The following is a 57,231-nucleotide window of genomic DNA, read 5'->3' as shown; positions in this document are numbered from 1 at the left end:
TCCGTTTGTAGTGGCACTCCCATCGGAATATGGCGCACGCCGATAGAGTCGCTTTCCTGTGGATCGGTGTAGAGGTTAAATACCGACGATCCGGCAGTTTGCATGACCGTGCCGGTGAACCCACCCTGATACCCGCTCTGGGTATAAGCGTATGGCTGCTGAATCAGCACATGGTATTTGAACTCATCCATACGTACAGCAGAGAGTTTGCCGTTGAGGAAGTAGTGCTCGGCCTTACGGTTAGACTGACCGTTTGTTCCCAGGAAGAAAGATGTCTGGTCCACACCATCAATAAAGGTGGTTTTCGGCACTAAATTCGCGACTTTCGCGCCAGGATGCCCCGCCAGATCCAGTGCTGTTGGGAAGAGATCTGCCAGATCAACAATGCCGTCAGATTTACGCGGTTGGATCATGCCTTTCCAGTACACGAAAGTCGGAACGCGAACGCCGCCTTCCCAGGTAGACCCTTTCGCACCACGGAACGGTGTGCGACCGTGCGGTGGCACTTCGACCTCCGGACCGTTATCGGAGGTGAAGACAATAAGCGTGTTATCCAGCTGACCGTTTTTCTCCAGCGTTTTATAGAGATTAGCGAACACATCATTCATCTCTACCATGCAGTCGCCATACGAGGTACGGGCCGGAGAACTCCCCGCATATTTGGCGTTCGGGTAGTTATCGAAGTGGCAGCCGCGCGTACCGTAATATAAGAAGAAAGGTTTATCGCTCTTCGCCATCTTGTCGAGGAACTTAACGCCATATTCCATCCAGCGTTGATCCAGGTCTTCCATATACTTCGGCGTAATGTCAGCAATGGCCTCCTGTTCGCCGCCGCGTACAGCATGAACATCATCTTTGCTAAATGGTAATTGCTTGATGTATTCAGAACGGTCCGGACTCAGGGCGACTTCCGGATTGACGTGAACATCGCGCCATTCGGTATACATATCGGACACTGAGTTGAAGCCACGGAAATCATCAAAGCCGACGTTCTGCGGCTGCGACTCTTTGTTTTCCCCCATATGCCATTTCCCGATGGCCTGAGTGACGTAACCCTGGTCGTGCAGCAATTGCGGCAGGGTAGTTAGCCCTTGCAGCCCGCCCGGTTGTCCGTACATCGGCGGCATCAGAATGCCGTGGTGGATAGAATATTGTCCGGTGAGAATGGTGGCGCGGGTCGGGGAAGAACTCGGTTGAGAATACGCAGAGGTTAAAATCAATCCCTGGCTGGCAACGGCGTCAATATCTGGCGTTGGATTTCCTACCGCCACGCCACCGCCATTAAAGCCGACATCCATCCAGCCCACGTCATCCAGTAAGAAAACAACCACGTTCGGTTTCTTACCGGTCTTTTTCTCTAATTCCGCCAGCTTCTGCTGGGTTTCTTTATCCTGTGCCGGATGCTGCATCACAGGCATCATATTATCGGCAATGGTGGTCGCCGGTTTAACCAAATACTGATTGGGGTGATTATACCCGGCATAGCCTTCACGCGCGGTGGCGGTTGATGGGGTATCTGCAGCACTGGCCAACAAAGGAATAGCGGCGGCGACGGCGATCACCAGTAGTTTGGGTGAAAACGAAATTTCCATGCAAAATGCTCCGGTTTCATGTCATTAAATGGATGACGTAATTAAGCATTGATAATTGAGATCCCTCTCCCTGATAAAATGGGTACATAAATAATTATGATGAAAATAAATTATTTATTTGCCATGAGAATAAATCGAAAGATCAGGAGAGCGCTTTCAATCCTACCCCCGGTGTGGGGGATATGTAAGACCGGTTTATTGTATAGCGTTGATTATTGGTGCTGTTTTTGATTAGGAGTGTAATTAATATATAGATTTGTTATTGAATGTTTTTAACAATTCACAGTATTTATAATTAAAGAGAGTAAGGTTCTGGATAATATTTGCTCAGGTAATTATTGCGAACGAAAGAAACCTGGATTGCAGAATTGTCTCATAACAAGTATTAAAGGATGTTATTTCCCGAGCTGTATGGCATAATAATTGAGTAGATGCTCATTCTATCTCTTATGTTCGCCTTAGTGCCTCATAAACTTAGGAATGACGCAGAGCCGTTTACGGTGCTTATCGTCCACTGACAGATGTCGCTTATGCCTCATCAGACACCATGGACACAACGTTGAGTGAAGCACCCATTTGTTGTCATACAGACCTGTTTTAACGCCTGCTCCGTAATAAGAGCAGGCGTTTTTTTATGGCTGAATAAACAACAGATTACGTCGCTCCTGCGTCATTGGTTGTGCATTTAGCACTCTTACAAGAGAGCCTACCGTGACGATGGGAAGAAACTGATTATTCTCTATTCCTGTTAAATCGCGTCCGCAGCGAGCGGCGATATCTTCAACCAGCTTAGGCCAGCCAGAGCAGCGCACATCAAAAAGCAAAGCAACAACCTTGCCCGGACAGGATTAATTTCAGGAGATGGCAAGCGGAAAAGAGAGTTGGACGGCATGCGCATTTTGACATCCTTGTAAAAAAATATCGCCTCTGAACGAGGCGATATAAATTACTGCGGCGGGTTGTTCTGCAACGTCAACATCAAGCCGTCGCGGCGCATCGATGCGGCTTCTTCCGGCTTGTGCAGTCTGTCCAGCGCGTCGGCAAGCCATGCGTAATCGTAGGCGTCCGGGCGTTGTTTCAGCGCCGCGCGGAAGGCGAGGGATGCTTCCTGCCATTCGCCGTGCTTCATCAGTGACTGGCCCAATGTGCTCCACAACAGTGGGCGATCGCCGACGTTTTTGATTTGCTGGCGTAGCACTTTTTCAAGCTGTTCCGGATTGTTGGTTTTCAGTCGTGGAACTGGCAGCAGCAGGCGATCGTCATACTGGCGTTTCAGGCCGTCGATAATAATTTGCTGGGCTGTGTCATGGTCATCACACTCGATAAGATGTTCCGCCATTGCCACCTGCAACGCCACCTGATGACGCGTTTTCCGGCTTTGGTTTTTCCACCAGTTACGTAAACCTTCGCTGCCGTCATCGGCTCGTGCCTGATTCATCAGGCCAATCCATGCCTGTTGTTCCAGCATTGCACGATGTTCTTCATCGCCAACGTGGGCTTTTGCCATCGACGGGATGATATCCAGCAGTGAACTCCACGCACCGGTGCGGATATACGCCTGTTCCGCCAGACGCAGCACTTCCGGATGGCGTGGCGTGACTTCCAGCAACTTATCTACGCCGTGGCGAGCTGCGTGATTTTCATTACGGGCCAGTTGCAGACGTACACGGGTGATTTCCACCGGAATGGTGTCGTTGCCAGCCAGCTCCGCGGCACGTTCCAGATGTTGGTTGGCGCGTGCTTCATCACCTCGTTGCTGTGCGGCTTCGGCGGCCAGAAGATAGTTCACCACCGGTTGTTCAGCATGATCGGCATTTTTTGACAGCAGCTTTTCAACTTGCTGATAATCGCCTTCCGCCAGTTTTAGCAGCGCTTGTTCAGTTTGCTTCCGTGCGCGGCGACGCTTACGTCCGACAAACCAACCCCGGGTGTGCGCACCGGTGCGGAAGATCCGCCGTAGTAGCCACTCAATGGCAAACAGCACGACCATCGCCAGAATCAAAATGATCGCCAGGCCAGTGACGCTGGTTTCGATATTGTAGTTATCGGTCTGGATTAGCACATAACCTTGATGGCCGGCGATCATCGGGCCAACTACAATCCCCGCAATCAGCAACACAAAGAGCAATAACACTTTTATCATGGTTATTCTCCTTGCGGCGCGGCTGCCGGAGCATCAGCTTGCGGTGCAGGTGCAGGTGCAGGTGCAGGTGCAGGTGCAGGTTTAGCTTCCGTTGCCTTCGCTGCCGGTTGTGCCAGCAGGTTACGCACGCGGGTTTGCATCAGTTTTTCCAGCATCGCCTGGCTTTGCAGGGTTTCCGGGAGATCCATCGAAATAGTCTGTTGACTTAACTGGTCCACCTCGTCGAGGAATGCTTTGGTCGTCGCATCGTCAGTATCGTAATAAGCACGAACCCAGGTGGAGACATTCTCCAGCGCCTGACGGTAAGTCTCTTCCTGATGACGCGGCACAGCTTGTGCGGCGACCAGCAGACGGGAACGAATATTTTCGCGCAGATAGATATCCTGATTCGGCGCTAACAGCGGTACGGCAGTATCATCACGACGGCGAATCGTAATGAAGTTGTCCATAAAACTCTGCCAGCTTTTTTGCAGATTGACGCGCCATTCGCTGATGGAGCTGGAAAGCTCTTCACCGTCGGAATCCATCGGCGAACCATCGCTGTCATTGTCGGCCAGACGCAGGTTATCTACCTGATTAGAAAGCTGATTCAACTTGAGGATAATGCCGTCATAATCCACCTGCGATACCGCAGAAAGGCTGGCGATATCATCGGTAATTGCCCGACGAACGGCAATAAGGCTGGGGTCATTCATATCTGCCAGGCTGGCATCAGCGCTTTTCAGTAACGCCGCTGCGGTGGTGACGTCCTGATCGCTCCAGAGTTTACGTCCGGCAAGTTTTACCAGAAAGTCCGCCTGTGCGAGAAGCCAGGTTTTGGCATCGCTACCAGAGATGGTGGCGACCTTTTGTTGGACTTCATCCAGCTGTTTTGCCAACGTTTCTTGCTGACGATTCGCCTGTTCTAGCTGTGCAGCCTGTTGCCTAATAATGCCTTCCAGCTCCGCTTTTTGGGTTTCCTGGGCTTTTTGCAGTGCCGTGAGTTGGCTCGCCAGGGCATCGCTGGTGGCAGTCTGACTGACGGCCTGTTGTTTACCCCAGCCATACAAACCGACGCCTGCTGCCAGAGCAATGGCGATAGCCACCGCACTGAGAATCAGAGCGGTACTGTTCTTACTCTTCTTTTCTGCAACGACAGGTTGTGGCGTGGTGTCCACGGCCTCCCTGGTATCTTCAACCACGGCGGAGGTTTTTTCTTGTTCCGTCATTATGGCTTCCTGTTATGAGAGTTATTGTAATGCCCGTAATAGCGCATCGTTGTCAGCGTTATCGGCGACCTTAATGTCATTCCAGCCCAGTTCCCGGGCGAGTTTCGCCAAACGCTCACTGACGACCAAAAGCCGACAGCGTAGTAACCAGTGCTCACGATACCATTGTGGGATCAATGACCAGAGTTGATGCAACATTTCACCGCTGGTAACAACGACGGTCGTCACCTCGCGGGATTGCCAACGCATCGCCTCTTCTGCACCGTCATAATGAATTGCACACCGTTGATAACATTCACAAAAAGTGACTTCAGTACCGCGTGCCGTCAGAGTTTCTCCAATCAGCTCACGACCGCCGTTGCCACGTAATATCAGCGCACGTTTGCCAGCAATATTTTGTAATTCAGGTAATTGTAGCAAGACTTCACTGATTTCCCGATCCTGCGGATAACGAACCAGGTGTCCGCTCACGGTATGCAGCGCCAGCGCAGTGGTGCGGCCGATGGCGAAATAAATGGGTAGCCGGGGCCATTTACGATCTTGCTGATGCAGCTGTGATTGGGCAAAAGCAACGGCGTGTTGCGAAAGGGCAAACAATAGATCGCCTTCACCAAGTGCTGATAGCTGGTCGGCAAGTTGCGGTAATTGCCGACCTGGGGAAAACTCAATCAGCGGAAAATGCCAGGCCACCTGCCCCAGTGTGCGCAGACGGCTCACTAACTCTTCTCCAGCTGGAGATGGGCGGGTGACCAGGATACTCATGCTGGCGCGTCTCCGTTGTAGACTTCAGCGAGAATCTCCCGTGCACCGTTATTCAGTAGCTCTTCTGCCAGTGAAATCCCCATTTGCTCGGCATCCTGCGGCGCGCCGTGGCGTTCACCACGAATAATCTGTGAACCGTCTGGTGCACCGACCAGCGCACGCAACCAGATTTTTCCGTCGACAAGCTCGGCATAGCTGCCAATCGGCACCTGACAACCTCCTTCCAGACGGGTATTCATTGCACGTTCAGCGGTGACGCGTAGCGCGGTTTCATGGTGATTAAGCGCGGCAAGAAGCTCGCGGGTACGCGTATCATCAAGGCGGCATTCAATACCTACTGCACCTTGTCCGACTGCCGGAAGAGAAATTTCAGGGGGTAGCGCAGCGCGAATGCGGGACTCCAGCCCTAAACGTTTTAATCCGGCCACGGCAAGAATAATGGCATCGTATTCGCCGTTATCCAGCTTGCTAAGGCGTGTCCCAACATTCCCACGCAGAGAGCGAATAATCAGGTCCGGGCGGCGTTCAGCCAGTTGGCACTGGCGGCGTAAACTGGAAGTCCCGACGATACTGCCAGCCGGTAACGCATCCAGGCTGTCATAATTATTGGACACAAAGGCATCACGCGGATCTTCGCGTTCGCAAATGGTGACCAGTCCCAGACCTTGCGGGAACTCAACCGGCACATCTTTCATCGAATGTACGGCGATATCGGCGCGGTTTTCCAGGAGCGCGACTTCCAGCTCTTTAACAAATAAGCCTTTTCCGCCTACTTTCGCCAGCGGCGTATCAAGAATTACATCGCCGCGCGTCACCATCGGTACTAGCTCAACGACTAATCCCGGATGGCTCGCCATCAACTTGTCTTTGACATAGTGTGCCTGCCAGAGTGCAAGTGGGCTTTGGCGTGTGGCAATTCTTAAAACATTGTCTAACATGCTTGTTACCGTCATTATCATCCGTGGTCCATCCTAACATCCTTGCTGGAGCGATGTCAGTGCTGTGGTGAAACGTTGACGTTAATGCAAAACGTAAAGTGGATCCTGACTGGCGCTTCAAGCCGTCGTAATAAGGAATTTACAGAGAATAAACGGTGCTACACTTGTATGTAGCGCATCTTTCTTTACGGTCAATCAGCAAGGTGTTAAATTGATCACGTTTTAGACCATTTTTTCGTCGTGAAACTAAAAAAACCAGGCGCGGAAAGTGGTAACAGTTACCTTTGACATACGAAATATCCCGAATGCCGCGTGTTTCCGTTGATGTTGCCGGAACCATAGACATGACGGGTAGCAAATCAGGCGATACGTCTTGTACCTCTATATTGAGACTCTGAAACAGAGACTGGATGCCATAAATCAATTGCGCGTGGATCGCGCGCTTGCTGCCATGGGGCCTGCATTCCAACAGGTTTACAGTCTGCTGCCTACATTGTTGCACTATCACCATCCGCTAATGCCGGGTTACCTTGATGGTAACGTTCCCAAAGGCATTTGCCTCTACACGCCTGATGAAACCCAACGCCACTACCTGAACGAACTTGAACTTTATCGTGGAATGTCAGTACAGGACCCGCCAAAAGGCGAGCTTCCTATTACTGGCGTATACACCATGGGCAGTACTTCGTCCGTAGGGCAAAGTTGTTCCTCTGACCTGGATATCTGGGTCTGTCATCAATCCTGGCTCGATAGCGAAGAGCGCCAATTACTACAGCGTAAATGCAGCCTGCTGGAAAGCTGGGCCGCCTCGCTGGGTGTGGAAGTTAGCTTCTTCCTGATTGATGAAAACCGTTTCCGCCACAACGAGAGTGGCAGTCTGGGGGGCGAAGATTGCGGCTCCACCCAGCATATACTGCTACTTGATGAATTTTATCGTACCGCAGTGCGTCTCGCCGGTAAGCGTATTCTGTGGAATATGGTGCCGTGCGACGAAGAAGAGCATTACGATGACTACGTAATGACGCTTTACGCGCAGGGCGTGCTGACGCCAAATGAATGGCTGGATCTCGGCGGCTTAAGCTCGCTTTCCGCTGAAGAGTACTTCGGTGCCAGCCTTTGGCAACTCTACAAAAGTATCGACTCCCCGTACAAAGCGGTGCTGAAAACACTGCTGCTGGAAGCTTATTCCTGGGAATACCCGAGCCCACGCCTGCTGGCGAAAGATATCAAACAGCGTTTGCACGACGGCGAGATTGTGTCGTTTGGCCTCGATCCGTACTGCATGATGCTGGAGCGTGTTACTGAATACCTGACGGCGATTGAAGATTTCACTCGTCTGGATTTAGTACGCCGCTGCTTCTATTTAAAAGTGTGCGAAAAACTTAGCCGCGAACGCGCCTGCGTAGGCTGGCGTCGTGAAGTGTTAAGCCAGCTGGTGAAAGAATGGGAATGGGACGATACTCGTCTGGCAATGCTCGATAACCGCGCCAACTGGAAGATTGATCAGGTGCGTGAGGCGCACAACGAGCTGCTCGACGCGATGATGCAGAGCTACCGTAATCTGATCCGCTTTGCGCGCCGCAATAACCTTAGCGTCTCCGCCAGCCCGCAGGATATCGGCGTGCTGACGCGTAAACTGTACGCGGCGTTTGAAGCATTACCGGGTAAAGTGACGCTGGTGAACCCGCAGATTTCACCTGATCTTTCCGAGCCAAATCTGACCTTTATTTATGTGCCGCCGGGCCGTGCTAATCGCTCTGGCTGGTATCTGTATAACCGTGCGCCGACAATAGAGTCGATCATCAGTCATCAACCGCTGGAATATAACCGTTACCTGAACAAACTGGTGGCGTGGGCATGGTTTAACGGCCTGCTGACCTCGCGCACCCGTTTGTACATTAAAGGCAACGGCATTGTCGACTTGCCGAAGTTGCAGGAAATGGTCGCTGATGTGTCGCACCATTTCCCATTGCGCCTGCCCGCACCGACGCCGAAGGCGCTCTACAGCCCTTGTGAGATTCGCCATCTGGCGATTATCGTTAACCTGGAATATGACCCAACGACAGCGTTTCGTAATCAGGTAGTGCATTTTGATTTCCGTAAGCTGGACGTCTTCAGCTTTGGAGAAGAGCAAAAATGCCTTGTGGGCAGTGTTGATCTGTTGTATCGCAACTCATGGAATGAAGTGCGCACGCTGCATTTCAACGGCGAGCAGTCGATGATTGAAGCCCTGAAAACCATTCTCGGCAAAATGCACCAGGACGCCGCGCCGCCGGATAGCGTGGAAGTCTTCTGTTATAGCCAGCATCTGCGCGGCTTAATTCGTACTCGCGTGCAGCAACTGGTTTCGGAATGTATTGAACTGCGTCTTTCCAGCACCCGTCAGGAAACCGGGCGCTTCAAGGCGCTGCGCGTTTCTGGCCAGACCTGGGGCTTGTTCTTCGAGCGCCTGAATGTGTCGGTACAGAAACTGGAAAATGCCATCGAGTTCTATGGCGCTATTTCGCATAACAAACTGCACGGTCTGTCAGTACAGGTTGAAACCAATCACGTCAAATTACCGGCGGTGGTAGATGGCTTTGCCAGCGAAGGGATCATCCAGTTCTTCTTCGAAGAAACTCAAGACGAGAATGGCTTTAATATCTACATTCTCGACGAAAGTAACCGCGTTGAGGTGTATCACCACTGCGAAGGCAGCAAAGAGGAGCTGGTGCGTGACGTCAGCCGCTTCTACTCGTCATCGCACGATCGTTTCACCTACGGCTCCAGTTTCATCAACTTCAACTTGCCGCAGTTCTATCAGATTGTGAAGGTTGATGGTCGGGAACAGGTTATACCGTTCCGCACCAAATCTATCGGCAATATGCCGCCTGCCAATCAGGACAACGATACGCCGCTGCTACAGCAGTATTTTTCGTGATGAATGTGCCGGAAAGCGAGGCTTATCCGGCATGCAATCTTAGCGGAAACTGACTGTTTCCCCCGCCTGCTGCGTTGCCGCCTGTTCCAGCAAATCCCAGAAGGTTTCGCCGCTGCGATCGCAAATCCACTCATCGCCTTTCAGGTCAAAATGGTAGCCGCCCTGTTTGGTCGCCAGCCACACCTGGTGCAGTGGTTCCTGACGGTTGATAATGATTTTGCTGCCGTTTTCAAAGGTAATGGTCAGCACGCCGCCGTTGATTTCGCAGTCGATATCGCTGTCGCCATCCCAGTCGTCCAGGTGTTCTTCAATGGTTAGCCACAGTTGGTCAGCCAGGCGATGAAATTCACTGTCGTTCATTGTTGTATCCTGTTTTTAAGTGATGGCGGCAGTATAGCGGCATGGGGTCAGGGCTTCAAAGTTTGCACCTCTGCGGCTGCGTTCCGGCACGATTCATCCGTCACTGGAATAATAATATCTCTGTATAGCGAAAGATTTGTCTCTTCATTAGGGCGCAGGTACACCACGCCTTTCCCTGTTTCAGGTAAACATTATGATCAGGTTCACCGAGCGAGCATCCTCACGCTGACGGAACTAAAAAAGACAACAAACAAACCACATTGCGATAGTGCATAAAGCCATCCTGGCGCGAGGTGCCGATCACGAAACTACCAGCAAAACATAAATCCCCACGTGTAAGCGTTATACTCGCAGCAATTCCTCACTTTTCAGACTTCATAAAGAGTCGCTAAACGCTTGCTTTTACATCTTCTCCTGCGATGATAGAAAGCAGAAAGCGATGAACTTTACAGGCAATCCATAATGAAAAACGTGTTTAAGGCACTCACTGTATTACTTACTCTTTTCAGCCTGACGGGCTGCGGTCTGAAAGGTCCGCTCTATTTCCCGCCCGCAGATAAAAACGCGCCACCGCCGACCAAACCGGTAGAGACGCAAACACAATCCACGTTGCCGGATAAAAACGACCGCGCCACTGGCGATGGCCCATCTCAGGTGAATTACTAAAAGTCAGTTTCTGTACCCGCGTGAATGGAGTAGATAATGCAGTTCTCGAAAATGCATGGCCTTGGCAACGATTTTATGGTCGTCGACGCGGTAACGCAGAATGTCTTTTTTTCTCCGGATCTGATTCGTCGCCTGGCGGATCGGCACCTGGGTGTGGGTTTTGATCAGCTGTTGGTGGTCGAACCGCCTTACGATCCTGAGCTGGATTTCCACTATCGCATTTTCAATGCTGATGGTAGTGAAGTGGCGCAGTGCGGCAACGGTGCACGCTGCTTTGCCCGTTTTGTGCGCCTGAAAGGGCTGACCAATAAGCGCGATATTCGCGTCAGCACTGCCAATGGTCGGATGGTGCTGACCGTTACCGATGACGATCTGGTGCGGGTCAATATGGGTGAACCTAACTTCGAACCTTCCGCCGTGCCGTTTCGCGCTAACAAAGCGGAAAAGACCTATATTATGCGCGCCGCCGAGCAGACAATCTTATGCGGCGTGGTGTCGATGGGAAATCCGCACTGCGTGATTCAGGTCGATGATGTCGATACCGCCGCGGTAGAAACATTGGGCCCAGTTCTGGAAAGTCACGAACGTTTTCCGGAACGCGCTAATATCGGTTTCATGCAGGTGGTTAAGCGCGAGCATATTCGTTTACGCGTTTATGAGCGTGGGGCAGGAGAAACCCAGGCCTGCGGCAGCGGCGCGTGTGCGGCGGTGGCGGTAGGGATTCTGCAAGGTTTGCTGGCCGAAGAAGTCCGCGTGGAACTCCCCGGCGGTCGTCTTGATATCGCCTGGAAAGGCCCGGGTCACCCGTTATATATGACGGGGCCGGCGGTACATGTCTACGACGGATTTATTCATCTATGAAGCAACCAGGGGAAGAACTGCAGGAAACACTCACGGAGCTTGATGACCGGGCGGTTGTCGATTATCTGATTAAAAATCCTGAGTTTTTTATCCGCAATGCGCGCGCAGTTGAAGCGATACGTGTGCCGCATCCGGTACGTGGTACCGTTTCGCTGGTCGAGTGGCATATGGCTCGCGCGCGTAACCATATTCATGTTCTGGAAGAGAACATGTCGCTGTTGATGGAACAGGCTATCGCTAACGAAGGTCTGTTTTATCGCTTGCTCTACTTGCAGCGCACTCTTACTGCCGCCAGCAGTCTCGACGATATGCTGATGCGTTTTCATCGCTGGGCGCGTGATTTAGGGTTGGCGGGCGCGAGTGTGCGCCTGTTTCCGGATCGCTGGCGCTTAGGTGCGCCGTCGAACCATACTCATCTGGCATTAAACCGTCAGGCTTTCGAACCACTGCGTATTCAGCGTCTGGGCCAGGAGCAGCATTATCTGGGGCCGCTTAACGGGCCGGAGTTGCTGGTGGTGTTACCGGAAGCGAAAGCGGTGGGATCGGTGGCGATGTCGATGCTGGGAAGCGATGCTGATTTAGGCGTGGTGCTGTTCACCAGCCGCGATGTCAATCACTATCAACAAGGACAGGGAACGCAGTTACTTGATGAAATTGCACTGATGTTGCCGGAGCTTCTGGAACGTTGGATTGAACGCGTATGACCGATTTACATACCGATGTGGAACGCTACCTACGCTATCTGAGCGTGGAGCGGCAGCTTAGTCCGATAACCCTGCTTAACTACCAGCGCCAGCTTGAGGCGATCATCAATTTTGCCAGCGAAAACGGCCTGCAAAGCTGGCAGCAATGTGATGTGACGATGGTGCGCAATTTTGCTGTACGCAGTCGCCGTAAAGGGCTGGGCGCGGCAAGCCTTGCATTACGCCTCTCCGCGCTACGTAGCTTTTTTGACTGGCTGGTCAGCCAGAACGAACTCAAAGCTAACCCGGCAAAAGGTGTTGCGGCACCGAAAGCGCCGCGTCATCTGCCGAAAAATATCGACGTCGATGATATGAATCGCCTATTGGATATTGATATCAACGATCCCCTCGCCGTGCGCGACCGGGCGATGCTGGAAGTGATGTACGGTGCGGGTCTGCGTCTTTCCGAACTGGTGGGGCTCGATATCAAACACCTTGACCTGGAGTCCGGCGAAGTGTGGGTAATGGGGAAAGGCAGCAAAGAGCGCCGCCTGCCGATTGGTCGTAATGCCGTGGCATGGATTGAGCACTGGCTTGATTTGCGCGACCTGTTTGGTAGCGAAGACGACGCGCTTTTCCTGTCGAAACTGGGCAAGCGTATCTCCGCGCGTAATGTACAGAAACGCTTTGCAGAATGGGGCATAAAACAAGGGCTGAATAACCACGTTCACCCGCATAAATTACGTCACTCGTTCGCTACCCATATGCTGGAGTCGAGCGGCGATCTTCGTGGTGTGCAGGAACTGTTAGGTCATGCCAACCTCTCCACCACGCAAATCTATACTCATCTTGATTTTCAACACCTTGCCTCGGTGTACGATGCGGCGCATCCACGCGCCAAACGGGGGAAATAATGCGTTTTTACCGGCCTTTGGGGCGCATCTCGGCGCTCACCTTTGACCTGGATGATACCCTTTACGATAACCGTCCGGTGATTTTGCGCACCGAGCGGGAGGCGCTGACTTTTGTGCAAAATTATCATCCGGCGCTGCGCAGCTTCCAGAATGAAGATCTGCAACGCCTGCGTCAGGCGGTACGGGAAGCGGAACCCGAGATTTATCACGACGTGACGCGCTGGCGTTTTCGCTCGATTGAACAAGCGATGCTCGACGCTGGGCTGAGTGCCGAAGAAGCCAGTGCAGGTGCACACGCGGCGATGATCAACTTTGCCAAATGGCGCAGTCGGATCGACGTCCCGCAGCAAACGCACGACACCTTAAAGCAACTGGCGAAGAAATGGCCGCTGGTGGCGATCACCAACGGCAACGCACAGCCGGAACTTTTTGGCCTGGGCGACTACTTTGAGTTTGTGCTGCGCGCTGGCCCGCACGGACGCTCGAAACCGTTCAGCGATATGTACTTTCTGGCGGCGGAAAAACTCAACGTACCGATCGGCGAGATCTTACATGTTGGGGACGATCTCACCACCGACGTTGGCGGGGCAATTCGCAGCGGAATGCAGGCCTGTTGGATCAGACCGGAAAATAGCTGTCTGATGCAAACCTGGGACAGCCGTTTACTCCCGCATCTGGAAATTTCCCGGTTGGCATCTCTGACCTCGCTGATATAATCAGCAAATCTGTATATATACCCAGCTTTTTGGTGGAGGGCGTTGCGCTTCTCCGCCCAACCTATTTTTACGCGGCGGTGCCAATGGACGTTTCTTACCTGCTCGAAAGCCTTAATGACAAACAGCGCGAAGCGGTGGCCGCGCCACGCAGCAACCTCCTGGTGCTGGCGGGCGCGGGCAGTGGTAAGACGCGCGTTCTTGTGCATCGTATCGCCTGGCTGATGAGCGTGGAAAACTGCTCGCCGTACTCGATTATGGCGGTGACGTTTACCAACAAAGCGGCGGCGGAGATGCGCCATCGTATCGGGCAACTGATGGGCACCAGTCAGGGCGGCATGTGGGTCGGTACTTTCCACGGGCTGGCGCATCGCCTGCTGCGTGCGCACCATATGGACGCCAACCTGCCGCAGGATTTCCAAATTCTTGATAGTGAAGACCAACTGCGCCTGCTTAAGCGTTTGATCAAGGCGATGAACCTCGACGAGAAGCAGTGGCCACCGCGCCAGGCAATGTGGTACATCAACAGCCAGAAAGATGAAGGCCTGCGTCCGCATCATATTCAGAGTTACGGTAACCCGGTGGAGCAGACCTGGCAGAAGGTGTATCAGGCGTATCAGGAAGCGTGTGACCGTGCAGGGCTGGTGGACTTCGCAGAGCTACTGCTGCGCGCCCACGAACTGTGGCTTAACAAGCCGCATATTCTGCAACACTACCGCGAGCGTTTTACCAACATCCTGGTGGACGAATTCCAGGATACCAACAACATTCAGTACGCGTGGATCCGTCTGCTGGCAGGTGACACTGGCAAAGTGATGATCGTTGGCGATGACGACCAGTCAATCTACGGCTGGCGCGGGGCGCAGGTGGAGAATATTCAGCGTTTCCTCAATGATTTCCCCGGTGCCGAAACTATCCGTCTGGAGCAGAACTACCGCTCTACCAGCAACATTCTGAGCGCCGCGAACGCCCTGATTGAAAACAATAACGGACGTCTGGGTAAAAAACTGTGGACCGATGGCGCGGACGGTGAGCCGATTTCCCTCTATTGCGCTTTTAACGAACTCGACGAAGCGCGTTTTGTGGTTAACCGCATCAAAACCTGGCAGGACAACGGCGGAGCGCTTGCCGAGTGCGCCATTCTTTACCGCAGCAACGCCCAGTCGCGCGTGCTGGAAGAAGCGCTGTTGCAGGCCAGTATGCCGTATCGTATTTATGGCGGGATGCGCTTCTTCGAACGTCAGGAAATCAAAGATGCGCTCTCTTATCTGCGCCTGATTGCCAACCGCAACGACGACGCGGCATTTGAGCGCGTGGTCAATACGCCAACGCGGGGTATTGGTGATCGGACGCTGGACGTGGTGCGTCAGACGTCGCGCGATCGCCAGTTAACACTGTGGCAGGCGTGCCGTGAACTGTTGCAGGAAAAAGCGCTCGCCGGACGTGCTGCCAGCGCCTTGCAGCGATTTATGGAATTAATCGACGCCTTAGCGCAAGAAACTGCCGATATGCCGCTGCATGTACAGACTGACCGGGTAATTAAAGACTCCGGCCTGCGCACTATGTACGAGCAGGAGAAGGGCGAAAAAGGCCAGACGCGTATCGAAAACTTAGAGGAACTGGTGACGGCAACGCGCCAGTTCAGCTACAACGAAGAAGACGAAGATTTAATGCCGCTGCAGGCGTTCCTCTCCCACGCGGCGCTGGAAGCGGGCGAAGGGCAGGCGGATACCTGGCAGGACGCGGTGCAGTTGATGACCCTACACTCGGCGAAAGGTCTGGAATTCCCGCAGGTGTTTATTGTCGGTATGGAAGAGGGCATGTTCCCAAGCCAGATGTCGCTGGATGAAGGTGGACGTCTGGAAGAAGAACGCCGTCTGGCCTACGTTGGCGTAACCCGCGCGATGCAGAAACTGACGCTGACCTACGCGGAAACCCGCCGTCTGTATGGCAAAGAGGTTTACCATCGCCCGTCGCGCTTTATTGGCGAGCTGCCGGAAGAGTGTGTGGAAGAAGTGCGTCTGCGCGCTACGGTAAGCCGCCCGGTCAGCCATCAGCGTATGGGTACGCCGATGGTTGAGAACGACAGCGGTTACAAACTCGGTCAGCGCGTGCGCCATGCCAAGTTTGGCGAAGGGACTATCGTCAATATGGAAGGCTGCGGCGAACATAGTCGCTTGCAGGTGGCGTTCCAGGGCCAGGGCATTAAATGGCTGGTGGCAGCTTACGCCCGGCTGGAGACGGTGTAATTTACGTTTCCGGATGCGGTGCTGCGTACCTTATACGGCCTACAAAATCATGCAGATTCAATAAATTGCAACGTCATGTAGGCCGGATAAGGCGTTTACGCTGCATCCGGCATTCAGTGACACAAAACTATCGTTCTAACCTTTCCGCTCGACGGAAATCATGGTAACAAAAGGATAGCGTTGCCAGGGAATCGCTCCGCCTTTCACATACATATGCGAAATCGTGCCATCAAGGTAAAGCAGCTGCTCGACGTCCAGTTTCGCTTTGGCGTAGCAGGCAAAATCATAAAAATTTGTTGCTTGCTGGCTAAGTAAAAACACGGCGTTCCCTTGTTTATTAATCCCTACTCCATTACGAATTTTGCGCGAGGCGACGTTGGGGAGAATACGCGGATTAATGACGCCGTTTTCCAACAATAATGGCCCTGACTGCACCGCAAACTGAATTTTTTCTCTGGTTTTAAATGTTTGCAGCGGAACGATAGCAACTTTATCTCCCGCGACATAAAACACGCCGCCAGGACGGATAAAGAAGTTCCCTTCACCCGAAGCGAGATTTAACGCCACTTTCTGCTGACCGTTTTCGATGTACAAACCGAGCGGCGCATAGTTTTCATCATAGATGCCGCCGTTCATCACCATCTGAACCTGATCCTGACTATTAATATCAGCCAGCAGCGAATGTAACGTTCCCCACGCTTCGCCATTGGCTTTTTGCCAGTACATTTTCACCTGCTCTGTTTGAGGGTTAACGGTATACGTTTGCACGGTCAGCATCGGATCAGAGAGTGCGCAGTCATCAGCAGCAACAGCAAACCAGGGGAACAATGTGAGGGCGAGAAAAATCCGTTTGAGATTCAAGGTGATCATTCCTTTACCAATGAGTAGCCGATGCGCCATTATAGGTCCTGGATGTGGGATTTTTTTATCCTGTTAATGACCTTGACGAGTACCAAAAAGCGCGAAGTTCAACTATTGTTCTGTGGTGTTCCGTTGCGTGTTGACGGCAAAATTTTGCTGGCGTAACATGCGCGCACGATCACTCTAAGAGGACATTCGCCTTGGACACACCCAGTAGATACTGGCTCATTATCCTGTCATCCAGGATCAACTCCTAAGGCTATCCCTTTTTGCTGATAGCCTTAGCGGTTGTCAGCGACCTCAATTTTTCCCGTCGCGCTGAGTCAGGCTGTTTAATGGTCTGAAACCCAATTTGTTTCTGTGTGCCCACCGAACTGTCCGATATTTTAAGCATTGGGAGTCCCGGTCATGCTGAGCGCATTTCAACTGGAAAATAACCGACTGACCCGGCTGGAAGTCGAAGAGTCACAACCCCTCGTAGATGCAGTATGGATTGATCTTGTCGAACCGGATGACGACGAGCGACTGCGCGTACAATCTGAACTTGGCCAGAGTCTGGCAACTCGCCCGGAACTGGAAGACATCGAAGCATCGGCGCGTTTCTTTGAAGACGATGACGGCCTGCATATTCACTCCTTCTTCTTCTTTGAAGATGCGGAAGATCATGCTGGCAACTCCACTGTGGCATTTACCATCCGTGATGGTCGTCTGTTTACTCTGCGTGAGCGCGAGCTGCCTGCATTCCGTTTGTATCGTATGCGCGCCCGTAGCCAGTCGATGGTAGACGGCAACGCTTACGAGTTACTGTTGGATCTGTTCGAAACCAAAATCGAACAGCTGGCGGATGAAATTGAAAACATCTACAGCGATCTGGAGCAACTGAGCCGGGTGATTATGGAAGGGCGTCAGGGCGATGAGTACGACGAGGCGCTCTCCACGCTGGCGGAACTGGAAGATATCGGCTGGAAAGTTCGCCTGTGTCTGATGGATACCCAGCGCGCGCTTAACTTCCTGGTACGTAAGGCACGCTTACCGGGCGGGCAACTGGAGCAGGCGCGTGAAATCCTGCGAGATATCGAATCCCTGCTGCCGCATAACGAATCCCTGTTCCAGAAGGTAAACTTCCTGATGCAGGCGGCGATGGGCTTTATCAACATCGAGCAGAACCGCATCATCAAAATCTTCTCGGTGGTATCCGTTGTGTTCCTGCCGCCAACACTGGTCGCTTCCAGCTACGGGATGAACTTTGAGTTTATGCCAGAACTGAAATGGAGTTTCGGCTACCCAGGCGCGATTATCTTTATGATCCTCGCGGGTCTGGCACCGTATCTGTACTTTAAGCGGAAGAACTGGTTGTAATATTAGTGCCGGATAAGGATATTTCTTTATCCGGCTTATTCGTAAAAATTGCTTTTCTCAAGGTCATGCGGGTTGAACACTCGCTCTATTTTATTCTCCTGTGTTAGTTGATACTCATTGGTATCATCAATAACGAAATGAGTATTACGATCAGGATATTCATTAACAACCATTAAATAGTGTTTCACGATACAATTATCGTCGTTGTCAATCGTCGGAAAACAGTAAAGATCTTCATACGGCCCATCGGTATATTTTTTAGAATTAGTGAAGCCATTACCGATATCAATTAAATAGTAGGTATGCCAGGCGCCTTCTGGTAAGGGATTTTTACTTTTAATTTCATTCTGATGTGTCAGATACCAGTCTATTTTATCCCTATCAGTCAAGGGCAGATGATTAACTACCAGAAAGACCGAACTACCAGCATCTGAGTATGTATACAGAACCTGCACAGGGAGCAGTGTCCATAAATTATAGATACAGCATAGAAGAAGTGAACATAATGTTATTTTCTGGAGTTTGCTTTTCATCGAATTAATTTACGAAAACTTTTGCTTGTTCCGGCAAGATAGCTCCTGCTTTATGCTGCAAAAATCAGCTAAAGGAGGTTTAGCCAAATCTAAACCTCCGATTATTCAGAGACTCCAGGTATCAATACCCTTTACTTCTTTTTCATAGAACCATTTGTTCGTGCTAACAGCAACATAGCCTGCTACAGCGAACCCCAGTACATTAACACCAATTAATGCACCAACCAATAGTGAGAGAATGCCAAGTAGCATTACTATAATTGCTTTTTTCCATAATCCCAGGACAAATAAATATATCCAGGAAAAGAAGAAAGCAATGAAATTCATTTGAATAGTTAATCGTTGCCTTATTTTTAATGCTTTAAATGCTGTTTTATATTCTGGTGTTGCCCCCCAGAATCCTGGAAATCCATGTTGATCATAAAAAGAAAATCGATATTTCCATTTTTCACTTAATGAACCATCGGTCATATATCCCTTACTCATAAATACTCCATTAATTATTTGTTTGATGAATCAGTAGGTGCAAGTATTAGCATACTGAAAGTGGTAAAATAGCAAATTAAGAAAATCATCGAACCATTGCCTGAACAATCAAAATTTTCGGCAATCATGGTGATGATAGAGATGGTATAGACAGCTAATGTGCTAAAAATATACGTTTTTATATACGAGAAACCACTATCACGGAGTCGTTGGCAATTCATATTGATGACGAGATAATGGAGAAGAATGGTAGATATTATAACAAAAAATCCTGAACCGGCCTCGCTAAAAAAAGCAATAAGCAAGACACAAATTAGATTTGTTAAAATAAATGAAAACAAATAGCGGCGTCTGGAAATTCTGCCGTTAGATGTTGGAATAAATATACGTAACATTTAATTTACATCCTTGTGTGATTCTCCTTCAAACATGACAATATGCCTACTCTCATGCAAGAGCAGGCATTTTTTTTCAGAATATATTTATTTTTTATTTGGACGTTCTACGCTGCGTATAAATCGCATCCATCACAAAAATTGCCAGCGCTACCCAAATAAAGGCGAAAGTCACCATCTTATCGGCACCCGGTTTTTCACCATAAAACGTCACGGCCAGCAGGAACATCAGCGTCGGGCCAATGTACTGGAAAAAGCCTAACGTAGAGAGGCGCAAGCGCGTGGCAGCGGCGGTAAAACACAACAACGGTACGGTAGTGACAATACCGGCGGCGATCAGCAGCAAATTCAATGATATTGGATTTTGCCCCATATGGCTGGTTGGGCTGTCGGCAATAGCAAACAGGTAGATCGCCGCCACGGGCAATAGCCACATGGTTTCGATTAACATGCCAGTTTGTGCTTCTACCGCAATCTTTTTGCGCACCAGACCGTAGAAGGCAAAACTAAATGCCAGCCCCAGCGCGATAATAGGTAGCGAACCAAAAGTCCAGAGCTGGACCAGTACGCCACAAATTGCCAGAATCACCGCCAGCCATTGCATCCGGCGGAATCGCTCGCCGAGGAAAATCATCCCCAGCACTATATTCACCAGTGGATTAATAAAGTATCCAAGACTGGCTTCCAGCATATGGTGATTGTTCACTGCCCAGATAAATAGTAGCCAGTTACCGCCAATCAGCACGGCTGAGACTGCCAGCATAAAGATTTTCTGCGGCGTCTGAATCAGCGTTTTTAAATAGGACCACTGGCGGCAGATGCTCATCAGCACCACCATAAAGAAAAACGACCAGATCACGCGATGCGTCAGGATCTCATCAGCAGGTACGTAATAAATCAGCTTGAAGTACGCAGGCGCAATACCCCAAATAAAATAAGCGGCAAGGGCGAGTAATACGCCCTGCCGCGTTTGTTTTGCATCCATTGGAAAACTCATTTTTTGTTGTTAATAGCAGTTTACCTGCTCAGTTTGCTGACAAAGTGCGCTTTGTTCATGTCTGATGCGTCGTTAACGCCTTATCCAGCCTACAAAAGCATGCAAATTCAATATATTGCATTTTTCAGGCAGGCCTGATAAGCGTAGCGCATCAGGCAATTTGCGTTTGTTATCAGTTTCAGCAGTTTACCTGTTTTTATATTTTCAACCTACCATATAGGTGGCGGTAGCACTGGCAATATAAAGCTGTTCTTCATTGTGCAGTTCGACACGGGCGACGGCGACTTTATTACCCGCACGTAACAGGCTACTGGTGGCTGTAAAACGCTCACCCCTGCCTGGACGCAGATAATCGACGCGAAGATCAATGGTCCCCATCCGCGATAGCCGCTGGCGCAGTTCATCTTCATTAATGGTTTCGTGACGCGTTAAAGTGCTGCCTACACATACCAGACCCGCGGCGACATCCAGCGCCGACGCAATGACCCCTCCGTGTAAAATGCTTTGCGCCCAGTTACCGACCATCATCGGCTGATTTTTAAAGGCCAGCTGCGCAAATTCTTTTTCGTAACGCTCCAGTTCCATCCCCAACGCCCGGTTAAACGGCATGTGATAAACAAACATTTCACCCACTAATTTCAGGGCTTGTTCAGCGGTCAGTACGGCAGACATATCATCCTTACACTTCAATGGTTAATGAAATGTTGATTTTATGCTTCTTTGTTGTTGGTTTCTACTTTAGGAAGGGATAACTAACGGCAATTGAGTTAAGTATGTAAAATAGCCCGCAGAAAAAATATTCATCTAATCAATAATTCGTTACGGAGAACACGATCGATGCGGACTCTACTGGGCTGCTTGTTGCCGGTGTGTATGCTGCCGATAGTGGCAAATGCGCAAGAAGCAACGGTGAAAGATGTGCATGATGCGCCTGCAGTACGTGGCAGCATCATCGCCAATATGTTGCAGGAGCATGACAATCCTTTCACCCTTTATCCTTATGACACCAACTACATCATCTATACCCAAACCAGCGATCTGAATAAAGAAGCGATTGCCAGTTACGACTGGGCAGAAAACGCGCGTAAGGATGAAGTAAAGTTCCAGTTGAGCCTGGCGTTTCCGCTGTGGCGGGGGATTTTGGGACCAAACTCTGTACTGGGCGCTTCCTACACCCAGAAATCCTGGTGGCAGCTTTCTAATAGTGATGAGTCATCACCGTTTCGTGAAACCAACTACGAACCGCAATTGTTCCTCGGTTTTGCCACAGATTACAGCTTTGCTGGCTGGACGCTGCGCGATGTGGAAATGGGCTACAACCACGACTCAAACGGGCGTTCTGACCCGACTTCCCGTAGCTGGAACCGTATCTACACCCGCCTGATGGCAGAAAACGGCAATTCGCTGGTGGAAGTGAAACCGTGGTATGTGGTGGGTAATACGGACGATAACCCGGACATCACCAAATATATGGGGTACTACCAGCTTAAAATCGGCTATCACCTTGGCGATGCGGTACTGAGCGCGAAAGGGCAGTACAACTGGAACACGGGCTACGGCGGCGCGGAGTTAGGCTTAAGTTACCCGATCACCAAACATGTACGTCTTTATACTCAGGTCTACAGCGGTTACGGCGAATCGCTCATCGATTATAACTTTAACCAGACCCGCGTCGGCGTGGGGGTGATGCTAAACGACCTGTTCTAATGCGAGTTGATTGAAAGGTAAAACTGGAATCCAGCATCCAGGATTTCCCTGTCAGAGACTAAAAGCATTGCAGTTTATCGCGCAGGCGCTGAAAATAGCGCCTGTTTTTATTTCAGGCAATCGGGGTGAATGTGGCGCAGGCGGAAGTGTTGAATCTGGAGTTCGGAGCTAAACAGGTTTTACAAGAAACCTTTGGCTACCAACAGTTTCGCCCAGGCCAGGAAGAAATTATCGATACCGTACTTTCTGGTCGCGATTGCCTGGTCGTCATGCCCACTGGCGGCGGAAAATCCCTTTGCTATCAAATCCCTGCCTTATTGCTAAACGGCCTTACCGTGGTTGTTTCACCGCTGATTTCATTGATGAAAGACCAGGTGGATCAACTACAGGCTAACGGCGTGGCGGCGGCGTGTCTGAACTCGACGCAAAACCGCGAGCAACAGCTTGAAGTGATGACAGGCTGCCGTACAGGGCAAATTCGGCTGCTGTATATCGCGCCGGAACGCCTGATGTTAGATAACTTCCTTGAGCATCTGGCGCACTGGAACCCTGTCTTATTAGCCGTTGATGAAGCGCATTGTATTTCCCAATGGGGCCACGATTTCCGCCCGGAATATGCTGCACTCGGTCAGTTGCGCCAGCGTTTCCCGATGCTGCCATTTATGGCGCTAACCGCTACCGCCGACGACACCACGCGCCAGGATATTGTGCGCCTGCTGGGGCTGAACGATCCGCTAATTCAAATCAGCAGTTTTGACCGTCCGAATATTCGTTACATGCTGATGGAGAAGTTCAAACCGCTCGATCAGTTGATGCGTTACGTACAGGAACAGCGGGGAAAGTCCGGCATTATCTACTGCAACAGTCGGGCGAAAGTAGAAGACACCGCCGCGCGTCTGCAAAGTAAGGGGATTAGCGCAGCGGCGTATCATGCCGGCCTGGAAAACGATGTTCGCGCCGATGTGCAGGAAAAATTTCAGCGCGATGACCTGCAAATTGTTGTAGCTACCGTGGCGTTCGGCATGGGTATCAACAAACCGAACGTCCGCTTCGTGGTCCACTTTGATATCCCGCGCAATATCGAATCCTATTATCAGGAAACCGGTCGCGCCGGGCGTGATGGCCTGCCTGCGGAAGCGATGCTGTTTTACGATCCGGCGGATATGGCGTGGCTGCGTCGCTGTCTGGAAGAGAAACCGCAAGGGCAGTTGCAGGATATCGAGCGCCATAAACTTAACGCGATGGGGGCGTTTGCCGAAGCGCAAACTTGCCGCCGTCTGGTGTTGCTGAACTATTTTGGCGAAGGCCGTCAGGAACCATGTGGTAACTGCGATATCTGCCTTGATCCGCCAAAACAGTACGATGGTTCAACCGATGCGCAGATTGCGCTTTCCACCATTGGGCGCGTAAACCAGCGGTTTGGTATGGGCTATGTGGTGGAAGTGATTCGCGGCGCCAATAACCAGCGTATCCGCGAATATGGCCATGACAAACTGAAAGTCTACGGCATGGGCCGTGATAAAAGTCATGAGCACTGGGTGAGCGTGATCCGCCAGCTGATCCACCTTGGCCTGGTGACGCAAAACATCGCCCAGCATTCGGCATTACAACTGACAGAAGCCGCGCGCCCGGTGTTGCGCGGCGAATCCTCTTTGCAACTTGCCGTGCCACGTATCGTGGCGCTCAAACCGAAAGCGATGCAGAAATCCTTCGGCGGCAACTATGATCGCAAACTGTTCGCCAAATTACGCAAACTGCGTAAATCTATTGCTGATGAAAGCAATGTGCCGCCGTACGTGGTGTTTAACGACGCAACTTTGATTGAGATGGCTGAACAAATGCCAATCACCGCCAGCGAAATGTTGAGTGTCAACGGCGTTGGGATGCGCAAGCTGGAACGCTTTGGTAAACCGTTTATGACGCTGATCCGCGCGCATGTTGACGGCGACGATGAAGAGTAGTCAGCGGCATAAAAAAGTGCCAGGATGAAGATTCCGTAAACGTTTTCCCCGCGAGTCAATTGTATGTTGATGTTATTCCTCACCGTTGCCATGGTGCACATCGTGGCGCTTATGAGCCCCGGTCCCGATTTCTTTTTTGTCTCTCAAACTGCCGTTAGCCGTTCGCGTAAAGAAGCGATGATGGGCGTGCTGGGCATTACCTGTGGCGTAATGGTCTGGGCAGGGATCGCGCTGCTTGGCCTGCATTTGATTATCGAAAAAATGGCCTGGTTGCATACGCTCATTATGGTTGGTGGTGGCCTGTATCTCTGCTGGATGGGCTACCAGATGCTGCGTGGCGCACTGAAAAAAGAAGTCGTTTCTGCACCTGCGCCACAGGTTGAGCTGGCGAAAAGCGGGCGCAGTTTCCTGAAAGGCTTACTGACCAATCTCGCGAATCCGAAAGCGATTATCTACTTTGGTTCGGTGTTCTCACTGTTTGTCGGCGATAATGTTGGCGCCACCGCGCGCTGGGGTATTTTCGCTCTAATTATTGTCGAAACGCTGGCGTGGTTTACCGTTGTTGCTAGCCTGTTTGCCCTGCCGAAAATGCGCCAGGGTTATCAGCGTCTGGCGAAGTGGATTGATGGTTTTGCCGGAGCGTTATTTGCCGGATTTGGCATTCATTTGATTATTTCGCGTTGATGCCAGACGCATCATCAGAGTAGGTCGGATAAGGCGTTTACGCCGCATCCGACATTATTTTTCAGGCATGTCTCGCCGATGCCAACAGCGCCCCTACCAGCATAAACAGCGAGCCGAAAATCTTATTCAATGCCTTCATTTGTTTCGGCCCTTTAATCCAGAGTGCGATCCGTTGGGCGAGCGTGGCGTAACCGATCATCACAATAATATCGACTACAATGGTGGTGACGCCGAGCACGATATACTGCATAACTTGCGGCTGCTGTGGCATGATGAATTGCGGAAATAGCGCTGCCAGAAAAACAATACTTTTGGGATTGGTGAGATTCACAAATACGGCTCGTTGGTACAGATGACGCCGTGATTGGGTCGGAGTCAGCGATTTGAGGTCAATTGCACCAGCGGCGCGCCACTGCTGGACTCCCAGCCAAATCAGGTAAGCCGCTCCCGCCCACTTCAACACTTCAAAAGCAATAACCGAGCGGGAAAATAGCGTCCCCAATCCCACGCCAACCAGCACAATATGAATCGCCAGCCCAGTTTGTAAACCAGCAATAGACGCCACTGCACCACGATAGCCGTGGTTGAGGGAAGTGGTCATGGTGTTGATTGCGCCAGAGCCTGGCGACAGGCTTAAAATGATCGATGTCAGCAAGTAAGCAAACCACCATTCTAAAGTCATGATGAACTCCCGGTGTGTCTATTTTTGTGCCACAATACGCTACTGTCGCAGCGTTGTGTCAGGCACGCTTAAAAAAACGATTTTACGTGGTTTAAGAGGCAGATTACCCGATGTTTCAGCAGCAAAAAGACTGGGAAACAAGAGAAAAAGCGTTTGCTGCTTTTACCATGGGACCGCTGACTGACTTCTGGCGTCAACGTGATGAAGCAGAGTTTACTGGTGTGGATGACATTCCGGTGCGCTTTGTCCGTTTTCGCGCGCAGCACCATGACCGGGTGGTTGTCATCTGCCCGGGGCGTATTGAGAGCTACGTAAAATATGCGGAGCTGGCCTACGACCTGTTTCACCTGGGATTTGACGTATTAATCATCGACCATCGCGGGCAAGGGCGTTCTGGTCGTCTGTTAGCCGATCCGCATCTCGGGCATGTTAATCGCTTTGATGATTATGTTGATGATCTGGCGGCATTCTGGCAACAAGAGGTCCAGCCAGGTCCGTGGCGTAAACGCTATATACTGGCCCACTCGATGGGCGGCGCAATCTCCACACTGTTTCTGCAACGCCACCCTGGCGTGTGCGATGCCATTGCACTGACCGCGCCAATGTTCGGCATTGTGATTCGCATGCCGTCATTTATGGCGCGGCAGATCCTAAACTGGGCCGAAGCGCACCCACGTTTTCGCGATGGATATGCAATAGGCACCGGGCGCTGGCGCGCCTTGCCGTTTGCCATCAACGTGCTTACTCACAGCAGACAGCGATATCAGCGCAATCTACGCTTCTATGCTGATGACCCAACGATTCGCGTCGGTGGGCCGACCTACCATTGGGTACGCGAAAGTATTCTGGCCGGAGAACAGGTGTTAGCCGGAGTAGGTGATGACGCCACGCCAACGCTGCTTTTGCAGGCTGAAGAAGAGCGCGTGGTGGATAACCACATGCATGACCGTTTTTGTGAACTTCGCGCCACCGCGGGCCATCCTGTAGAAGGAGGCCGACCGTTGGTAATTAAAGGTGCGTACCACGAGATCCTTTTTGAAAAGGACGCAATGCGCTCAGTCGCGCTCCACGCCATCGTTGAATTTTTCAACAGGCATAACTCACCCAGCGGAAACCGCTCTACAGAGGTTTAAATTTCTTATGTACCAGGTTGTTGCGTCTGATTTAGATGGCACGTTACTTTCTCCCGACCATACGTTATCCCCTTACGCCAAAGAAACGCTGAAGCTACTTACCGCGCGCGGCATCAACTTTGTGTTTGCGACCGGTCGCCACCACGTCGATGTGGGGCAAATTCGCGATAATCTGGAGATTAAGTCTTACATGATCACCTCCAACGGCGCGCGCGTTCACGATCTGGATGGCAATCTGATTTTTGCTCATAACCTGGATCGCGACATTGCCAGCGACCTGTTTGGTGTGGTCAACGACAACCCGGAGATCATTACTAACGTTTATCGTGATGATGAATGGTTTATGAATCGCCACCGCCCGGAGGAGATGCGCTTTTTCAAAGAAGCGGTGTTCAATTACGCGCTGTATGAGCCGGGATTGCTGGAACCAGAAGGCGTCAGCAAAGTGTTCTTCACCAGTGATTCCCATGAAAAACTGCTGCCGCTGGAGCAGGCGATTAACGCTCGCTGGGGCGATCGCGTCAACGTCAGTTTCTCAACCTTAACCTGCCTGGAAGTCATGGCTGGCGGCGTTTCAAAAGGCCATGCCCTGGAAGCGGTAGCGAAGAAACTGGGCTACAGCCTGCATGATTGCATTGCCTTTGGTGATGGAATGAACGACGCCGAAATGCTGTCGATGGCGGGTAAAGGCTGCATCATGGGCAGTGCGCATCAACGACTGAAAGATCTGCATCCGGAACTGGAAGTGATTGGTACCAACGCCGAAGACGCGGTGCCGCATTATCTGCGTAAGCTCTATTTATCGTAACAGTTCTTTATTTGGTCAGTTGTCAACCTGATACTTCGCTACAATGGATACTCGTTAATCAAAGAGTTTTCCATTGTGGCGCTACTTATCATCACCACTATCCTGTGGGCCTTCTCCTTTAGTTTTTATGGCGAGTACCTTGCGGGCCACGTCGACAGCTATTTTGCGGTGCTGGTGCGCGTTGGGCTGGCGGCGCTCGTTTTCCTGCCGTTTCTGCGCACCCGTGGTAATAGCCTGAAAACGGTCGGCCTGTATATGCTGGTGGGCGCGATGCAGCTTGGCGTGATGTATATGCTGAGTTTCCGTGCTTATCTCTACCTGACGGTTTCCGAGCTGCTATTGTTTACCGTGCTGACACCGCTCTACATCACGCTGATTTATGACATTATGAGCAAGCGCCGTCTGCGCTGGGGCTATGCCTTTAGCGCCTTGCTGGCGGTGATTGGCGCCGGAATTATTCGTTACGATCAAGTCACCAACCATTTCTGGACTGGCCTGCTGCTGGTGCAACTCTCCAATATCACTTTTGCCATCGGCATGGTGGGTTACAAACGCCTGATGGAAACTCGCCCGATGCCGCAGCACAACGCCTTTGCGTGGTTCTATCTCGGCGCGTTCCTGGTGGCGGTGATTGCATGGTCATTGCTGGGTAATGCGCAGAAAATGCCGCAAACCACGCTGCAATGGGGCATTCTGGTGTTTCTTGGCGTGGTGGCTTCCGGTATTGGCTACTTTATGTGGAACTACGGCGCGACTCAGGTTGACGCCGGAACGCTGGGCATTATGAATAATATGCATGTTCCGGCAGGGCTGCTGGTTAACCTGGCTATCTGGCACCAACAGCCGCACTGGCCAACGTTTATTACAGGCGCGCTGGTGATCCTGGCCTCACTGTGGGTGCATCGTAAGTGGGTCGCTCCGCGCTCTTCACAAACGGCAGATGATCGCAGGCGTGATTGCGTGCCGAGCGAATAAACGCTTCCGTAATCGGCTGACGCTGCTCGCCATCGCGCACTGCGGCGTACAGTCGGCTCCACAAGCCTTCACCCAGGGTTTTGGTTACTACCAGACCCTGGCGCTCAAAACTCTCCACCACCCAATGCGGCAGGGCGGCAATGCCCATCCGCGCGGCAACCATCTGAATCAACAATAAGGTGTTATCGACGCTTTTCAGCGACGGGCTAACGCCTGCGGGCTGCAGAAAATGGCGCCAGACGTCGAGTCGGCTGCGCTGCACCGGATAAATCAGCAGCGTCTCGCTGGCGAGATCTTCCGGTGTAATACGCGTTTTTGCCGCCAGTGGATGGTCAGGAGCTAATACCAGACGCACTTCATAATCGAACATCGGCGAATAATGCAGGCCACTGCGCGGCAGAATATCGGAGGTCATCACCAGATCCAGTTCGCCCTGTTGCAATGCGGGCTGCGGGTCAAACGTTACGCCCGATTTAAAATCCATCTCAACCTGCGGCCAGTTCTTATGGAAATTTTCTAACGCAGGCGTCAGCCACTGAATACAGCTATGACACTCGATGGCAATGCGCAGGCGCGTCTGCTGCGGTTCATTGCAGGCTTGCAGTGCCTGACTGATTTGCGGCAGTACCTGGTTTGCCAGTTGCAACAGGATTTCCCCCTGCGGTGTAAAGCGTAGCGGCTGGCTTTTACGCACAAATAGCCGGAAACCAAGGCGTTGTTCCAGATCGCTAAACTGGTGAGACAGGGCGGATTGCGTCTGATGCAACGTCGCCGCAGCGGCTGCGAGCGAGCCGCAGTTCCGCAACGCTTGTAGCGTTTTCAGGTGTTTTACTTCGATCATGAAAGTCCTTCACTTCGGCATGAATAATTTGCGCTTGAGGAATATACAGTAACTGGCAAATATGGATGTGTAAACATCTGGACGTCTAAATACTAAAAATTCCACAAGGGGCATATAATGACAACTCTTAATCACACCCTCGGTTTCCCTCGCGTTGGCCTGCGTCGCGAGCTGAAAAAAGCGCAAGAGAGTTATTGGGCGGGGAACTCCACGCGTGAAGAACTGCTGGCAGTAGGGCGTGAATTACGTGCTCGTCACTGGGATCAACAAAAGCAAGCGGGTATCGACCTGCTGCCAGTGGGCGATTTTGCCTGGTACGATCATGTTCTGACCACCAGCCTGCTGCTGGGTAACGTTCCTCCGCGTCATCAGAACAAAGATGGTTCGGTGGATATCGACACCTTGTTCCGTATTGGTCGTGGGCGTGCGCCGACTGGCGAACCTGCTGCGGCGGCGGAAATGACCAAATGGTTTAACACCAACTATCACTACATGGTGCCGGAGTTCGTTAAAGGGCAGCAGTTCAAACTGACCTGGACTCAGTTGCTGGAGGAAGTGGATGAGGCGCTGGCGCTGGGCCACAAGGTCAAGCCTGTGCTGCTGGGGCCGATTACCTACCTGTGGCTGGGTAAAGTGAAAGGTGAGCAGTTTGATCGCCTGAGCCTGCTGAACGACATCCTGCCGGTTTATCAGCAGGTTCTGGCAGAACTGGCAAAACGCGGTATTGAGTGGGTACAGATCGACGAACCTGCGCTGGTACTGGAACTGCCACAAGCGTGGCTGGACGCATACAAACCCGCTTACGATGCACTGCAGGGGCAGGCGAAACTGCTGCTGACCACCTATTTTGAAGGTGTAACGCCAAACCTCGACACGATTACGGCGCTGCCTGTTCAGGGGCTGCATGTCGACCTCGTTCATGGAAAAGATGATGTAGCAGAACTGCACAAGCGCCTGCCTTCTGACTGGCTGCTGTCTGCTGGCCTTATCAATGGTCGTAACGTCTGGCGTGCCGATCTCACCGAGAAATATGCGCAAATTAAGGACATTGTCGGCAAACGTGATTTGTGGGTCGCTTCTTCCTGCTCGTTGCTGCACAGCCCCATCGACCTGAGCGTGGAAACGCGTCTTGATGCAGAAGTAAAAAGCTGGTTTGCCTTCGCCCTGCAAAAATGTCACGAACTGGCGCTGCTGCGCGATGCGTTGAACAGTGGTAACACGGCAGCTCTGGCAGAGTGGAGCGCTCCGATTCAGGCGCGTCGTCACTCTACTCGTGTACATAATCCGGCAGTAGAAAAGCGTCTGGCGGCGATCACCGCCCAGGACAGTCAGCGTGCGAATGTTTATGAAGTGCGTGCTGAAGCCCAGCGTGCGCGTTTTAAACTGCCCGCATGGCCGACCACGACTATTGGCTCCTTCCCGCAAACCACAGAAATTCGTACCCTGCGTCTGGATTTCAAAAAGGGTAATCTCGACGCCAATAACTACCGCACGGGCATTGCGGAACATATCAAGCAGGCCATTGTTGAGCAGGAACGTTTAGGTCTGGATGTGCTGGTGCATGGCGAAGCTGAACGTAATGACATGGTGGAATACTTTGGCGAGCACCTGGATGGTTTTGTCTTTACGCAAAACGGTTGGGTACAGAGCTACGGTTCCCGCTGCGTGAAGCCGCCGATTGTCATTGGTGACGTTAGCCGCCCGGCGCCGATCACCGTTGAGTGGGCATCGTTCGCCCAATCGCTGACCGACAAACCGGTAAAAGGGATGCTGACCGGCCCGGTGACGATTCTCTGCTGGTCGTTTCCGCGTGAAGATGTCAGCCGTGAAACCATCGCTAAACAGATTGCGCTGGCGCTGCGTGATGAAGTGGCGGACCTGGAAGCCGCTGGAATTGGCATCATCCAGATTGACGAACCGGCACTGCGCGAAGGTTTACCGCTGCGTCGTAGTGACTGGGACGCCTATCTCCAGTGGGGCGTGGAGGCTTTCCGTATCAACGCCGCTGTGGCGAAGGATGAGACACAAATCCACACTCACATGTGTTATTGCGAGTTCAACGACATCATGGATTCGATTGCGGCGCTGGATGCAGACGTCATCACTATCGAAACCTCGCGTTCCGACATGGAGTTGCTGGAGTCGTTCGAAGAGTTTGATTATCCGAATGAAATCGGTCCAGGCGTCTATGACATTCACTCGCCAAACGTACCGAGCGTGGAATGGATTGAATCCCTGCTGAAGAAAGCGGCAAAACGCATTCCGGCAGAACGCCTGTGGGTAAACCCGGACTGCGGCCTGAAAACGCGCGGCTGGCCAGAAACCCGCGCGGCACTGGCGAATATGGTGCAGGCGGCGCAGAATTTGCGTCGGGGATAAAATCCAAACCGGGTGGCAACACCACCCGGCCTTTTCTCATTACAGTGACTTTTTCCCACCATACTGCCTGAACCATTCCAGCATTCGCTGCCAGCCATCTTTCGCCGATTCAGTATGATAGCTCGGGCGATAATCGGCGTTGAACGCATGTCCTGCATCCGGGTACACGATAATCTCTGCTTTCGCGTTCGCTGCCCGCAGCGCCTGGCGCATGGTTTCGACGCTCTCCTGCGGAATGCTGGTATCCTGACCGCCATATAAGCCGAGAACCGGCGCGTTAAGATCGGTTGTGATATCAACAGGTTGTTTCGGCGAATTCAGCGACTTATCGCCCGTCAGCTTGCCGTACCACGCCACTGCGGCTTTTAACTGTGGATTATGCGCGGCATACAGCCAGGTGATGCGCCCGCCCCAGCAAAATCCGGTGATCATTAACCGATGGACATCGCCGCCGTTGCGGGACGCCCAACTGGCGACATGATCAAGATCGGCCAGCACCTGTGAGTCAGGTACTTTTGCCACCAGACCACTGAGCAGTGTCGGGATATCGGCGAAATCATTCGGATCGCCTTCGCGGAAATAGAGTTCTGGTGCGATAGCCAGATACCCCTCCAGCGCCAGACGGCGACAAATATCGCGGATATGTTCATGCACGCCAAAAATTTCTTGCACTACAATGACCACTGGCAGTGGGCCATCGCTCTGCTTTGGGCGGGCATGGTAAGCAGGCATGTTATCCCCTTGCGAAGGGATAGAGGTGAAGCCCGCCACAATCGCGTCGTCCGGAGTCTGAACGATGGTCGAAGCGAGAGGCGATGCAGCAGGTGCAAATCCAGATTGTTGTGTTGTTGCCATGGTATTCTCCGTACCCTTATAAAAATGTTGCGCAATGTTAACTATAGTCAGCATGCAACAAATCACATTGCCTGAATCGGCTCATCTTTTATGCAGTCCTGCAGAATGAAGAGTGATTTATGTGATTTGCATCACTTTTGGCGGGTAAATTTATGCAACGCATTTTCGTCATGGTGATGAGTATCACGAAAAAATGTTAAACCCTTCGGTAAAGTGTCTTTTTGCTTCTTCTGACTAAACCGATTCACAGAGGAGTTGTATATGTCCAAGTCTGATGTTTTTCATCTCGGCCTCACTAAAAACGATTTACAAGGGGCTACGCTTGCCATCGTCCCTGGCGACCCGGATCGTGTGGAAAAGATCGCCGCGCTGATGGATAAGCCGGTTAAGCTGGCATCTCACCGCGAATTCACCACCTGGCGCGCAGAGCTGGATGGTAAACCTGTTATTGTCTGCTCTACCGGTATCGGCGGCCCGTCTACTTCTATTGCCGTTGAAGAACTGGCACAGCTGGGCATTCGCACCTTCCTGCGTATCGGTACGACTGGCGCTATTCAGCCGCATATTAATGTTGGTGATGTACTGGTCACTACAGCGTCTGTTCGTCTGGATGGCGCGAGCCTGCACTTCGCACCGCTGGAGTTCCCGGCTGTCGCTGATTTCGAATGTACGACTGCACTGGTAGAAGCCGCGAAATCCATTGGCGCCACCACCCACGTTGGTGTGACTGCTTCTTCTGATACCTTCTACCCAGGTCAGGAACGTTACGATACTTACTCTGGTCGCGTAGTTCGTCACTTTAAAGGTTCTATGGAAGAGTGGCAGGCGATGGGCGTGATGAACTATGAAATGGAATCTGCAACGTTGTTGACCATGTGTGCAAGTCAGGGCCTGCGTGCGGGTATGGTGGCGGGCGTTATCGTTAACCGCACTCAGCAAGAGATCCCGAATGCCGAGACGATGAAACAAACCGAAAGCCATGCGGTGAAAATCGTGGTGGAAGCGGCGCGTCGTCTGCTGAAATGACAACTTGTTGATAAAATGCGATTTATTCATGCCGGATGCGGCGTGAACGCCTTATCCGGCCTACAAAAGTATGCAAATTCAATATATTGCATTTCTTAGGTAGGCCTGATAAGCGTAGCGCATCAGGCAATTTAGCGTTTGTCATCAGTCTCACACTCCCCAACTTCGGGGAGCGATATCAATTACTGACGCCGTAAGCGCATAATTTTGCGGATTATTGGCGTCAGTAACGTAAAGGCTGCCAGAGTCAGCAATGCCAGGGTAATCGGTCGGGTATACAGAAAGTCGAGTGCCCCCCCTGAAAGCGACAGCGCGCGGCGAAAATTACTTTCCGCCATTGGTCCCATAATCAATGCCAGGACCACTGGCGACGCCGGATATCCCCCTTTCTGCATGAAATAGCCCACCACGCCCGCAATTAACATAATGCCCACGTCAAACAGGCTGTTGTTTAGCGCATAAGTCCCGACAACACAAAGTGCGAGGATCATCGGCGTGAGAATATTGCCGGGGATTTTCACGACGTTACCGATGACTTTCAGAGAGAGCAGTCCAAGCACTAACAACATGAAGTAACAGAAGATCATGCCGACAAACAGTGTATAAACCATATCGCCGTGGTCGGTAAACATCAGCGGACCTGGCTGCATCCCTTGTAACGTTAACGCGCCCAGCATGATGGCGGTTACCGCATCGCCTGGGATCCCCAGCGTTAACATAGGTAACAATGCGCCACCGGTGCAGCCATTCGCGCCTGCCTCGCAGGAAGCCACAGCTTTAATTTCACCCTTACCAAAGTTTTCTGGTGTCTTACTGAAACGACGAGTTTCGTTATAGGCAACAAAAGCCGCAATATCCGCCCCTGCACCGGGGATCATGCCGATAAAAACCCCTAATCCCGATGATCGCAAAATGGTTAATGCGATGCGGCGTAGCGTTTGCCAGGGCAGTAACAGACTGCCGATAGCCACCTTCGCGCCCTGACGAATATGCTGATTTTGCTCCATAGAGCGGAATGCTTCTGAAGCAGCGAATAAACCAATCATCACTGGGATAAATGGCACATTCATCAGCTCCACAAATCCGCCCGTAAAACGAGGAAAGCCGCCCATAGGATCAAGACCTATCGTTGCGATCAGCAATCCGCCAACCCCGGCAATCAGCCCTTTAATCAATGACTCACCGGAAATACTGGCAATAATACTCAACCCAAAAGTTGCCAGGGCGAAGGACTCTGAGGCACTAAATTTCAACGCCCAACTGGCAAGCACCGGAGAGAGAAACATCAGCACAATGATGCTGATCGTTCCGCCACTAAAGGAAGAGAACGTGGCGGCACTCAACGCCAGCCCGGCTTTTCCCTGTTTCGTTAGCTCATAACCGTCAATGGCGGTGGCAGCGGCGGCAGGCGTTCCGGGAATTTTGAGCAAAATAGCGGTGATAGAACCACCATAAACACCACCAAAAAAGACGCCGCAAATCATCAACAAGCCAGAAACGGGCTCCATGCCATAGGTGAAAGGCAGCAAAATCGCCACACCCATGGTCGCTGTTAAACCGGGCAGGGCGCCAATCACAATCCCCAGCATCACCCCAAACGTGGCAAACAGCAGCGCCTGAGGATTATTGAGTAATGTCGATAAGCCCTGAGTTAAAAGTTCACTTTCAAACATTGCTGGCCCCTGTTATTCGAAAAATGTGCCGACAGGCAATGGCACCTGTAACGCTTCGACAAACAGCAACCAGAGGATTGCCGTTAACAGCAGCGCAATACCCGGTGTGAGTACCCATCGCCTGTAGCCCATCAACGTCATAATGACGATGAGGAAAACAGGAGTAGTAATGAGATAACCGCAGTAGCTCATCGCCACAATATAAAACGCGGTTGCCGCAATTCCCGTTGCCGTTTTCCTGAATGCCGGTTTTTCCTGCGCGTTGGCGCAAGGTTCTGGTTTTGCCAGCCAAAGATCGCGTATCACCAGTAAGACAGCGAGTACAATCAGGGCGCAGGCATAGAAAGTAGGGAAGGCACTTGCACCGGGATCCGTTTCAATGGCAGTTGCTGGAAAATCAGCGGCATTAATCATCACCGCGCCAGCAACCACACAAAGTAACAGCGCCACCACCACAGTGGATGAAAGGCGCTTGCGGTGCGGTACGGCGAGTTGAGCAACAGACTGTTTTGTGTTCATCGACCGTACCTCGGGATTATTTTTTCAGGCCCAGGCGAGTCAGCAGCTCGTCAAAGTACTTTTCCTGCTCGTTGATTTGGGTCTGGAAGCTGGCACCATCAAGCCATGCATAGTTGAGATTCAACTTTTGCAGTGCATCCTGGAATGCAGGCTCTTCAGCCGTCTCTTTTGCTGCCTTTGCCAGAACATCCACCACATCCTGCGGCGTTTTTTGCGACACAATCAGGCCGCGCCAGGTGCCGATGGAGAGATCAACGCCTTTCTCTTTTAATGTCGGGACGTCAGGCATGGTTTTCATTCGCTCATCCGCCATCACCACCAGTGTCTTCAGCTTGCCGCCTTTCACATGGTTGATAACTTCTCCTGGGCTTACGGAAACCGCTTCAATGTGCCCGCCTAACAGGCCTGTAATGGCAGGGGCTGCGCCGTCATACGGGACATGAGAAAACTTTGCGCCCGTTTTGTCTTCCAGTGCAGCTGCCGCCAGATGCCAGATAGCTCCGGTGCCTGAGTTACCAATGCGTACTTTTCCGGGATTCGCTTTGGCGTAAGTCATAAATTCTTCATAGCTATTCCACGGCGCATCGGCACGGACGGTGATAGCCGCCGGATCCGCATTCAGACGGGCAATGGGTTTGAAGTCGCTTGTTTTAAAACGCACCATTCCGAGGCTGGGAAGGGTGGTCAGTTCAACCGTACCTAAACCGATTTTGTAACCGTTAGGGCGGGCAGCGGCGATTTCACTCAGGCCGATAGCTCCACCACCGCCAGGTTTATTGATAACCCCGATGCTGACGGGTAAATGGTTTTTGGCGGCATCAGCAAAGGCGCGGGCCACCAGGTCCGTACCACCACCGGCAGCGTAGGGTATGACTAACTCGATCTGTTTGGTTGGCCAGGAAGCCGCCTGTACAGGCGCAGTGCTGAGGGCAGCGCCTGCAAGAAGTACCATTGCAGCCATTTTTTTCGGTAAGGTAAGATGTTTTATCATTGTTTTTATATCCTTATTTATCAGTTACTTGTTATTTAAATCGTTCCATGCGTTCATAAACAGTACTGCATTTTCATAGACCTGTTCTGGCGTCATGCCGGGGCGATATAGCGCAGACCCCAAACCGAAGCCGTTTGCGCCGTGGCTCAGATAACGCGCCATGGTTTCCGGTGTGATACCACCAACCGGTAACATCGGAACGGATTGCGGAATAACTGCACGCCAGGCTTTAGTGACTTCTGGCGTAATTTGTTCCGCCGGAAACAGCTTGATAGCATTGGCGCCATGTTCAATGGCAGCAAAAGCTTCGGTGGGCGTAGCGACGCCAGGCGCACAATACATACCCAGCGCACGGGCGCGACGGATCACCGCAGTATCGCAATGCGGCATCACGATAATCTGGCCTCCAGCCTCTTTAACCGCGACCACCTGCTCTACCGAAAGCACGGTGCCGGCTCCGACCAGGCAGTCCTTAGGCAGGGCATCGCGCAGTAAACTGATACTTTGCAACGGTTCCGGCGAGTTCATGGGGATCTCAATCAGGCGGAATCCGGCGGCATACAGCTTTTCACCGATGGCGACAATCTCATCCGGTTTCACGCCGCGTAAAATGGCGACTAACCCGGTTTTTTGCAAAAGAGTATTAAATGGCATGAGTACATTCCCTGGCGTTGGTGGAGAGTAACCCGGCAGAGTGGGCGATTCGCCATAATCCCTGTTCAGTAGCATTAGGAATGGCGTGTAGCTGTCTGTCGGGAAAAACATGGCTGAACGCCCGTGAATAGCGGCTGTTCAGGGTGGCGCTACCGATTAAGGCGATCGGTGTTGTGGCGGGTAAATCACGCAGCAAACTGGATGCCAGACCACATAATTCATGGCCTATCAGTAACCCGGAAAGGTAATCGCCCTGTGAGGACGGCGTAAGATTATCAGTTAGCAGGCGCGAACGGGTCGAAAACAGCGTCGATAATAATCCGGTCTGATGATGCTCAAGTGCCGCTGTCAGCCCATGGGCAAAGGCATCCCAGTGCGGCTCGTCGCCCGGACGCATGGTTGTACCGAGAATCGAATGGCGGGATAAAACATCAAATAACTCGCCCGTCATAAAGGTTCGGAAATCGGTAATGGTGTTGTTTTCAACTACCGCCCATTTTGCATGGGTGCCTGGTAAGCCAATCAGCACCGGCACACCCTTGCGGATTGCGTCTTGCAGGGCAGGTTCCATTGCGATGGCACCGAAGATTTGTGTCTCTTCGCCACGCATCACTTCGGGCATTTCACCTTCTTTAATCACGCCGGGAATAATGTGCAACATTGTCTGCTGCTGGTGGATAACCGGCGTCAGCTGCTTCGCCAGGCCATCGAGAGTGACCGGGCAAGGTAAATAAGCTGCTGGTTGCCACCCTTGCGCACTGCCAATCATGCCACAAGCCAGAACCGGGCAGGGAGCTTGCGTCAGCCAGTCGCCACAGACACGTAAAAATGTATCGTGGAAAGCTTCCTCACGTGTTGCTGCCTGGGAGGGTAATTTCATGATCCCCCAGGGGAATTCACGTTTTTCTTGTGGATCTGGTGAGTCACCAAAACGCCATGCCCGAAGCGATGACGTTCCCCAGTCCAGGGCAATAAATGAGGTCTTTCCCGACATTAGCCGTTTCCTTTAGTCATGGTTTATTTATCTTTGCGGACGTGCTTACCCCAGCCCAGTTCAGCGGATATCTCTTCTGCACAGGATTTGACGTAAGGTGCCAGTTCTTCCAGGCGCGCCAGCGACATATATGTGGTGGTACTGGCGACAGAAATGGCCGCCACAATTTCATTCCGTGCGTTGTAAACTGGCGCTGCAACGCAACGGATAGTGGGCTCGTTCTCTTCCAGATCAAAAGCGAAACCATTGGCGGCGTAACGGCGCATATTTTGTATAAATGCGCCCAGTTTTGTTTCATCACCACAAGTCAAAAATAGCGTGCGCCACTCTTCTTCTGTTCTGTTGAGGATTAACGCCTTACCGATTCCTGTAATCGCCAGTGGCATGCGATGCCCAGGACGTGAGCGCATCTCCAGCCCACGCTGACTGTTGATCTTCTCCAGATACAGCACTTCGTCGCCTTCAACGATCCCCAGATGCACAGTGTCCAGGGTGTAACGGGCCAGACGCTGCAAAACGGGCAGCGCAACTTCATACAATGAGGTGCTTTCCAGCGCTCTGGCACCGAGTTCGATCAGTTTGGCGCCCAGTTGGTAGCCCTGAGTTGGGACATGGCGCAGATAGCGTTGCTCCACCAAAACAGTGACTAAACGATGGGTTGTACTCCGCGTCGTGCCGGTGAACTCGCCGATACTTTTCAGGTCATGGCAACCGTTATAAACAGCATTAATAACCGCCAGTCCGCGTAATAACGTTTGTGCGCCAGCGGTGGTTGAAGAGGTTTCTGCCATAGGTGTCTCCTGATGATATTGCTGAGTGTTTCACAGAATAAAGTGAGAAAAAGGTGATGATTCCCACAATATAAACACAGTCTCATATTGTGGGATGAAATAAGCGAAATAAACGATCGTTTTGCGTAGCGCCTCGCAGGAAATGCCTTTCAAACTGGACGTTTGTACAGCACAATTCTATTTTGTGCGGGTAAGTTGTTGCGTCAGGAGGCTTTGTGGATTTCTCAATCATTGTTTATGCCATTATTGCGCTGGTCAGTGTGGTCATCGGCTGGCTGTTTGCCAGTTATCAGCATGCGCAGCAAAAAGCCGAGCAATTAGCCGAACGTGAAGAGATGGTCGCGGAGTTAAGTGCGGCAAAACAACAAATTACCCAAAGCGAGCACTGGCGTGCAGAGTGTGAATTGCTCAATAACGAAGTGCGTAGTCTGCAAAGTATTAACACCTCGCTGGAGGCAGATCTGCGTGAAGTAACCACGCGGATGGAAGCCGCACAGCAACACGCTGACGATAAAATCCGCCAGATGATCAACAGCGAGCAGCGTTTGAGCGAGCAATTTGAAAATCTCGCCAACCGTATTTTTGAGCACAGTAATCGCCGGGTTGATGAGCAAAATCGTCAGAGTCTGAACAACCTGCTATCGCCGCTGCGAGAACAACTGGATGGTTTTCGCCGACAGGTACAGGACAGCTTTGGTAAAGAAGCACAAGAACGCCATACCCTGACCCACGAAATTCGTAATCTACAGCAACTCAACGCGCAAATGGCCCAGGAAGCGATCAACCTGACCCGCGCGCTGAAAGGCGATAACAAAACCCAGGGGAACTGGGGCGAAGTGGTACTGACGCGGGTGCTGGAGGCTTCCGGACTGCGCGAAGGGTATGAATATGAAACCCAGGTCAGCATCGAAAATGACGCCCGTTCGCGGATGCAGCCGGATGTCATCGTACGGCTGCCGCAAGGAAAAGATGTGGTGATCGACGCCAAAATGACGCTGGTCGCCTATGAACGCTATTTTAACGCCGAAGACGACTATACCCGCGAAAGCGCATTGCAGGAGCATATTGCTTCGGTACGTAATCACATCCGCTTGCTTGGGCGTAAAGACTATCAACAGCTGCCGGGGCTACGAACGCTGGATTACGTGCTGATGTTTATCCCTGTCGAACCGGCGTTTTTATTGGCGCTTGATCGCCAGCCGGAGCTGATCACCGAAGCGTTAAAGAACAATATCATGCTGGTTAGCCCCACTACGCTGCTGGTGGCGTTGCGTACTATCGCCAACCTGTGGCGTTATGAGCATCAAAGCCGTAACGCCCAACAAATCGCCGATCGCGCCAGCAAGCTGTACGACAAGATGCGTCTGTTTATTGATGATATGTCCGCAATTGGTCAAAGTCTGGACAAAGCGCAGGATAACTATCGCCAGGCGATGAAAAAACTTTCTTCAGGTCGCGGAAATGTGCTGGCGCAGGCAGAAGCATTTCGCGGTTTAGGGGTAGAAATTAAACGCGAGATTAACCCGGATTTAGCTGAACAGGCAGTGAGCCAGGATGAGGAGTATCGACTGCGGTCAGTTCCGGGGCAGCCGAATAATGAAGCTTATCAACGCGATGATGAATATAATCAGCAGTCGCGCTAGCCCATTAGGGGTAGTTAAGCCGGGTAGATATCTAGGGCATCGACGCCCAATCTGTTACACTTCTGGAACAATTTTTTGATGAGCAGGCATTGAGATGGTGGATAAGTCACAAGAAACGACGCACTTTGGTTTTCAGACCGTCGCGAAGGAACAAAAAGCGGATATGGTCGCCCACGTTTTCCATTCCGTGGCATCGAAATATGATGTCATGAATGATTTGATGTCATTTGGTATTCATCGTTTGTGGAAGCGATTCACGATCGATTGCAGCGGCGTGCGTCGAGGGCAGACCGTGCTGGATCTGGCTGGCGGTACCGGCGATCTGACGGCAAAATTCTCCCGCCTGGTCGGTGAAACTGGCAAAGTGGTCCTCGCCGATATCAATGAATCCATGCTCAAGATGGGCCGTGAGAAACTGCGCAATATCGGTGTGATTGGCAACGTTGAGTATGTTCAGGCAAACGCCGAGGCGCTGCCGTTCCCGGATAACACTTTTGATTGCATCACCATCTCGTTTGGTCTGCGTAACGTCACCGATAAAGATAAAGCCCTGCGTTCGATGTATCGCGTGCTGAAACCTGGCGGTCGTCTGCTGGTGCTTGAGTTCTCGAAGCCGATTATCGAACCGTTAAGCAAAGCCTATGACGCATATTCCTTCCATGTGCTGCCACGTATTGGCTCGCTGGTGGCGAACGATGCTGACAGCTACCGCTATCTGGCCGAATCCATCCGTATGCATCCCGATCAGGATACCCTGAAAGCCATGATGCAGGATGCAGGATTCGAAAGTGTCGATTATTACAACCTGACGGCTGGCGTTGTGGCGCTGCATCGTGGTTATAAGTTCTGACAGGAGTACGACTATGCCTTTTAAACCTTTAGTGACGGCAGGAATAGAAAGTCTGCTCAACACCTTCCTGTATCGTTCACCCGCGCTGAAAACTGCCCGCTCGCGTCTGCTGGGCAAAGTATTGCGCATAGAGGTAAAAGGCTTTTCGACGTCGCTAATTCTGGTGTTTAGTGAACGCCAGGTCGATGTGCTGGGCGAATGGGCCAGCGATGCTGACTGCACCGTTATCGCCTACGCCAGTGTGTTGCCGAAACTTCGCGATCGCCAGCAACTTGCCGCGTTAATCCGCAGTGGCGAGCTGGAAGTGCAGGGCGATATTCAGGTCGTACAGAACTTCGTGGCGCTGGCAGATCTGGCGGAGTTTGATCCTGCGGAACTGCTGGCTCCTTATACCGGTGATATCGCCGCCGAAGGCATCAGCAAAGCTCTGCGCGGTGGCGCAAAGTTCCTGCATCACGGTATTAAACGCCAGCAACGTTACGTGGCAGAAGCAATTACCGAAGAGTGGCGTATGGCACCTGGTCCGCTTGAAGTGGCCTGGTTTGCGGAAGAGACAGCCGCTGTTGAACGTGCCGTTGATGCGTTAACCAAACGGCTGGAAAAACTGGAGGCAGTTTAATGACGCCAGGTGAAGTACGGCGCCTGTATTTCATCATTCGCACTTTTTTAAGCTACGGACTTGATGAACTGATCCCTAAAATGCGTATCACCTTGCCGCTGCGGCTATGGCGATACACGCTCTTCTGGATGCCAAACCGGCATAAAGATAAACCGTTAGGTGAGCGACTGCGACTGGCGCTGCAAGAGCTGGGTCCGGTATGGATCAAGTTTGGGCAGATGTTGTCTACCCGTCGCGACCTGTTCCCGCCGCATATTGCTGACCAACTGGCACTCTTGCAGGACAAAGTCGCTCCGTTTGATGGCAAGCTGGCGAAGCAGCAGATTGAAGCTGCGATGGGGGGCCTGCCGGTGGAAGCGTGGTTTGATGATTTTGACATTACGCCCCTGGCATCGGCTTCCGTTGCGCAGGTGCATACTGCTCGGTTGAAGTCGAATGGCAAAGAGGTGGTGATTAAAGTTATCCGCCCGGATATTTTGCCAGTGATTAAAGCGGATCTGAAACTTATCTACCGTCTGGCCCGTTGGGTGCCGCGCTTACTGCCGGATGGTCGTCGTCTACGTCCAACTGAAGTGGTGCGCGAGTACGAAAAAACGCTGATTGATGAACTGAATCTGTTACGGGAATCCGCTAACGCCATTCAGCTTCGGCGTAATTTCGAAAATAGCCCGATGCTCTACATCCCGGAAGTTTACCCTGACTATTGCAGTGAAGGGATGATGGTGATGGAGCGCATTTACGGCATTCCCGTTTCTGATGTCGCAGCGCTGGAGAAAAACGGCACCAACATGAAATTGCTGGCAGAACGCGGTGTGCAGGTGTTCTTCACCCAGGTCTTTCGCGACAGCTTTTTCCATGCCGATATGCATCCAGGTAACATCTTCGTAAGCTATGAACACCCAGAAAACCCGAAATATATCGGCATTGATTGCGGAATAGTCGGCTCGCTAAACAAAGAAGATAAACGCTATCTGGCAGAAAACTTTATCGCTTTCTTTAACCGTGACTATCGCAAAGTGGCAGAACTGCACGTCGATTCAGGCTGGGTTCCGCCAGATACCAACGTCGAAGAGTTCGAATTTGCCATTCGTACGGTCTGTGAACCTATTTTTGAAAAACCACTGGCAGAAATTTCGTTTGGACATGTGCTGTTAAATCTGTTTAATACGGCGCGTCGCTTCAATATGGAAGTGCAACCGCAACTGGTGTTACTCCAGAAAACCTTACTCTACATCGAAGGGGTAGGACGCCAGCTTTATCCGCAGCTCGATTTATGGAAAACGGCGAAGCCTTTCCTCGAGTCGTGGATTAAAGATCAGGTCGGTATTCCTGCGCTGGTGAGAGCATTTAAGGAAAAAGCGCCGTTCTGGGTCGAAAAAATGCCAGAACTGCCTGAGCTGGTTTACGACAGTTTGCGCCAGGGCAAGTATTTACAGCACAGTGTTGATAAGATTGCGCGCGAGCTTCAGTCAAATCATGTACGTCAGGGGCAATCGCGTTATTTTCTCGGAATTGGCGCGACGTTAGTATTAAGCGGTACATTCTTGTTGGTCAGCCGACCTGAATGGGGGCTGATGCCCGGCTGGCTAATGGCGGGCGGTCTGATCGCCTGGTTTGTCGGTTGGCGCAAAACACGCTGATTTTTTCATCGCTCAAGGCGGGCCGTGTAACGTATAATGCGGCCTTGTTTAATCATCATCTACCACAGAGGAACATGTATGGGTGGTATCAGTATTTGGCAGTTATTGATTATTGCCGTCATCGTTGTACTGCTTTTTGGCACCAAAAAGCTCGGCTCCATCGGTTCCGATCTTGGTGCATCGATCAAAGGCTTTAAAAAAGCAATGAGCGATGATGAACCAAAGCAGGATAAAACCAGTCAGGATGCTGATTTTACTGCGAAAACTATCGCCGATAAGCAGGCGGATACGAATCAGGAACAGGCTAAAACAGAAGACGCAAAGCGCCACGATAAAGAGCAGGTGTAATCCGTGTTTGATATCGGTTTTAGCGAACTGCTATTGGTGTTCATCATCGGCCTCGTCGTTCTGGGGCCGCAACGACTGCCTGTAGCGGTAAAAACGGTTGCGGGCTGGATTCGCGCGTTGCGTTCACTGGCGACAACGGTGCAGAACGAACTGACCCAGGAGTTAAAACTCCAGGAGTTTCAGGACAGCCTGAAAAAGGTTGAAAAGGCGAGTCTCACCAACCTTACGCCCGAACTAAAAGCGTCGATGGATGAACTACGCCAGGCCGCGGAGTCGATGAAGCGTTCCTACGTTGCAAACGATCCTGAAAAGGCGAGCGATGAAGCGCACACCATCCATAACCCGGTGGTGAAAGATAATGAAGCTGCGCATGAAGGCGTAACGCCTGCCGCTGCACAAACGCAGGCCAGTTCGCCGGAACAGAAGCCAGAAACCACGCCAGAGTCGGTGGTAAAACCTGCTGCGGACGCTGAACCGAAAACCGCTGCACCTTCCCCTTCGTCGAGTGATAAACCGTAAACATGTCTGTAGAAGATACTCAACCGCTTATCACGCATCTGATTGAGCTGCGTAAGCGTCTGCTGAACTGCATTATCGCGGTGATCGTGATATTCCTGTGTTTGGTCTATTTCGCCAATGATATCTATCACCTGGTATCCGCGCCGTTGATCAAGCAGTTGCCGCAAGGTTCAACGATGATCGCCACCGACGTGGCCTCGCCGTTCTTTACGCCAATCAAGCTGACCTTTATGGTGTCGCTGATTCTGTCAGCGCCGGTGATTCTCTATCAGGTGTGGGCATTTATCGCTCCTGCACTGTATAAGCACGAACGTCGCCTTGTGGTGCCGCTGCTGGTTTCCAGCTCTCTGCTGTTTTATATCGGCATGGCGTTCGCTTATTTCGTGGTCTTCCCGCTGGCGTTTGGTTTCCTTGCCAATACCGCGCCTGAAGGGGTGCAGGTATCCACCGACATTGCCAGCTATTTGAGCTTCGTGATGGCGCTGTTTATGGCGTTTGGTATCTCCTTTGAAGTGCCTGTAGCGATTGTGCTGCTGTGCTGGATGGGGATTACCTCGCCAGAAGACTTACGCAAAAAACGTCCGTATGTGCTGGTTGGCGCATTTGTCGTCGGGATGCTGCTGACGCCACCGGATGTCTTCTCGCAAACGCTGCTGGCGATCCCGATGTACTGCCTGTTTGAAATTGGCGTCTTCTTCTCACGCTTTTACGTTGGTAAAGGTCGAAACCGGGAAGAAGAAAACGACGCTGAAGCAGAAAGCGAAAAAACTGAAGAATAAATTCAACCGCCCGTCAGGGCGGTTGTCATATGGAGTGCAGGATGTTTGATATTGGCGTTAATCTGACCAGTTCGCAATTTGCGAAAGACCGTGACGATGTTGTAGCGCGCGCTTTTGATGCGGGAGTTGATGGGCTACTTATCACCGGCAATAACCTGCGCGAAAGCCAGCAGGCGCAAAAGCTGGCGCGTCAGTATTCGTCCTGTTGGTCAACGGCGGGTGTGCATCCTCACGACAGTAGCCAGTGGCAAGCTGCGACCGAAGAAGCGATTATTGAGCTGGCCGCGCAGCCAGAAGTAGTGGCGATTGGCGAGTGTGGTCTTGACTTTAACCGCAACTTTTCCACGCCGGAAGAACAAGAACGAGCCTTTGTCGTCCAGTTGCGCATTGCCGCAGAGTTAAACATGCCGGTATTTATGCACTGCCGCGATGCCCACGAGCGGTTTATGACGTTGCTGGAACCGTGGCTGGATAAACTGCCTGGCGCGGTGTTGCACTGTTTTACCGGTACACGCGAAGAGATGCAGGCGTGCGTGGTACGCGGAATTTATATCGGCATTACTGGTTGGGTTTGCGATGAACGACGCGGACTAGAGCTGAGAGAACTGTTGCCATTTATTCCGGCGGAGAAATTGCTGGTTGAGACAGATGCACCGTATTTGCTTCCGCGCGATCTCACGCCGAAGCCATCGTCACGGCGTAATGAGCCAGCCTGTCTGCCCCATATTTTGCAACGTATTGCACACTGGCGTGGGGAAGATGCCGCATGGCTGGCTGCCACCACGGATGCCAATGTTAAAAAGTTATTTGGGATTGCGTTCTAGAGTTTGCGGAACTCGGTGTTCTTCACACTGTGCTTAATCTCTTTATTGATAAGATTAAGCAATAGCATAGAGCGAGCCTCGCCGTCGGGTTCGGTGAAAATAGCCTGAAAACCTTCGAAAGCACCTTCGGTGATAAGCACCTTATCACCAGGATATGGTGTCGCCGGATCAACAATATCTTCCGGTTTATATACCGACAGTTGATGAATTACCGCTGATGGGACTATCGCCGGCGATGCGCCAAAGCGCACAAAGTGGCTGACACCGCGGGTAGCGCTGATAGTTGTGGTATGAATCACTTCCGGGTCAAATTCCACAAACAGGTAGTTGGGGAACAAGGGTTCACTGACTGCGGTACGTTTGCCTCGCACGATTTTTTCCAGGGTGATCATCGGCGCCAGGCAATTCACCGCCTGTCTTTCGAGGTGTTCCTGGGCACGTTGAAGTTGCCCGCGCTTGCAGTACAGTAAATACCAGGATTGCATAATGACTCTTATCCGTTTAATCGGGGCGCAAGGATAGCAAAAGCTTCACGCTAAGTTAATTATATTCCCCGGTTTGCGTTATGCCGTCAGAGTTCACGCTAATTTAACAAATTTACAGCATCGCGAAGATGAACGCCGTATAATGGGCGAAGATTAAGAGGCTACAATGGACGCCATGAAATATAACGATTTACGCGACTTCCTGACGCTGCTTGAACAGCAGGGTGAGCTAAAACGTATCACGCTCCCGGTGGATCCGCATCTGGAAATCACTGAAATTGCTGACCGCACTCTGCGTGCCGGTGGACCTGCGTTGTTGTTTGAAAACCCCAAAGGTTATTCGATGCCGGTGCTGTGCAACCTGTTTGGTACGCCAAAGCGCGTGGCGATGGGCATGGGCCAGGAAGATGTTTCGGCACTGCGTGAGGTCGGTAAATTATTGGCGTTTCTGAAAGAGCCGGAGCCGCCAAAAGGTTTCCGCGACCTGTTTGATAAACTGCCGCAGTTTAAGCAGGTGTTGAACATGCCGACGAAACGGCTGCGCGGTGCACCTTGCCAACAAAAAATCGTCTCTGGTGATGACGTCGATCTTAATCGTATCCCCATTATGACCTGCTGGCCGGAAGACGCCGCTCCGCTGATTACCTGGGGGCTGACCGTGACGCGCGGCCCGCATAAAGAGCGGCAGAATCTGGGCATTTATCGCCAGCAGTTGATTGGTAAAAATAAACTGATTATGCGCTGGCTGTCGCATCGCGGCGGCGCACTGGATTATCAGGAGTGGTGCGCGGCGCATCCGGGCGAACGTTTCCCGGTTTCTGTGGCGCTGGGTGCTGATCCTGCAACCATTCTCGGCGCAGTGACGCCAGTTCCGGATACATTGTCGGAATATGCTTTTGCCGGGTTGCTACGCGGCACGAAAACCGAAGTGGTGAAATGTATTTCCAATGACCTCGAAGTGCCTGCCAGTGCAGAAATCGTACTGGAAGGGTATATTGAGCCTGGTGAGATGGCGCCGGAAGGGCCGTATGGCGACCACACCGGTTACTATAACGAAGTCGATAGTTTCCCGGTATTTACCGTGACACATATTACCCAGCGTGAAGATGCGATTTATCACTCCACCTATACCGGGCGTCCGCCAGATGAACCTGCGGTACTGGGCGTGGCGTTGAACGAAGTGTTCGTGCCGATTCTGCAAAAACAGTTTCCGGAAATTGTCGATTTCTACCTGCCGCCGGAAGGTTGCTCCTATCGCCTGGCGGTCGTGACGATCAAAAAGCAGTACGCTGGACACGCAAAGCGCGTCATGATGGGCGTCTGGTCATTCTTACGCCAGTTTATGTACACTAAGTTCGTGATCGTCTGCGATGATGATGTTAACGCACGCGACTGGAACGATGTGATTTGGGCAATTACCACCCGTATGGACCCTGCGCGGGATACGGTGTTGGTGGAAAATACGCCTATTGATTATCTGGATTTTGCCTCGCCCGTCTCCGGGCTGGGTTCAAAAATGGGGCTGGATGCCACGAATAAATGGCCAGGGGAAACTCAGCGTGAATGGGGACGTCCAATCACAAAAGATCCGGACGTCGTCGCACGTATTGATGCCATCTGGGATGAACTGGCTATTTTTAACAACGGTAAAAGCGCCTGAGGCGCGTTTGTATTGCCCTATTTATCGATCCGACAGAGAAAGCGCATGACAACCTTAAGCTGTAAAGTGACCTCGGTAGAAGCTATCACCGATACCGTATATCGTGTCCGAATCGTGCCAGACGCGGCCTTTTCTTTTCGTGCTGGTCAGTATTTGATGGTAGTGATGGACGAGCGTGACAAACGCCCGTTCTCAATGGCTTCGACGCCGAATGAAAAAGGGTTTATCGAGCTGCATATCGGCGCTTCGGAAATCAATCTTTACGCGAAAGCTGTCATGGACCGCATTCTCAAAGATCATCAAATCGTGGTGGATATTCCGCACGGTGAGGCATGGCTGCGCGATGATGAAGAACGTCCGATGATACTGATTGCTGGCGGTACTGGCTTCTCTTATGCGCGCTCGATTTTGCTGACGGCGCTGGCGCGTAATCCCAATCGCGATATCACCATATACTGGGGCGGGCGTGAAGAGCAGCATCTTTACGATCTTTCCGAGCTTGAGGCGCTTTCTCTGAAGCATCCTGGCCTGCAAGTGGTGCCGGTGGTCGAACAGCCGGAAGCAGGCTGGCGCGGGCGTACCGGAACGGTATTAACGGCGGTGTTGCAGGATCACGGTACGCTGGCGGAGCACGATATTTATATCGCCGGACGTTTTGAGATGGCGAAAATCGCCCGTGACCTGTTTTGTCGTGAGCGTAATGCGCGGGAAGATCGCCTGTTTGGCGATGCGTTTGCGTTTATCTAAGCCATAAAAAACCCGCCCCTGACAGGCGGGAAAAACGGCAACTAAAACTTTATACAGTGGCATTTACATCTATGTCGCATCCGGCAAACAATGCCCGATGCGACGCTGTCGCGTCTTATCGTGCCTACAAATAGGGCCGGATAAGGCGTTTACGCCGCATCCGGCATGTGTTTAAACCCGCTCAAACACCGTTGCAATACCCTGACCCAGACCGATACACATCGTCGCCAGACCGAACTGGACGTCTTTGCGCTCCATCAGATTCAGCAGCGTGGTGCTGATACGCGCGCCGGAACAGCCCAGCGGATGGCCCAGTGCGATCGCGCCACCGTTGAGATTGATCTTCTCGTCAATCTGCTCCATTAACCTGAGATCTTTAATACACGGCAGGATCTGCGCGGCAAAGGCTTCGTTCATCTCGAATACGCCGATATCGCTGGCAGAAAGCCCCGCTTTTTTCAGCGCCAGCTTCGAGGCCGGAACCGGGCCATAACCCATAATCGACGGATCACAACCGACGACCGCCATCGAGCGCACGCGGGCGCGCGGCTGAAGACCTAATTCACGGGCGCGGCTTTCGCTCATCACCAGCATGGCAGCTGCGCCATCGGAGAGAGCAGAAGACGTACCCGCAGTCACCGTACCGCTGACTGGATCAAACGCCGGACGCAGCGTGGCGAGGGCTTCCACGGTGGTTTCCGGGCGAATCACTTCGTCGTAATTAAACTGCTTCAGGACGCCGTCGGCATCGTGACCACCGGTCGGGATGATTTCATTTTTAAATGCCCCCGACTGCGTGGCGGCCCAGGCGCGAGCGTGTGACCGTGCGGCAAAGGCATCCTGCATTTCACGGCTGATACCGTGCATACGCGCCAGCATTTCTGCCGTTAAGCCCATCATGCCCGCCGCTTTGGCGACATTGCGGCTAAGTCCGGGGTGAAAATCGACACCGTGGCTCATCGGTACATGGCCCATATGTTCCACGCCGCCGACCAGACATGCCTGCGCATCGCCGGTCATGATCATTCGTGCTGCGTCATGCAGTGCCTGCATGGATGAACCACACAAGCGATTGACGGTAACCGCCGGGACAGAGTGCGGCACTTCAGCCAACAGCGCCGCGTTACGGGCGATGTTAAAACCTTGCTCCAGCGTCTGCTGCACACAGCCCCAGTAAATATCGTCGAGGGCGGCCGCTTCCAGCGCCGGGTTACGCGCCAGCAGGCTACGCATTAAATGAGCGGAGAGATCTTCCGCACGCACGTTACGAAAAGCACCGCCCTTCGAACGGCCCATCGGGGTGCGAATTGCATCGACAATGACAACCTGTTCCATTGTGACTCCTTAAGCCGTTTTCAGGTCGCCAACCGGACGGGCTGGCTCAACCGGGGAATAGTACGGTTCGTTATGACGCGCTTTATTACGCAGACCTTCCGGCACTTCATATAGCGGGCCGAGGTGCTGATATTGCTGTGCCATATCGAGGTATTTTGCGCTACCGAGGGTGTCCAGCCAGCGGAACGCGCCGCCGTGGAACGGAGGGAAGCCCAGGCCGTAGACCAGCGCCATATCCGCTTCTGCCGGAGTGGCGATAATGCCTTCTTCCAGACAGCGCACCACTTCGTTGACCATCGGGATCATCATGCGGGCGATAATCTCTTCCTCGCTGAAATCACGCTTCGGCTGGCTGACTTCTGCCAGCAGGTCGTCAACGGCGGTATCTTCTTCTTTCTTCGGCTTGCCTTTGCTGTCTTCTTTATAACGCCAGAAACCGAGGCCGTTCTTCTGACCAAAACGGTTGGCATCAAACAGTGCGTCGATGGCATCGCGATAATCTTTCTGCATCCGCTGCGGGAAGCCTGCTGCCATTACCGCCTGAGCGTGATGCGCGGTATCAATCCCCACGACATCCAGCAGATATGCCGGACCCATCGGCCAGCCAAACTGTTTTTCCATCACTTTGTCGATCTTGCGGAAGTCCGCGCCGTCGCGAAGCAACTGGCTGAATCCCGCGAAGTAGGGGAACAGCACGCGGTTAACGAAGAAGCCCGGGCAGTCGTTAACCACAATTGGCGTTTTACCCATCTTGCTCGCCCAGGCGACGACTTTCGCGATGGTTTCGTCAGAGCTTTTCTCGCCGCGAATAATTTCTACTAACGGCATCCGGTGAACCGGGTTAAAGAAGTGCATCCCGCAGAAGTTTTCCGGGCGTTCCAGCGCATTGGCCAGTTCGCTGATAGGAATGGTTGAAGTGTTAGAGGCCAGCACGGTATCCGGACGTACTTTCTGCTCGGTTTCTGCCAGCACGGCTTTTTTCACTTTCGGGTTTTCAACAACCGCTTCTACCACAACATCCACGCGGTCAAACCCGGCATAGTCGAGCGTTGGCTGGATCGTGGAGATCACGCCAGCCAGTTTCAGACCATCGATCTTGCCGCGCTCAAGCTGCTTGTTCAGCAGTTTCGCGGCCTCTGTCATACCGAGGGTTAACGACTTGTCGTTGATATCTTTCATGACAACCGGTACGCCTTTCCACGCGGACTGGTAAGCGATACCGCCACCCATAATGCCTGCGCCCAGAACGGCGGCCTGCTTCGGTGTTTCAACGTCTTTGGTGAGTTTCTTCGCTTTGCCTTTTACATATTGATCGTTAAGGAAAATGCCGACCAGTGCGCGGGCTTCGTTGGTATGCGCCAGCGGGACAAAGCTTTTGTTTTCCAGGTTTAAGGCTTCTTCACGACCAAAACGGGCAGCAGCTTCAATGGTTTTTACTGCGGTGATGGGCGCCGGATAATGTTTTCCTGCCGTTTGCGCGACCATCCCTTTAGCGATGGTGAAGCTCATGGTGGCTTCAATCTTGCTCAGTTTCAGCGGTTCCAGCTTCGGCTGACGTTTCGCTTTCCAGTCGAGGTCGCCGTTAATGGCCTGGCGTAAAATCGCTATCGCGCCATCAACCAGTTTTTCTGCTTTGACTACGCCATCCACCAGACCGATTTTCAGCGCCTGATCCGCGCCGACGTCTTTACCAGCGGCAATGATTTCCAGCGCGCTGTCTGCGCCGAGCATACGTGGCATACGTACAGAACCGCCAAAGCCCGGCATGATGCCCAGTTTGGTTTCCGGCAGACCGATACGCAGATCTGGCGTTGCCAGACGATAATCGGTCGCCAGCACGCATTCACAGCCACCGCCCAGCGCATAGCCGTTGACGGCGGCAATGGTCGGCACCGGCAGATCTTCCAGGCGATTAAACACGCTATTGGCAAAATGCAGCCACTGACTTAACTGTTCTTCGGGAACGAGGAACAGGGACAAGAATTCGGTGATATCGGCACCGACGATAAAGGCTGCTTTATTCGAACGCAGCAGCAGCCCTTTTAAATCTGATTGCTGTTCCAGCACGCCGATGGCTTCGCCGAGGCTGGCGACGGTCGCAGTGTCGAGTTTATTAACTGAACCTGGGGCATCAAATACCAGTTCGGCAATGCCATCTTCCAGCCAGTCAAGGTACAGGGTGTCGCCTTTGTAAAGCATGTCAGTCTCCTGAATCCGCAAGGTGATCTGGTCGTACCAGATGAGATGGAGTGTGTATTTTGTGTTAAAAATATGCAAACAAAAGATTAAAGAAATGCCGATCTGATCACGCTCGGCAGAAATCACGCTCTGTATTAACGATGTGCTAAGATGCGGAGACTTAAGGTCAAAAAAACAGAAGGGTAAAAAATGGAATCACTGGCCTCGCTCTATAAAAATCATATAGCTACCTTACAAGAACGGACTCGCGATGCACTGGCGCGCTTCAAGCTGGATGCATTACTTATTCACTCCGGCGAGTTGTTCAATGTTTTTCTCGACGATCATCCTTATCCGTTTAAAGTGAACCCGCAATTCAAAGCGTGGGTGCCGGTAACCCAGGTGCCAAACTGCTGGTTGCTGGTGGATGGCGTGAACAAGCCGAAACTGTGGTTTTATCTGCCGGTTGATTACTGGCACAACGTCGAACCTTTGCCGACCTCTTTCTGGACTGAGGATGTGGAAGTGATCGCGCTGCCGAAAGCCGATGGCATTGGTAGCCTGCTGCCCGCTGCGCGCGGCAATATCGGTTATATCGGCCCGGTACCGGAACGTGCGCTGCAACTGGGCATTGAGGCCAGCAACATTAACCCGAAAGGGGTGATCGACTACCTGCATTACTACCGCTCCTTTAAAACCGAGTACGAACTGGCCTGTATGCGTGAAGCGCAGAAAATGGCGGTCAATGGTCATCGCGCGGCAGAAGAAGCGTTCCGTTCTGGTATGAGTGAGTTCGATATCAATATTGCCTATCTGACCGCGACCGGTCATCGTGATACCGACGTGCCTTACAGCAACATTGTGGCGCTTAACGAACACGCTGCGGTGCTTCATTACACCAAACTGGATCATCAGGCACCGGAAGAGATGCGCAGCTTCCTGCTGGATGCCGGGGCAGAATATAACGGCTATGCGGCTGACCTGACCCGTACCTGGTCGGCAAAAAGCGATAACGACTACGCACAGCTGGTGAAAGACGTTAATGATGAACAACTGGCGCTGATCGCCACCATGAAAGCGGGCGTCAGCTATGTGGATTACCACATCCAGTTCCATCAGCGCATCGCCAAACTGCTGCGTAAACATCAAATCATCACCGATATGAGTGAAGAGGCGATGGTCGAAAACGATCTGACTGGACCGTTTATGCCGCACGGTATCGGCCATCCGCTGGGCCTGCAGGTGCATGACGTAGCTGGTTTTATGCAGGATGATAGCGGTACGCATCTTGCGGCACCGGCAAAATATCCGTACCTGCGTTGCACTCGTATTCTCCAGCCGGGCATGGTGTTAACCATCGAACCGGGTATCTACTTCATCGAATCACTGCTGGCGCCGTGGCGTGAAGGGCAGTTCAGTAAACACTTCAACTGGCAGAAAATTGAAGCACTGAAACCGTTCGGCGGCATTCGTATCGAAGACAACGTGGTGATCCACGAAAACAACGTGGAAAACATGACCCGGGATCTGAAACTGGCGTGATGGAAAGCTGGTTAATACCCGCGGCACCGGTCACGGTTGTTGAAGAGATCAAAAAAAGCCGCTTCATTACGCTATTGGCACATACCGATGGCGTTGAGGCGGCGAAAGCGTTTGTTGAATCGGTACGGGCAGAGCATCCCGATGCTCGCCACCATTGCGTGGCGTGGGTGGCGGGTGCGCCTGACGATTCACAGCAACTGGGTTTCTCAGACGACGGAGAGCCGGCGGGAACGGCGGGCAAACCGATGCTCGTCCAGCTAATGGGCAGTGGCGTTGGGGAAATTACCGCCGTGGTGGTGCGCTACTACGGCGGCATATTGCTTGGCACCGGTGGGTTAGTGAAAGCGTATGGCGGCGGCGTGAATCAGGCGCTACGCCAGCTAACAACCCAGCGCAAGACGCCATTAACCGAATATACTTTGCAATGTGAATATAGTCAGTTAACCGGCATTGAAGCGTTGCTGGGGCAGTGTGACGGCAAAATTATCAACAGTGATTATCAAGCATTCGTTCTGCTGCGGGTGGCGCTTCCTGCGGCGAAAGTGGCTGAATTTTCCGCAAAGCTGGCGGATTTTAGCCGTGGTTCATTGCAATTGTTAGCGATTGAAGAATAATCCCCACTTCGTTTTGCAGAACTAAGGAAGCGGCAGAGATGCATTTTCGCGCCATTACCCGAATCGTTGGACTACTGGTCATCTTATTTTCAGGGACCATGATTATCCCTGGGCTGGTAGCACTCATCTACCGGGATGGGGCGGGCCGCGCTTTTACCCAGACCTTTTTTGTCGCCCTCGCCATTGGCTCTATGCTGTGGTGGCCTAACCGTAAAGAGAAGGGCGAACTGAAATCCCGTGAAGGGTTTCTGATTGTGGTGCTGTTCTGGACCGTGCTGGGTAGCGTCGGTGCGCTCCCTTTTATTTTCTCGGAAAGCCCGAATCTCACGATTACCGATGCGTTTTTTGAATCTTTCTCCGGCCTGACTACCACGGGGGCAACTACGCTGGTGGGGCTGGATTCACTCCCTCACGCCATCCTCTTTTATCGCCAGATGCTGCAATGGTTTGGCGGGATGGGGATCATCGTGCTGGCGGTCGCGATACTGCCTATCCTCGGCGTTGGTGGGATGCAGCTCTATCGCGCAGAAATGCCCGGCCCGCTGAAAGATAACAAAATGCGCCCGCGTATTGCGGAAACGGCGAAAACCTTGTGGTTAATTTATGTCCTGCTGACCGTCGCCTGTGCGCTGGCGCTGTGGTTTGCTGGAATGAATGCCTTTGATGCCATCGGTCATAGCTTTGCGACTATCGCCATTGGCGGCTTCTCGACGCATGATGCCAGCGTCGGCTATTTCGATAGCCCGACCATTAACACCATCATTGCTATCTTCCTGCTGATCTCCGGCTGTAACTACGGTCTGCACTTTTCGCTGCTAAGTGGGCGTAGTCTGAAAGTCTACTGGCGCGATCCGGAATTTCGCATGTTTATCGGCGTACAGTTTACGCTGGTGGTTATTTGTACCCTCGTGCTGTGGTTTCATAATGTCTACAGTTCGGCGCTAATGACAATTAACCAGGCGTTTTTTCAGGTGGTGTCGATGGCGACAACCGCCGGGTTTACCACCGATAGCATTGCCCGCTGGCCGCTCTTCTTGCCGGTGCTGCTGTTATGTTCTGCTTTTATCGGCGGTTGCGCCGGGTCAACGGGCGGTGGCCTGAAAGTGATCCGCATTCTGCTGCTATTCAAGCAGGGGAATCGTGAACTAAAACGACTGGTGCACCCGAACGCCGTGTATAGCATTAAGCTGGGGAATCGCGCACTGCCGGAACGTATCCTCGAAGCCGTTTGGGGATTTTTCTCCGCCTATGCATTGGTGTTTATTGTCAGTATGCTGGCGATTATCGCCACTGGCGTGGATGACTTTTCTGCCTTTGCGTCGGTTGTTGCGACATTGAATAACCTGGGGCCAGGGCTTGGCGTGGTTGCGGATAACTTTACCAGCATGAACCCGGTGGCTAAATGGATCCTGATTGCCAATATGCTATTTGGTCGTCTGGAAGTCTTTACTTTGCTGGTGCTCTTTACCCCGACTTTCTGGCGTGAATGATGGAGTAATACGTGAAAACATTAATTCTTTTCTCAACAAGGGACGGACAAACACGCGAGATTGCCTCGTACCTGGCTTCGGAACTGAAAGAACTGGGGATCCAGGCAGATGTCGCCAATGTGCATCGCACCGAAGAACCACAATGGGAAAACTACGACCGCGTGGTGATTGGCGCTTCTATTCGCTACGGTCACTATCATTCTGCGTTCCAGGCATTTGTCAAAAAGCATGCCACCCGGCTGAACTCAATGCCGAGTGCCTTTTACTCCGTCAACCTGGTGGCACGCAAGCCGGAGAAGCGGACTGTGCAGACTAACAGCTACGCGCGGAAGTTTCTGATGAACTCACAATGGCGTCCCGATCGCTGTGCCGTTATTGCCGGGGCGCTGCGTTATCCACGCTATCGTTGGTACGACCGCTTTATGATCAAGCTGATTATGAAGATGTCAGGCGGAGAAACAGATACGCGCAAAGAGGTTGTTTATACCGATTGGGAGCAGGTTGCGAATTTTGCCCGAGAAATCGCTCATTTAACCAACAAAGCGACGTCTAAATAAGCATAAAGAATAAAAAACGCGCATTCGGAAAATTATTTTAAATTTCCTCTTGTCAGCTCAGAATAACTCCCTATAATGCGCCACCACT

At 52.1% G+C, this 57,231-nt stretch carries 55 protein-coding genes and 1 pseudogene (1 of these 56 only partly in view); 31 read left to right on the top strand and 25 right to left on the bottom strand.

Annotated features, from left to right (window positions below; all coding sequences use genetic code 11):
• The 5 genes from aslA to hemC form a co-directional block, all read right to left on the bottom strand.
• On the bottom strand, positions 1 to 1,592 hold the 5' portion of the coding sequence (gene aslA, locus H9644_RS19435; protein WP_064530539.1) for an arylsulfatase AslA. 64 nt of this gene lie to the left of the window's left edge; the window shows 1,592 of its 1,656 coding nt (coding positions 1-1,592); the start codon lies at positions 1,590 to 1,592; its stop codon lies beyond the left edge, outside the window.
• 946 nt (positions 1,593 to 2,538) lie between these two features.
• A complete protein-coding gene (gene hemY, locus H9644_RS19430) occupies positions 2,539 to 3,735 on the bottom strand; it encodes a protoheme IX biogenesis protein HemY (protein ID WP_191776136.1) in 1,197 nt (398 codons plus the stop codon).
• 2 nt (positions 3,736 to 3,737) lie between these two features.
• The gene (hemX, locus tag H9644_RS19425) at positions 3,738 to 4,943 is read right to left on the bottom strand and encodes a uroporphyrinogen-III C-methyltransferase (RefSeq protein WP_191776134.1); all 1,206 of its coding nucleotides are present in this window, start codon (positions 4,941 to 4,943) and stop codon (positions 3,738 to 3,740) included.
• Positions 4,944 to 4,964: 21 nt separating this feature from the next.
• Entirely contained in the window at positions 4,965 to 5,705 is a 741-nt protein-coding gene (gene hemD, locus H9644_RS19420) for a uroporphyrinogen-III synthase (protein ID WP_191776132.1), read from the bottom strand.
• Complete coding sequence (gene hemC, locus H9644_RS19415) at positions 5,702 to 6,643, bottom strand: hydroxymethylbilane synthase (RefSeq protein WP_064530544.1); 942 nt, start codon at positions 6,641 to 6,643, stop codon at positions 5,702 to 5,704. The genes hemD and hemC overlap by 4 nt, the downstream gene beginning before the upstream one ends.
• Before the next feature lie 373 nt (positions 6,644 to 7,016).
• Between hemC and cyaA the strand changes: the two genes are divergently transcribed.
• The gene (cyaA, locus tag H9644_RS19410; RefSeq protein ID WP_191776130.1) at positions 7,017 to 9,563 is read left to right on the top strand and encodes a class I adenylate cyclase; all 2,547 of its coding nucleotides are present in this window, start codon (positions 7,017 to 7,019) and stop codon (positions 9,561 to 9,563) included.
• 39 nt (positions 9,564 to 9,602) lie between these two features.
• Here the strand turns inward: cyaA and cyaY are convergent, their stop codons facing one another.
• Positions 9,603 to 9,923, bottom strand: coding sequence for an iron donor protein CyaY (gene cyaY, locus H9644_RS19405; protein WP_000999936.1), 321 nt, complete (start codon positions 9,921 to 9,923; stop codon positions 9,603 to 9,605).
• Between the two features lie 125 nt (positions 9,924 to 10,048).
• A pseudogene (locus H9644_RS21660) lies at positions 10,049 to 10,227 on the bottom strand (DKNYY family protein); the annotation flags it as partial.
• A gap of 158 nt (positions 10,228 to 10,385) precedes the next feature.
• On the opposite strand from H9644_RS21660, the gene lptM reads away from it, so the two are divergent.
• The 6 genes from lptM to uvrD all read left to right on the top strand — a co-directional run bounded on the left by lptM (position 10,386) and on the right by uvrD (position 16,009).
• The gene (gene lptM, locus H9644_RS19400; RefSeq protein ID WP_021581201.1) at positions 10,386 to 10,589 is read left to right on the top strand and encodes an LPS translocon maturation chaperone LptM; all 204 of its coding nucleotides are present in this window, start codon (positions 10,386 to 10,388) and stop codon (positions 10,587 to 10,589) included.
• 36 nt (positions 10,590 to 10,625) lie between these two features.
• Positions 10,626 to 11,450 (top strand): diaminopimelate epimerase, encoded by an 825-nt coding sequence (gene dapF / locus H9644_RS19395; RefSeq protein WP_064530547.1) that lies wholly within the window; start codon positions 10,626 to 10,628, stop codon positions 11,448 to 11,450.
• On the top strand, positions 11,447 to 12,154 hold the full coding sequence (locus H9644_RS19390; protein ID WP_064530548.1) for a DUF484 domain-containing protein: 708 nt from the start codon (positions 11,447 to 11,449) through the stop codon (positions 12,152 to 12,154). Before dapF ends, H9644_RS19390 begins: the two co-directional genes overlap by 4 nt.
• A complete protein-coding gene (xerC, locus tag H9644_RS19385) occupies positions 12,151 to 13,047 on the top strand; it encodes a tyrosine recombinase XerC (RefSeq protein ID WP_064530549.1) in 897 nt (298 codons plus the stop codon). Before H9644_RS19390 ends, xerC begins: the two co-directional genes overlap by 4 nt.
• Positions 13,047 to 13,763, top strand: coding sequence for a 5-amino-6-(5-phospho-D-ribitylamino)uracil phosphatase YigB (gene yigB, locus H9644_RS19380; RefSeq protein WP_064530550.1), 717 nt, complete (start codon positions 13,047 to 13,049; stop codon positions 13,761 to 13,763). The genes xerC and yigB overlap by 1 nt, the downstream gene beginning before the upstream one ends.
• 83 nt (positions 13,764 to 13,846) lie before the next feature.
• Positions 13,847 to 16,009 carry a DNA helicase II gene (gene uvrD / locus H9644_RS19375; protein WP_191776127.1) on the top strand — a complete coding sequence of 721 codons (2,163 nt, stop codon included), beginning with the start codon at positions 13,847 to 13,849 and terminating at the stop codon, positions 16,007 to 16,009.
• Between the two features lie 135 nt (positions 16,010 to 16,144).
• Here uvrD and H9644_RS19370 read toward each other — a convergent pair whose 3' ends face one another.
• Positions 16,145 to 16,909, bottom strand: coding sequence for a phosphodiester glycosidase family protein (locus H9644_RS19370; RefSeq protein ID WP_191776124.1), 765 nt, complete (start codon positions 16,907 to 16,909; stop codon positions 16,145 to 16,147).
• Positions 16,910 to 17,070: 161 nt separating this feature from the next.
• On the opposite strand from H9644_RS19370, the gene ysgD reads away from it, so the two are divergent.
• Complete coding sequence (gene ysgD, locus H9644_RS21655) at positions 17,071 to 17,127, top strand: YsgD/CorL family protein (protein ID WP_212723238.1); 57 nt, start codon at positions 17,071 to 17,073, stop codon at positions 17,125 to 17,127.
• Positions 17,128 to 17,278: 151 nt separating this feature from the next.
• Positions 17,279 to 18,229: a magnesium/cobalt transporter CorA gene (corA, locus tag H9644_RS19365; RefSeq protein ID WP_000947146.1), complete on the top strand. Its 951-nt coding sequence runs from the start codon at positions 17,279 to 17,281 to the stop codon at positions 18,227 to 18,229.
• 35 nt (positions 18,230 to 18,264) lie between these two features.
• Here the strand turns inward: corA and H9644_RS19360 are convergent, their stop codons facing one another.
• The 5 genes from H9644_RS19360 to yigI form a co-directional block, all read right to left on the bottom strand.
• Positions 18,265 to 18,762: a DUF943 family protein gene (locus H9644_RS19360; protein WP_191776121.1), complete on the bottom strand. Its 498-nt coding sequence runs from the start codon at positions 18,760 to 18,762 to the stop codon at positions 18,265 to 18,267.
• 105 nt (positions 18,763 to 18,867) lie between these two features.
• Positions 18,868 to 19,248, bottom strand: coding sequence for a DUF2628 domain-containing protein (locus H9644_RS19355; RefSeq protein WP_191776118.1), 381 nt, complete (start codon positions 19,246 to 19,248; stop codon positions 18,868 to 18,870).
• A 14-nt stretch (positions 19,249 to 19,262) separates the two neighbouring features.
• Positions 19,263 to 19,643: a DUF805 domain-containing protein gene (locus H9644_RS19350; protein ID WP_191776115.1), complete on the bottom strand. Its 381-nt coding sequence runs from the start codon at positions 19,641 to 19,643 to the stop codon at positions 19,263 to 19,265.
• 94 nt (positions 19,644 to 19,737) lie between these two features.
• A complete protein-coding gene (gene rarD, locus H9644_RS19345) occupies positions 19,738 to 20,628 on the bottom strand; it encodes an EamA family transporter RarD (RefSeq protein ID WP_191776112.1) in 891 nt (296 codons plus the stop codon).
• 216 nt (positions 20,629 to 20,844) lie between these two features.
• A complete protein-coding gene (gene yigI / locus H9644_RS19340; protein WP_001277141.1) occupies positions 20,845 to 21,312 on the bottom strand; it encodes an acyl-CoA thioesterase YigI in 468 nt (155 codons plus the stop codon).
• 165 nt (positions 21,313 to 21,477) lie between these two features.
• On the opposite strand from yigI, the gene pldA reads away from it, so the two are divergent.
• The 3 genes from pldA (at position 21,478) to rhtC (ending at position 24,992) form a co-directional block, all read left to right on the top strand.
• The gene (gene pldA / locus H9644_RS19335) at positions 21,478 to 22,347 is read left to right on the top strand and encodes a phospholipase A (RefSeq protein ID WP_191776108.1); all 870 of its coding nucleotides are present in this window, start codon (positions 21,478 to 21,480) and stop codon (positions 22,345 to 22,347) included.
• A gap of 131 nt (positions 22,348 to 22,478) precedes the next feature.
• The gene (gene recQ, locus H9644_RS19330; RefSeq protein WP_064530604.1) at positions 22,479 to 24,308 is read left to right on the top strand and encodes an ATP-dependent DNA helicase RecQ; all 1,830 of its coding nucleotides are present in this window, start codon (positions 22,479 to 22,481) and stop codon (positions 24,306 to 24,308) included.
• Positions 24,309 to 24,371: 63 nt separating this feature from the next.
• Positions 24,372 to 24,992 carry a threonine export protein RhtC gene (gene rhtC, locus H9644_RS19325; RefSeq protein ID WP_064530558.1) on the top strand — a complete coding sequence of 207 codons (621 nt, stop codon included), beginning with the start codon at positions 24,372 to 24,374 and terminating at the stop codon, positions 24,990 to 24,992.
• A 61-nt stretch (positions 24,993 to 25,053) separates the two neighbouring features.
• On the opposite strand, the gene rhtB is transcribed toward rhtC, so the two are convergent.
• A complete protein-coding gene (rhtB, locus tag H9644_RS19320; RefSeq protein WP_064530559.1) occupies positions 25,054 to 25,674 on the bottom strand; it encodes a homoserine/homoserine lactone efflux protein in 621 nt (206 codons plus the stop codon).
• Positions 25,675 to 25,784: 110 nt separating this feature from the next.
• On the opposite strand from rhtB, the gene pldB reads away from it, so the two are divergent.
• The 3 genes from pldB (at position 25,785) to bioP (ending at position 28,590) form a co-directional block, all read left to right on the top strand.
• Entirely contained in the window at positions 25,785 to 26,807 is a 1,023-nt protein-coding gene (gene pldB, locus H9644_RS19315) for a lysophospholipase L2 (protein ID WP_191776105.1), read from the top strand.
• Between the two features lie 7 nt (positions 26,808 to 26,814).
• The gene (gene yigL, locus H9644_RS19310) at positions 26,815 to 27,615 is read left to right on the top strand and encodes a sugar/pyridoxal phosphate phosphatase YigL (protein WP_191776102.1); all 801 of its coding nucleotides are present in this window, start codon (positions 26,815 to 26,817) and stop codon (positions 27,613 to 27,615) included.
• 75 nt (positions 27,616 to 27,690) lie between these two features.
• Positions 27,691 to 28,590 (top strand): biotin transporter, encoded by a 900-nt coding sequence (bioP, locus tag H9644_RS19305; RefSeq protein ID WP_105289513.1) that lies wholly within the window; start codon positions 27,691 to 27,693, stop codon positions 28,588 to 28,590.
• On the opposite strand, the gene metR is transcribed toward bioP, so the two are convergent.
• Positions 28,478 to 29,431 carry an HTH-type transcriptional regulator MetR gene (gene metR / locus H9644_RS19300; protein ID WP_000573618.1) on the bottom strand — a complete coding sequence of 318 codons (954 nt, stop codon included), beginning with the start codon at positions 29,429 to 29,431 and terminating at the stop codon, positions 28,478 to 28,480. The genes bioP and metR overlap by 113 nt on opposite strands.
• Positions 29,432 to 29,548: 117 nt before the next feature.
• On the opposite strand from metR, the gene metE reads away from it, so the two are divergent.
• Complete coding sequence (gene metE / locus H9644_RS19295; RefSeq protein ID WP_064530565.1) at positions 29,549 to 31,810, top strand: 5-methyltetrahydropteroyltriglutamate--homocysteine S-methyltransferase; 2,262 nt, start codon at positions 29,549 to 29,551, stop codon at positions 31,808 to 31,810.
• Positions 31,811 to 31,849: 39 nt separating this feature from the next.
• On the opposite strand, the gene H9644_RS19290 is transcribed toward metE, so the two are convergent.
• On the bottom strand, positions 31,850 to 32,665 hold the full coding sequence (locus tag H9644_RS19290; RefSeq protein WP_191776098.1) for a dienelactone hydrolase family protein: 816 nt from the start codon (positions 32,663 to 32,665) through the stop codon (positions 31,850 to 31,852).
• Positions 32,666 to 32,926: 261 nt separating this feature from the next.
• On the opposite strand from H9644_RS19290, the gene udp reads away from it, so the two are divergent.
• Positions 32,927 to 33,691, top strand: coding sequence for a uridine phosphorylase (udp, locus tag H9644_RS19285; protein ID WP_000045178.1), 765 nt, complete (start codon positions 32,927 to 32,929; stop codon positions 33,689 to 33,691).
• 182 nt (positions 33,692 to 33,873) lie between these two features.
• Here udp and H9644_RS19280 read toward each other — a convergent pair whose 3' ends face one another.
• From H9644_RS19280 to H9644_RS19255, 6 genes are read right to left on the bottom strand one after another with little or no spacing between them, the layout of a single operon-like run.
• A complete protein-coding gene (locus tag H9644_RS19280) occupies positions 33,874 to 35,364 on the bottom strand; it encodes a tripartite tricarboxylate transporter permease (RefSeq protein ID WP_191776095.1) in 1,491 nt (496 codons plus the stop codon).
• Between the two features lie 12 nt (positions 35,365 to 35,376).
• On the bottom strand, positions 35,377 to 35,883 hold the full coding sequence (locus H9644_RS19275; RefSeq protein ID WP_064530570.1) for a tripartite tricarboxylate transporter TctB family protein: 507 nt from the start codon (positions 35,881 to 35,883) through the stop codon (positions 35,377 to 35,379).
• A 16-nt stretch (positions 35,884 to 35,899) separates the two neighbouring features.
• Positions 35,900 to 36,874 (bottom strand): Bug family tripartite tricarboxylate transporter substrate binding protein, encoded by a 975-nt coding sequence (locus H9644_RS19270; protein WP_191776092.1) that lies wholly within the window; start codon positions 36,872 to 36,874, stop codon positions 35,900 to 35,902.
• Positions 36,875 to 36,898: 24 nt separating this feature from the next.
• Positions 36,899 to 37,528: a 2-dehydro-3-deoxy-6-phosphogalactonate aldolase gene (locus H9644_RS19265; protein ID WP_064530574.1), complete on the bottom strand. Its 630-nt coding sequence runs from the start codon at positions 37,526 to 37,528 to the stop codon at positions 36,899 to 36,901.
• Positions 37,518 to 38,522: a 2-dehydro-3-deoxygalactonokinase gene (locus H9644_RS19260; RefSeq protein WP_191776089.1), complete on the bottom strand. Its 1,005-nt coding sequence runs from the start codon at positions 38,520 to 38,522 to the stop codon at positions 37,518 to 37,520. The genes H9644_RS19265 and H9644_RS19260 overlap by 11 nt, the downstream gene beginning before the upstream one ends.
• A gap of 23 nt (positions 38,523 to 38,545) precedes the next feature.
• Positions 38,546 to 39,313, bottom strand: a complete 768-nt coding sequence (locus H9644_RS19255; protein ID WP_064530577.1) for an IclR family transcriptional regulator — start codon at positions 39,311 to 39,313, stop codon at positions 38,546 to 38,548.
• Between the two features lie 215 nt (positions 39,314 to 39,528).
• Between H9644_RS19255 and rmuC the strand changes: the two genes are divergently transcribed.
• The 8 genes from rmuC to tatD all read left to right on the top strand — a co-directional run bounded on the left by rmuC (position 39,529) and on the right by tatD (position 46,535).
• Positions 39,529 to 40,956, top strand: coding sequence for a DNA recombination protein RmuC (gene rmuC / locus H9644_RS19250; protein ID WP_191776086.1), 1,428 nt, complete (start codon positions 39,529 to 39,531; stop codon positions 40,954 to 40,956).
• A gap of 94 nt (positions 40,957 to 41,050) precedes the next feature.
• Entirely contained in the window at positions 41,051 to 41,806 is a 756-nt protein-coding gene (gene ubiE / locus H9644_RS19245) for a bifunctional demethylmenaquinone methyltransferase/2-methoxy-6-polyprenyl-1,4-benzoquinol methylase UbiE (protein ID WP_000227958.1), read from the top strand.
• A gap of 13 nt (positions 41,807 to 41,819) precedes the next feature.
• Positions 41,820 to 42,425: a ubiquinone biosynthesis protein UbiJ gene (ubiJ, locus tag H9644_RS19240; protein WP_064530582.1), complete on the top strand. Its 606-nt coding sequence runs from the start codon at positions 41,820 to 41,822 to the stop codon at positions 42,423 to 42,425.
• Positions 42,425 to 44,065 (top strand): ubiquinone biosynthesis regulatory protein kinase UbiB, encoded by a 1,641-nt coding sequence (gene ubiB, locus H9644_RS19235; protein ID WP_064530584.1) that lies wholly within the window; start codon positions 42,425 to 42,427, stop codon positions 44,063 to 44,065. The genes ubiJ and ubiB overlap by 1 nt, the downstream gene beginning before the upstream one ends.
• A 78-nt stretch (positions 44,066 to 44,143) precedes the next feature.
• Complete coding sequence (tatA, locus tag H9644_RS19230; protein ID WP_001295260.1) at positions 44,144 to 44,413, top strand: Sec-independent protein translocase subunit TatA; 270 nt, start codon at positions 44,144 to 44,146, stop codon at positions 44,411 to 44,413.
• A 3-nt stretch (positions 44,414 to 44,416) separates the two neighbouring features.
• A complete protein-coding gene (gene tatB / locus H9644_RS19225) occupies positions 44,417 to 44,932 on the top strand; it encodes a Sec-independent protein translocase protein TatB (protein WP_001724133.1) in 516 nt (171 codons plus the stop codon).
• A 2-nt stretch (positions 44,933 to 44,934) separates the two neighbouring features.
• Positions 44,935 to 45,711: a Sec-independent protein translocase subunit TatC gene (gene tatC / locus H9644_RS19220; protein ID WP_000109937.1), complete on the top strand. Its 777-nt coding sequence runs from the start codon at positions 44,935 to 44,937 to the stop codon at positions 45,709 to 45,711.
• A 41-nt stretch (positions 45,712 to 45,752) separates the two neighbouring features.
• The gene (gene tatD / locus H9644_RS19215) at positions 45,753 to 46,535 is read left to right on the top strand and encodes a 3'-5' ssDNA/RNA exonuclease TatD (protein ID WP_191776083.1); all 783 of its coding nucleotides are present in this window, start codon (positions 45,753 to 45,755) and stop codon (positions 46,533 to 46,535) included.
• Here the strand turns inward: tatD and rfaH are convergent.
• Entirely contained in the window at positions 46,532 to 47,020 is a 489-nt protein-coding gene (gene rfaH / locus H9644_RS19210; RefSeq protein WP_064530590.1) for a transcription/translation regulatory transformer protein RfaH, read from the bottom strand. The genes tatD and rfaH overlap by 4 nt on opposite strands.
• 166 nt (positions 47,021 to 47,186) lie before the next feature.
• On the opposite strand from rfaH, the gene ubiD reads away from it, so the two are divergent.
• Both ubiD and fre read left to right on the top strand, forming a co-directional pair.
• The gene (ubiD, locus tag H9644_RS19205) at positions 47,187 to 48,680 is read left to right on the top strand and encodes a 4-hydroxy-3-polyprenylbenzoate decarboxylase (RefSeq protein ID WP_191776080.1); all 1,494 of its coding nucleotides are present in this window, start codon (positions 47,187 to 47,189) and stop codon (positions 48,678 to 48,680) included.
• Positions 48,681 to 48,725: 45 nt separating this feature from the next.
• Positions 48,726 to 49,427, top strand: coding sequence for an NAD(P)H-flavin reductase (gene fre / locus H9644_RS19200; protein ID WP_191776077.1), 702 nt, complete (start codon positions 48,726 to 48,728; stop codon positions 49,425 to 49,427).
• 171 nt (positions 49,428 to 49,598) lie between these two features.
• Here fre and fadA read toward each other — a convergent pair whose 3' ends face one another.
• Together fadA and fadB are read right to left on the bottom strand one after the other, a co-directional pair.
• A complete protein-coding gene (fadA, locus tag H9644_RS19195; protein ID WP_191776074.1) occupies positions 49,599 to 50,762 on the bottom strand; it encodes an acetyl-CoA C-acyltransferase FadA in 1,164 nt (387 codons plus the stop codon).
• A 9-nt stretch (positions 50,763 to 50,771) separates the two neighbouring features.
• Positions 50,772 to 52,961, bottom strand: coding sequence for a fatty acid oxidation complex subunit alpha FadB (gene fadB / locus H9644_RS19190; RefSeq protein ID WP_191776071.1), 2,190 nt, complete (start codon positions 52,959 to 52,961; stop codon positions 50,772 to 50,774).
• Positions 52,962 to 53,150: 189 nt separating this feature from the next.
• Between fadB and pepQ the strand changes: the two genes are divergently transcribed.
• The 4 genes from pepQ to hemG are packed head-to-tail and all read left to right on the top strand — an operon-like array spanning position 53,151 to position 57,143.
• Positions 53,151 to 54,482 carry a Xaa-Pro dipeptidase gene (pepQ, locus tag H9644_RS19185; protein ID WP_000444561.1) on the top strand — a complete coding sequence of 444 codons (1,332 nt, stop codon included), beginning with the start codon at positions 53,151 to 53,153 and terminating at the stop codon, positions 54,480 to 54,482.
• Positions 54,482 to 55,096, top strand: a complete 615-nt coding sequence (locus H9644_RS19180; RefSeq protein WP_191776068.1) for an IMPACT family protein — start codon at positions 54,482 to 54,484, stop codon at positions 55,094 to 55,096. The genes pepQ and H9644_RS19180 overlap by 1 nt, the downstream gene beginning before the upstream one ends.
• 38 nt (positions 55,097 to 55,134) lie before the next feature.
• Positions 55,135 to 56,586, top strand: coding sequence for a Trk system potassium transporter TrkH (trkH, locus tag H9644_RS19175; protein ID WP_000545681.1), 1,452 nt, complete (start codon positions 55,135 to 55,137; stop codon positions 56,584 to 56,586).
• An 11-nt stretch (positions 56,587 to 56,597) separates the two neighbouring features.
• Complete coding sequence (gene hemG / locus H9644_RS19170; protein WP_191776064.1) at positions 56,598 to 57,143, top strand: menaquinone-dependent protoporphyrinogen IX dehydrogenase; 546 nt, start codon at positions 56,598 to 56,600, stop codon at positions 57,141 to 57,143.
• The last annotated feature ends 88 nt before the right edge of the window (positions 57,144 to 57,231 follow it).

It is taken from the genome of Escherichia whittamii, from assembly GCF_014836715.1.
GTDB lineage: Bacteria > Pseudomonadota > Gammaproteobacteria > Enterobacterales > Enterobacteriaceae > Escherichia > Escherichia whittamii.
The sequence above is the reverse complement of the archived record's forward strand: the minus strand, read 5'-3'. Positions and strand labels throughout refer to the sequence as shown.

Coding starts and splice junctions, on each gene's coding strand:
- trkH (WP_000545681.1), top strand. CDS start 55,135: ATGCATTTTCGCGCCATTACCCGAATCGTTGGACTACTGGTCATCTTA.
- fadB (WP_191776071.1), bottom strand. CDS start 52,961: ATGCTTTACAAAGGCGACACCCTGTACCTTGACTGGCTGGAAGATGGC.
- H9644_RS19350 (WP_191776115.1), bottom strand. CDS start 19,643: ATGTTACGTATATTTATTCCAACATCTAACGGCAGAATTTCCAGACGC.
- metR (WP_000573618.1), bottom strand. CDS start 29,431: ATGATCGAAGTAAAACACCTGAAAACGCTACAAGCGTTGCGGAACTGC.
- tatA (WP_001295260.1), top strand. CDS start 44,144: ATGGGTGGTATCAGTATTTGGCAGTTATTGATTATTGCCGTCATCGTT.
- yigB (WP_064530550.1), top strand. CDS start 13,047: ATGCGTTTTTACCGGCCTTTGGGGCGCATCTCGGCGCTCACCTTTGAC.
- H9644_RS19390 (WP_064530548.1), top strand. CDS start 11,447: ATGAAGCAACCAGGGGAAGAACTGCAGGAAACACTCACGGAGCTTGAT.
- cyaY (WP_000999936.1), bottom strand. CDS start 9,923: ATGAACGACAGTGAATTTCATCGCCTGGCTGACCAACTGTGGCTAACC.
- tatC (WP_000109937.1), top strand. CDS start 44,935: ATGTCTGTAGAAGATACTCAACCGCTTATCACGCATCTGATTGAGCTG.
- uvrD (WP_191776127.1), top strand. CDS start 13,847: ATGGACGTTTCTTACCTGCTCGAAAGCCTTAATGACAAACAGCGCGAA.
- xerC (WP_064530549.1), top strand. CDS start 12,151: ATGACCGATTTACATACCGATGTGGAACGCTACCTACGCTATCTGAGC.
- corA (WP_000947146.1), top strand. CDS start 17,279: ATGCTGAGCGCATTTCAACTGGAAAATAACCGACTGACCCGGCTGGAA.
- hemD (WP_191776132.1), bottom strand. CDS start 5,705: ATGAGTATCCTGGTCACCCGCCCATCTCCAGCTGGAGAAGAGTTAGTG.
- metE (WP_064530565.1), top strand. CDS start 29,549: ATGACAACTCTTAATCACACCCTCGGTTTCCCTCGCGTTGGCCTGCGT.
- fadA (WP_191776074.1), bottom strand. CDS start 50,762: ATGGAACAGGTTGTCATTGTCGATGCAATTCGCACCCCGATGGGCCGT.
- hemX (WP_191776134.1), bottom strand. CDS start 4,943: ATGACGGAACAAGAAAAAACCTCCGCCGTGGTTGAAGATACCAGGGAG.
- H9644_RS19255 (WP_064530577.1), bottom strand. CDS start 39,313: ATGGCAGAAACCTCTTCAACCACCGCTGGCGCACAAACGTTATTACGC.
- ubiB (WP_064530584.1), top strand. CDS start 42,425: ATGACGCCAGGTGAAGTACGGCGCCTGTATTTCATCATTCGCACTTTT.
- lptM (WP_021581201.1), top strand. CDS start 10,386: ATGAAAAACGTGTTTAAGGCACTCACTGTATTACTTACTCTTTTCAGC.
- pldB (WP_191776105.1), top strand. CDS start 25,785: ATGTTTCAGCAGCAAAAAGACTGGGAAACAAGAGAAAAAGCGTTTGCT.
- H9644_RS19280 (WP_191776095.1), bottom strand. CDS start 35,364: ATGTTTGAAAGTGAACTTTTAACTCAGGGCTTATCGACATTACTCAAT.
- rhtC (WP_064530558.1), top strand. CDS start 24,372: ATGTTGATGTTATTCCTCACCGTTGCCATGGTGCACATCGTGGCGCTT.
- H9644_RS19360 (WP_191776121.1), bottom strand. CDS start 18,762: ATGAAAAGCAAACTCCAGAAAATAACATTATGTTCACTTCTTCTATGC.
- rhtB (WP_064530559.1), bottom strand. CDS start 25,674: ATGACTTTAGAATGGTGGTTTGCTTACTTGCTGACATCGATCATTTTA.
- yigI (WP_001277141.1), bottom strand. CDS start 21,312: ATGTCTGCCGTACTGACCGCTGAACAAGCCCTGAAATTAGTGGGTGAA.
- H9644_RS19180 (WP_191776068.1), top strand. CDS start 54,482: ATGGAAAGCTGGTTAATACCCGCGGCACCGGTCACGGTTGTTGAAGAG.
- rarD (WP_191776112.1), bottom strand. CDS start 20,628: ATGGATGCAAAACAAACGCGGCAGGGCGTATTACTCGCCCTTGCCGCT.
- ubiE (WP_000227958.1), top strand. CDS start 41,051: ATGGTGGATAAGTCACAAGAAACGACGCACTTTGGTTTTCAGACCGTC.
- H9644_RS19290 (WP_191776098.1), bottom strand. CDS start 32,665: ATGGCAACAACACAACAATCTGGATTTGCACCTGCTGCATCGCCTCTC.
- pepQ (WP_000444561.1), top strand. CDS start 53,151: ATGGAATCACTGGCCTCGCTCTATAAAAATCATATAGCTACCTTACAA.
- H9644_RS19355 (WP_191776118.1), bottom strand. CDS start 19,248: ATGAGTAAGGGATATATGACCGATGGTTCATTAAGTGAAAAATGGAAA.
- hemY (WP_191776136.1), bottom strand. CDS start 3,735: ATGATAAAAGTGTTATTGCTCTTTGTGTTGCTGATTGCGGGGATTGTA.
- H9644_RS19265 (WP_064530574.1), bottom strand. CDS start 37,528: ATGCCATTTAATACTCTTTTGCAAAAAACCGGGTTAGTCGCCATTTTA.
- H9644_RS19370 (WP_191776124.1), bottom strand. CDS start 16,909: ATGGCGCATCGGCTACTCATTGGTAAAGGAATGATCACCTTGAATCTC.
- dapF (WP_064530547.1), top strand. CDS start 10,626: ATGCAGTTCTCGAAAATGCATGGCCTTGGCAACGATTTTATGGTCGTC.
- H9644_RS19275 (WP_064530570.1), bottom strand. CDS start 35,883: ATGAACACAAAACAGTCTGTTGCTCAACTCGCCGTACCGCACCGCAAG.
- H9644_RS19270 (WP_191776092.1), bottom strand. CDS start 36,874: ATGATAAAACATCTTACCTTACCGAAAAAAATGGCTGCAATGGTACTT.
- rfaH (WP_064530590.1), bottom strand. CDS start 47,020: ATGCAATCCTGGTATTTACTGTACTGCAAGCGCGGGCAACTTCAACGT.
- yigL (WP_191776102.1), top strand. CDS start 26,815: ATGTACCAGGTTGTTGCGTCTGATTTAGATGGCACGTTACTTTCTCCC.
- H9644_RS19260 (WP_191776089.1), bottom strand. CDS start 38,522: ATGTCGGGAAAGACCTCATTTATTGCCCTGGACTGGGGAACGTCATCG.
- pldA (WP_191776108.1), top strand. CDS start 21,478: ATGCGGACTCTACTGGGCTGCTTGTTGCCGGTGTGTATGCTGCCGATA.
- hemC (WP_064530544.1), bottom strand. CDS start 6,643: ATGTTAGACAATGTTTTAAGAATTGCCACACGCCAAAGCCCACTTGCA.
- udp (WP_000045178.1), top strand. CDS start 32,927: ATGTCCAAGTCTGATGTTTTTCATCTCGGCCTCACTAAAAACGATTTA.
- ubiJ (WP_064530582.1), top strand. CDS start 41,820: ATGCCTTTTAAACCTTTAGTGACGGCAGGAATAGAAAGTCTGCTCAAC.
- tatD (WP_191776083.1), top strand. CDS start 45,753: ATGTTTGATATTGGCGTTAATCTGACCAGTTCGCAATTTGCGAAAGAC.
- ubiD (WP_191776080.1), top strand. CDS start 47,187: ATGGACGCCATGAAATATAACGATTTACGCGACTTCCTGACGCTGCTT.
- fre (WP_191776077.1), top strand. CDS start 48,726: ATGACAACCTTAAGCTGTAAAGTGACCTCGGTAGAAGCTATCACCGAT.